The organism is Streptomyces sp. NPDC093544 (genome assembly GCF_040683495.1).
Lineage (GTDB): Bacteria > Actinomycetota > Actinomycetes > Streptomycetales > Streptomycetaceae > Streptomyces.
Map to the genome: position 1 here is coordinate 153185 of NZ_JBFBEA010000010.1, position 56099 is coordinate 209283.

The 56099-nt window shown below is 70.4% G+C and carries 51 protein-coding genes (1 of these 51 cut by a window edge); 28 read left to right on the plus strand and 23 right to left on the minus strand.

The features are described from left to right. The first annotated feature begins 238 nt into the window (after positions 1–238). Together AB0N66_RS17200 and AB0N66_RS17205 are read left to right on the plus strand one after the other, a co-directional pair. Positions 239–1132 carry a DMT family transporter gene (locus tag AB0N66_RS17200; protein ID WP_365434865.1) on the plus strand — a complete coding sequence of 298 codons (894 nt, stop codon included), beginning with the start codon at positions 239–241 and terminating at the stop codon, positions 1130–1132. A 97-nt stretch (positions 1133–1229) separates the two neighbouring features. Further along, positions 1230–1766: an NUDIX domain-containing protein gene (locus tag AB0N66_RS17205; RefSeq protein ID WP_365434868.1), complete on the plus strand. Its 537-nt coding sequence runs from the start codon at positions 1230–1232 to the stop codon at positions 1764–1766. On the opposite strand, the gene AB0N66_RS17210 is transcribed toward AB0N66_RS17205, so the two are convergent. Continuing rightward, the gene (locus AB0N66_RS17210; protein ID WP_365434871.1) at positions 1748–2569 is read right to left on the minus strand and encodes a hypothetical protein; all 822 of its coding nucleotides are present in this window, start codon (positions 2567–2569) and stop codon (positions 1748–1750) included. The two genes, AB0N66_RS17205 and AB0N66_RS17210, sit on opposite strands and share 19 nt — an antisense overlap. A gap of 52 nt (positions 2570–2621) precedes the next feature. Here AB0N66_RS17210 and AB0N66_RS17215 point away from each other — a divergent pair, with 52 nt between their 5' ends. Both AB0N66_RS17215 and AB0N66_RS17220 read left to right on the plus strand, forming a co-directional pair. Then, positions 2622–3014, plus strand: coding sequence for a DUF202 domain-containing protein (locus AB0N66_RS17215; protein WP_365434874.1), 393 nt, complete (start codon positions 2622–2624; stop codon positions 3012–3014). Further along, positions 3011–3358 carry a DUF202 domain-containing protein gene (locus AB0N66_RS17220; protein ID WP_365434877.1) on the plus strand — a complete coding sequence of 116 codons (348 nt, stop codon included), beginning with the start codon at positions 3011–3013 and terminating at the stop codon, positions 3356–3358. Before AB0N66_RS17215 ends, AB0N66_RS17220 begins: the two co-directional genes overlap by 4 nt. A 73-nt stretch (positions 3359–3431) precedes the next feature. Here the strand turns inward: AB0N66_RS17220 and AB0N66_RS17225 are convergent, their stop codons facing one another. Beyond that, positions 3432–4367, minus strand: a complete 936-nt coding sequence (locus AB0N66_RS17225) for an NADP-dependent oxidoreductase (RefSeq protein ID WP_365434880.1) — start codon at positions 4365–4367, stop codon at positions 3432–3434. Positions 4368–4503: 136 nt separating this feature from the next. On the opposite strand from AB0N66_RS17225, the gene AB0N66_RS17230 reads away from it, so the two are divergent. The 3 genes from AB0N66_RS17230 (at position 4504) to AB0N66_RS17240 (ending at position 7286) form a co-directional block, all read left to right on the plus strand. Then, entirely contained in the window at positions 4504–4800 is a 297-nt protein-coding gene (locus AB0N66_RS17230) for a hypothetical protein (RefSeq protein WP_365434883.1), read from the plus strand. A 233-nt stretch (positions 4801–5033) separates the two neighbouring features. Continuing rightward, positions 5034–6056 (plus strand): phosphotransferase family protein, encoded by a 1023-nt coding sequence (locus AB0N66_RS17235; protein WP_365434886.1) that lies wholly within the window; start codon positions 5034–5036, stop codon positions 6054–6056. 6 nt (positions 6057–6062) lie between these two features. Then, on the plus strand, positions 6063–7286 hold the full coding sequence (locus tag AB0N66_RS17240) for an acyl-CoA dehydrogenase family protein (RefSeq protein ID WP_365434889.1): 1224 nt from the start codon (positions 6063–6065) through the stop codon (positions 7284–7286). Positions 7287–7352: 66 nt separating this feature from the next. Here the strand turns inward: AB0N66_RS17240 and AB0N66_RS17245 are convergent, their stop codons facing one another. Further along, a complete protein-coding gene (locus tag AB0N66_RS17245) occupies positions 7353–7925 on the minus strand; it encodes a hypothetical protein (RefSeq protein ID WP_365434892.1) in 573 nt (190 codons plus the stop codon). 177 nt (positions 7926–8102) lie between these two features. Between AB0N66_RS17245 and AB0N66_RS17250 the strand changes: the two genes are divergently transcribed. Together AB0N66_RS17250 and AB0N66_RS17255 are read left to right on the plus strand one after the other, a co-directional pair. Next, positions 8103–10097, plus strand: coding sequence for a histidine kinase (locus AB0N66_RS17250; protein WP_365434895.1), 1995 nt, complete (start codon positions 8103–8105; stop codon positions 10095–10097). Between the two features lie 65 nt (positions 10098–10162). Then, entirely contained in the window at positions 10163–10900 is a 738-nt protein-coding gene (locus AB0N66_RS17255) for a response regulator transcription factor (protein ID WP_365434898.1), read from the plus strand. Between the two features lie 36 nt (positions 10901–10936). Here AB0N66_RS17255 and AB0N66_RS17260 read toward each other — a convergent pair whose 3' ends face one another. After that, positions 10937–11530, minus strand: coding sequence for a TetR/AcrR family transcriptional regulator (locus AB0N66_RS17260; protein ID WP_365434901.1), 594 nt, complete (start codon positions 11528–11530; stop codon positions 10937–10939). Positions 11531–11745: 215 nt separating this feature from the next. Next, positions 11746–12510: an SDR family oxidoreductase gene (locus AB0N66_RS17265; RefSeq protein ID WP_365434904.1), complete on the minus strand. Its 765-nt coding sequence runs from the start codon at positions 12508–12510 to the stop codon at positions 11746–11748. A gap of 217 nt (positions 12511–12727) precedes the next feature. Between AB0N66_RS17265 and AB0N66_RS17270 the strand changes: the two genes are divergently transcribed. After that, a complete protein-coding gene (locus AB0N66_RS17270) occupies positions 12728–13966 on the plus strand; it encodes a DUF1343 domain-containing protein (protein WP_365434907.1) in 1239 nt (412 codons plus the stop codon). 137 nt (positions 13967–14103) lie between these two features. On the opposite strand, the gene AB0N66_RS17275 is transcribed toward AB0N66_RS17270, so the two are convergent. Then, the gene (locus AB0N66_RS17275) at positions 14104–16899 is read right to left on the minus strand and encodes a penicillin acylase family protein (RefSeq protein WP_365434910.1); all 2796 of its coding nucleotides are present in this window, start codon (positions 16897–16899) and stop codon (positions 14104–14106) included. A gap of 329 nt (positions 16900–17228) precedes the next feature. Between AB0N66_RS17275 and AB0N66_RS17280 the strand changes: the two genes are divergently transcribed. From AB0N66_RS17280 to AB0N66_RS17290, 3 genes are all read left to right on the plus strand, one after another. Further along, on the plus strand, positions 17229–17834 hold the full coding sequence (locus tag AB0N66_RS17280) for a hypothetical protein (protein ID WP_365434914.1): 606 nt from the start codon (positions 17229–17231) through the stop codon (positions 17832–17834). 219 nt (positions 17835–18053) lie between these two features. After that, on the plus strand, positions 18054–18788 hold the full coding sequence (locus AB0N66_RS17285; protein WP_365434917.1) for a 3-keto-5-aminohexanoate cleavage protein: 735 nt from the start codon (positions 18054–18056) through the stop codon (positions 18786–18788). Between the two features lie 170 nt (positions 18789–18958). Further along, positions 18959–20026 carry an RNA ligase (ATP) gene (locus AB0N66_RS17290; RefSeq protein ID WP_365434920.1) on the plus strand — a complete coding sequence of 356 codons (1068 nt, stop codon included), beginning with the start codon at positions 18959–18961 and terminating at the stop codon, positions 20024–20026. 37 nt (positions 20027–20063) lie between these two features. Here AB0N66_RS17290 and soxR read toward each other — a convergent pair whose 3' ends face one another. Then, positions 20064–20594, minus strand: coding sequence for a redox-sensitive transcriptional activator SoxR (soxR, locus tag AB0N66_RS17295; protein ID WP_365434923.1), 531 nt, complete (start codon positions 20592–20594; stop codon positions 20064–20066). A 107-nt stretch (positions 20595–20701) separates the two neighbouring features. Here soxR and AB0N66_RS17300 point away from each other — a divergent pair, with 107 nt between their 5' ends. After that, the gene (locus AB0N66_RS17300; RefSeq protein WP_365434926.1) at positions 20702–21163 is read left to right on the plus strand and encodes a MaoC family dehydratase; all 462 of its coding nucleotides are present in this window, start codon (positions 20702–20704) and stop codon (positions 21161–21163) included. 32 nt (positions 21164–21195) lie between these two features. On the opposite strand, the gene AB0N66_RS17305 is transcribed toward AB0N66_RS17300, so the two are convergent. From AB0N66_RS17305 to AB0N66_RS17315, 3 genes are all read right to left on the minus strand, one after another. Beyond that, on the minus strand, positions 21196–21822 hold the full coding sequence (locus tag AB0N66_RS17305) for a TetR/AcrR family transcriptional regulator (RefSeq protein ID WP_365434929.1): 627 nt from the start codon (positions 21820–21822) through the stop codon (positions 21196–21198). 93 nt (positions 21823–21915) lie between these two features. Continuing rightward, positions 21916–22167 carry a YiaA/YiaB family inner membrane protein gene (locus AB0N66_RS17310; protein ID WP_365434932.1) on the minus strand — a complete coding sequence of 84 codons (252 nt, stop codon included), beginning with the start codon at positions 22165–22167 and terminating at the stop codon, positions 21916–21918. Positions 22168–22227: 60 nt separating this feature from the next. After that, positions 22228–23379: an acyl-CoA dehydrogenase family protein gene (locus AB0N66_RS17315; RefSeq protein ID WP_365434935.1), complete on the minus strand. Its 1152-nt coding sequence runs from the start codon at positions 23377–23379 to the stop codon at positions 22228–22230. A 67-nt stretch (positions 23380–23446) separates the two neighbouring features. Here AB0N66_RS17315 and AB0N66_RS17320 point away from each other — a divergent pair, with 67 nt between their 5' ends. The 3 genes from AB0N66_RS17320 to AB0N66_RS17330 all read left to right on the plus strand — a co-directional run bounded on the left by AB0N66_RS17320 (position 23447) and on the right by AB0N66_RS17330 (position 26080). Beyond that, positions 23447–24088, plus strand: coding sequence for a TetR/AcrR family transcriptional regulator (locus tag AB0N66_RS17320; protein ID WP_365434938.1), 642 nt, complete (start codon positions 23447–23449; stop codon positions 24086–24088). Positions 24089–24317: 229 nt separating this feature from the next. Further along, complete coding sequence (locus tag AB0N66_RS17325) at positions 24318–25043, plus strand: winged helix-turn-helix domain-containing protein (protein ID WP_365435275.1); 726 nt, start codon at positions 24318–24320, stop codon at positions 25041–25043. A 101-nt stretch (positions 25044–25144) separates the two neighbouring features. Beyond that, a complete protein-coding gene (locus AB0N66_RS17330) occupies positions 25145–26080 on the plus strand; it encodes a DMT family transporter (protein ID WP_365435278.1) in 936 nt (311 codons plus the stop codon). 279 nt (positions 26081–26359) lie between these two features. Here the strand turns inward: AB0N66_RS17330 and AB0N66_RS17335 are convergent, their stop codons facing one another. From AB0N66_RS17335 to AB0N66_RS17365, 7 genes are all read right to left on the minus strand, one after another. Further along, a complete protein-coding gene (locus AB0N66_RS17335) occupies positions 26360–27442 on the minus strand; it encodes a Zn-dependent alcohol dehydrogenase (RefSeq protein WP_365434941.1) in 1083 nt (360 codons plus the stop codon). A 17-nt stretch (positions 27443–27459) separates the two neighbouring features. Further along, positions 27460–28848, minus strand: coding sequence for an aldehyde dehydrogenase family protein (locus tag AB0N66_RS17340; RefSeq protein WP_365434944.1), 1389 nt, complete (start codon positions 28846–28848; stop codon positions 27460–27462). Positions 28849–28930: 82 nt separating this feature from the next. Next, positions 28931–30163 (minus strand): MFS transporter, encoded by a 1233-nt coding sequence (locus AB0N66_RS17345; RefSeq protein ID WP_365434947.1) that lies wholly within the window; start codon positions 30161–30163, stop codon positions 28931–28933. A gap of 58 nt (positions 30164–30221) precedes the next feature. Further along, on the minus strand, positions 30222–31655 hold the full coding sequence (locus tag AB0N66_RS17350; RefSeq protein ID WP_365434950.1) for a citrate:proton symporter: 1434 nt from the start codon (positions 31653–31655) through the stop codon (positions 30222–30224). A gap of 134 nt (positions 31656–31789) precedes the next feature. Beyond that, a complete protein-coding gene (locus tag AB0N66_RS17355) occupies positions 31790–34060 on the minus strand; it encodes a molybdopterin oxidoreductase family protein (RefSeq protein ID WP_365434953.1) in 2271 nt (756 codons plus the stop codon). 215 nt (positions 34061–34275) lie between these two features. After that, on the minus strand, positions 34276–34905 hold the full coding sequence (locus tag AB0N66_RS17360) for a TetR/AcrR family transcriptional regulator (RefSeq protein WP_365434955.1): 630 nt from the start codon (positions 34903–34905) through the stop codon (positions 34276–34278). Next, positions 34902–35507, minus strand: a complete 606-nt coding sequence (locus AB0N66_RS17365) for a hypothetical protein (protein ID WP_365434958.1) — start codon at positions 35505–35507, stop codon at positions 34902–34904. Before AB0N66_RS17365 ends, AB0N66_RS17360 begins: the two co-directional genes overlap by 4 nt. 252 nt (positions 35508–35759) lie before the next feature. Here AB0N66_RS17365 and hmgA point away from each other — a divergent pair, with 252 nt between their 5' ends. The 3 genes from hmgA to AB0N66_RS17380 all read left to right on the plus strand — a co-directional run bounded on the left by hmgA (position 35760) and on the right by AB0N66_RS17380 (position 39176). Further along, positions 35760–37076: a homogentisate 1,2-dioxygenase gene (gene hmgA / locus AB0N66_RS17370; protein WP_365435281.1), complete on the plus strand. Its 1317-nt coding sequence runs from the start codon at positions 35760–35762 to the stop codon at positions 37074–37076. 138 nt (positions 37077–37214) lie between these two features. Next, positions 37215–37964: a GntR family transcriptional regulator gene (locus AB0N66_RS17375; protein WP_365434960.1), complete on the plus strand. Its 750-nt coding sequence runs from the start codon at positions 37215–37217 to the stop codon at positions 37962–37964. Positions 37965–37988: 24 nt separating this feature from the next. Beyond that, positions 37989–39176: a type ISP restriction/modification enzyme gene (locus AB0N66_RS17380; protein WP_365434964.1), complete on the plus strand. Its 1188-nt coding sequence runs from the start codon at positions 37989–37991 to the stop codon at positions 39174–39176. A gap of 7 nt (positions 39177–39183) precedes the next feature. Here the strand turns inward: AB0N66_RS17380 and AB0N66_RS17385 are convergent, their stop codons facing one another. Further along, positions 39184–39900, minus strand: a complete 717-nt coding sequence (locus tag AB0N66_RS17385; RefSeq protein WP_365434967.1) for a TetR/AcrR family transcriptional regulator — start codon at positions 39898–39900, stop codon at positions 39184–39186. Between the two features lie 63 nt (positions 39901–39963). Between AB0N66_RS17385 and AB0N66_RS17390 the strand changes: the two genes are divergently transcribed. Then, positions 39964–40932, plus strand: a complete 969-nt coding sequence (locus AB0N66_RS17390; protein WP_365434970.1) for an ATP-binding cassette domain-containing protein — start codon at positions 39964–39966, stop codon at positions 40930–40932. Further along, positions 40929–41711 (plus strand): ABC transporter permease, encoded by a 783-nt coding sequence (locus AB0N66_RS17395; RefSeq protein ID WP_365434973.1) that lies wholly within the window; start codon positions 40929–40931, stop codon positions 41709–41711. The genes AB0N66_RS17390 and AB0N66_RS17395 overlap by 4 nt, the downstream gene beginning before the upstream one ends. A 40-nt stretch (positions 41712–41751) precedes the next feature. On the opposite strand, the gene AB0N66_RS17400 is transcribed toward AB0N66_RS17395, so the two are convergent. Next, positions 41752–43443, minus strand: coding sequence for an amidohydrolase (locus tag AB0N66_RS17400; protein ID WP_365434976.1), 1692 nt, complete (start codon positions 43441–43443; stop codon positions 41752–41754). Between the two features lie 161 nt (positions 43444–43604). On the opposite strand from AB0N66_RS17400, the gene AB0N66_RS17405 reads away from it, so the two are divergent. After that, positions 43605–44807 carry a CaiB/BaiF CoA-transferase family protein gene (locus AB0N66_RS17405; protein WP_365434979.1) on the plus strand — a complete coding sequence of 401 codons (1203 nt, stop codon included), beginning with the start codon at positions 43605–43607 and terminating at the stop codon, positions 44805–44807. A gap of 378 nt (positions 44808–45185) precedes the next feature. On the opposite strand, the gene AB0N66_RS17410 is transcribed toward AB0N66_RS17405, so the two are convergent. The 3 genes from AB0N66_RS17410 to AB0N66_RS17420 form a co-directional block, all read right to left on the minus strand. Continuing rightward, positions 45186–45455, minus strand: a complete 270-nt coding sequence (locus AB0N66_RS17410; protein WP_365434982.1) for a hypothetical protein — start codon at positions 45453–45455, stop codon at positions 45186–45188. Between the two features lie 115 nt (positions 45456–45570). Further along, complete coding sequence (locus tag AB0N66_RS17415) at positions 45571–46371, minus strand: anti-sigma factor (protein WP_365434985.1); 801 nt, start codon at positions 46369–46371, stop codon at positions 45571–45573. A 76-nt stretch (positions 46372–46447) separates the two neighbouring features. After that, on the minus strand, positions 46448–46990 hold the full coding sequence (locus AB0N66_RS17420) for a sigma-70 family RNA polymerase sigma factor (RefSeq protein WP_365434988.1): 543 nt from the start codon (positions 46988–46990) through the stop codon (positions 46448–46450). Between the two features lie 293 nt (positions 46991–47283). On the opposite strand from AB0N66_RS17420, the gene AB0N66_RS17425 reads away from it, so the two are divergent. The 4 genes from AB0N66_RS17425 (at position 47284) to AB0N66_RS17440 (ending at position 54077) form a co-directional block, all read left to right on the plus strand. Beyond that, the gene (locus AB0N66_RS17425; protein ID WP_365434991.1) at positions 47284–48819 is read left to right on the plus strand and encodes a DUF4331 domain-containing protein; all 1536 of its coding nucleotides are present in this window, start codon (positions 47284–47286) and stop codon (positions 48817–48819) included. 183 nt (positions 48820–49002) lie between these two features. Continuing rightward, the gene (locus AB0N66_RS17430) at positions 49003–50625 is read left to right on the plus strand and encodes a tetratricopeptide repeat protein (RefSeq protein WP_365434994.1); all 1623 of its coding nucleotides are present in this window, start codon (positions 49003–49005) and stop codon (positions 50623–50625) included. Beyond that, a complete protein-coding gene (locus AB0N66_RS17435; protein WP_365434997.1) occupies positions 50622–52391 on the plus strand; it encodes a sulfite exporter TauE/SafE family protein in 1770 nt (589 codons plus the stop codon). Before AB0N66_RS17430 ends, AB0N66_RS17435 begins: the two co-directional genes overlap by 4 nt. Before the next feature lie 57 nt (positions 52392–52448). Continuing rightward, a complete protein-coding gene (locus AB0N66_RS17440) occupies positions 52449–54077 on the plus strand; it encodes a protein kinase (RefSeq protein ID WP_365435000.1) in 1629 nt (542 codons plus the stop codon). 16 nt (positions 54078–54093) lie between these two features. On the opposite strand, the gene AB0N66_RS17445 is transcribed toward AB0N66_RS17440, so the two are convergent. After that, the gene (locus tag AB0N66_RS17445; RefSeq protein ID WP_365435004.1) at positions 54094–54903 is read right to left on the minus strand and encodes an SGNH/GDSL hydrolase family protein; all 810 of its coding nucleotides are present in this window, start codon (positions 54901–54903) and stop codon (positions 54094–54096) included. Positions 54904–55215: 312 nt separating this feature from the next. Here AB0N66_RS17445 and AB0N66_RS17450 point away from each other — a divergent pair, with 312 nt between their 5' ends. After that, positions 55216–56099: the 5' portion of a S8 family peptidase gene (locus AB0N66_RS17450; RefSeq protein ID WP_365435008.1), read on the plus strand. It continues 325 nt past the right edge of the window; only the first 884 of its 1209 coding nucleotides appear in the window; its start codon is at positions 55216–55218; the stop codon falls past the right edge of the window.

The window sequence follows — 56099 nt, forward strand, 5'->3', positions numbered from 1 at the left end:
CGAACCGATCGGCTTCGTCGCTGGTTGGTGAGACATTGGAGGTGTGGAAGGCGGTGGTCGCCGATGGTGCTCGACCACTCGTTGTTACTGATCGGTCAGATCCTTCGGCAAGAAGCGCGACCGAGTCAACTGCCCGGATCCGGGTACTGTCGGGGGCAGGCCCCGGCCCGTGGCACTACAGTCGGCGCGATACGCACCCGTGGCCCGCACTGACTCCCGATGTATCGAGGTACACAGCGTGTCGGTTCTCGTTCTGGTCCTCTCTGTGAGCGCGGCCTGTTGCCTGGGCTTCGGGTTCGTGCTCCAGCAGAACGCCGCCTCACACGCCCCCCTGAGCGACTTCCTCTCCCCCCGCCTGCTGCTCGACCTCATCCGGGTGCCCCGGTGGCTGGGCGGCATCGGGCTCATGGCGTCCGGCATGATCCTCGGCGCTGTGGCCCTGGGCAAGGGCGAGATCTCCCTGGTGGAACCCCTCCTGGCGACGAACCTGCTTTTCGCGCTGGCGCTCTCCCGCCATCAGACCAAGCAGCCGCTGGGCCGGCAGGGTTGGGCCGGGCTCCTGCTGCTCGCGGGCGGGGTCAGCGCGTTCATCGTGGCCGGGCAGCCGGAAGGCGGAAACGCCGTCAGCGATCCCGTGCGGCACTGGCTGATCATCGGGATCATGGTGGGTCTCGCGCTCCTGCTCACCACCTACGCGAAGCGGTCCCTGCGCAGCTCCACGCCCGTGCTGCTCGGCCTGGCAGCGGGGCTGTTGTACGGCGTCCAGGACGCGCTCACCCGGATCAGCGGGCAGCGCTTCGGGGAGGGCGGCTGGTCCGAGCTGGTCACCGGCTGGCAGCCGTACGGGGTTCTCGTCCTCGGCGTGACGGGCCTCGTGCTGGTGCAGAGCGCCTTCGAGACCGCGCCCCTGCGGATGTCGCTGCCGGCCCTCACCGCGGCCCAGCCACTGGCCGGGATCGTCTGTGGAGTCGGATTCCTGGGGGACCGACTCCGCACGGACGCGGGCGCACTCGCCTGGGAGGCGGCAGGGCTCGCGGCCGTCGTGGTGGGGATCGTGCTGCTCGGGATGCATCCGGCGATGCCACGCGGGACGTCCAAGGCGAAGCCGACGCTGGATTTTCAGCCGCATTGAGAGCAAGCGGATTCACGGCACTCCGATTCACAGTGAGCCGGCTCGGGCCGGCCCGGGCCGACCTGTCGGCGTGGCGCGGTCCTGCTTGGATGGGGACATGAGTGCTTTGGCTGGGGACACCAGTGCCGCTGACGAGATCCTCGACATCGTGGACGAGAACGACCAGGTCATCGGGCAGTCCCCGCGCGGGGAGGCATACGCGCTCGGCCTGCGCCACCGGTGCGTGTTCATCCTGGCCCGGGACGCCGGAGGCCGGATCTTCGTCCACCGCCGGACACCCACCAAGCTGGTGTTCCCCTCGCTGTACGACATGTTCGTCGGCGGAGTCGTCGGGGCGGGCGAGACGTACGACGACGCGGCCCTGCGGGAGGCCGAGGAGGAACTCGGCGTCTCCGGGCTCCCCCGTCCCGTTCCCCTTTTCAAGTTCCTGTACGACAACGGGGCCGGCCAGACCTGGTGGTCCTCCGTCTACGAGGTCCGCTGCGACCTGCCGGTCGACCCGCAGGTCGAGGAGGTCGCCTGGCACGAGTTCCTCCCGGAGGACGAGCTGGAGCGCCACCTCACCGACTGGACCTGGGTCCCGGACGGCCTGGCGGCGTACGAGCGGCTCAAGGGCTACCGCTCGCCGGCCTGACCCGCTCCCGACGCGGCCACACCCGCACCGGCACGCGCTACCGACCCGCTCCCCGCGAGCGCTTCGGCCAGCGCCCGCGCGTGGGCGGGGGTACCGCCCAGGTCGAGGGGCAGGGTGCGCGGGCTGTAGTGCCCGTCGCACACCGCGAGTGGGCTCGGCGCGACCGCGCCACCGCTCAGCGGGCTCTCGCCCTGCGTCGTCCACGTCGGGACGTCCCAGAACGGATGGTCGAGGAGCCGCCCGGCCACGCCGGGCGCCGCCTCCGCCGTGACCCCCACGGCGGTGAGCGCGCCGGATGTCCGGGACACCGCCTGGGCCACCGGCACGTCCGCGTCGCCGAACGCGGGCAGCAGGAGGAGGAGCCGCAGCGCGGGGTCGCGTACGCCCGCGGCCCGCCTCGGGGCCGAGTCGGCGACGGCGACCAGCTCGGGCCAGGACAGCCCCGGACCGCTGAAGTGACCCTCCAGCGAGGCCAGGGGTGCGTCCCGGTCCCAGTCGGGGTGCGTGATCAGATAGTCGGTGCCGGGGTCGTCCGGGAAGTTTCGGTGGACGATCCACAGCAGGTGCCCGCCGGTCAACGGTATTCGGTAGGCCGGCCAGACATCACGCGCGCTGTACAGCGCCTCGGTCGCGGCGTCGACGTCCGCCTCATCGGCGCCGAAAAGCGCGGGCACCTCCATGAACTCGTCCCAGGCCGGGAGGAAGTAGGCGGGCCAGAAACCGGCCAGCCCGAGCAGTTCCTCGGCCGGGGCTATGCCGTGGCCGGGCTCGGCGTACCGGGCCAATGACAGGGGAACGTCCATGCCCAGAACGGTAGCGAGCCGCACTGACAACGCTCCCGGTAGGGTCCAGGGCGTGATCGAATTCGTACGGAACGTCCAGCTGTGGTTCGCGCCCCGGGACGTCGAAGCGGAAGGCAGCACGCCCGACTACCGCTTCTCCCTCGCGAACGAGCGGACCTTTCTGGCGTGGCTGCGCACCGCGCTGGCACTGATCGGCGGCGGCTTCGCGGTGGACCAGTTCCTGCCGGACCTGGGGTGGGGCTGGCGCGTCGGTCTCGCGCTGGCCCTGCTGGCGGCGGGAGTGGTCTGCTCGCTGCGGGCCGTCAACCACTGGGTGCGCTGCGAGACGGCGATGCGGAAAGGCGAAGACCTGCCTGTGTCACGCTTCCCGGCCGTGCTGAGCATCGCGGTCGCGATCGTCGCCGTGGCCATGATCGTCGTCGTACTCCTCGGCTGGGAAGGATGACCACGCCCGCCCGGGAAGGAGAAGGGGAACGGGGGCGCGACCCGGGGCTGCAACCGGAGCGCACGCGGCTCGCGTGGCGGCGTACGACCCTGTCGAGCACCGTGGCCGCCCTGCTGGCCGTGAAGACGACGCTGCAAGGCGGCGGGTCGGTGACCGGGGTCGTGGTCTGCGCCCTGTGCTGTGTGCTGTGGCTGGGTTTCCTGGCCATCGCCCACCGCCGCATCCGGGTGCTCACGGCGGTGTCGGGCTCGGACGGGCCGCCCGCACTGACGCCCCGGCACGCGACGGCCGCGACGCTGTGCACGGTGGCGCTGGCGGTGTGCGCCGCGGCGCTGGTGTTCTGAGTTCGAGGGGTGCCTGAGGGGTGTTTGGGGGGTGTCTGAAGGGGGCTGAGGGTGTCTGAGGGGCTGAGGGTTCTCAATCCGTCCAGTCGACGGTCACCACGATCTTGCCCCGCGTACGGCCCTCCGCGCTCAGGCGATGGGCCTCGGCCGCCCGGTCCAACGGGAACGTCTCGGAGACATGGACCGAGACGACGCCCTGCTCGGCCAGGTCGGACAGGTGCTGGAGGTCGTCCGCGTCCGGGCGGACGAAGTAGTAGCGGCCGCCGAAACTGACGACGTCCGGGTCGGCGAGGGACACCAGGCGGCCCTCCGGAGCGAGCAGGTCCGCCGAGAGCTTCATCGTGTCGCCGCCGATCGTGTCGAAGGCCGCGTCGACACCCTCCGGTGCGAGAGCCCGTACGCGCTCGGCGAGACCCTCGCCATAGGTGACCGGCTCGCCGCCCAGGGACCGTACGAAGTCATGGTTGAACTCGCTCGCCGTGCCGATCACACGGGCGCCGAGGTGCCGGGCGAGCTGGACCGCGATCGAGCCGACGCCGCCGGCCGCCGCGTGGACCAGTACGGTCTCGCCCGCCTTCACGTCGAGGACCTTGGTCATCACCTGGTACGCGGTGAGTCCCACCAGGGGCAGCCCCGCCGCCTCCTCGAAGGAGAGGCTCAGCGGCTTGCGGGCGAGGGTGCGCACGGGGGCCGCCACGTACTCGGCGAAGGTGCCGCGGGAGAGGAAGTCCTCGCGGGCGTACCCGATGACCTCATCACCGACCTCGAACTCCGTGACGGACGCGCCTGGCTGGACCACCACACCGGAGACGTCCCAGCCGGGGATCACCGGGAAGACCGCGTCCAGGATCCCGTCGAGATGGCCCTCGCGGCACTTCCAGTCGACGGGGTTCACGGACGCCGCGCGCACCTTCACCAGGACCGAGTCGGGCCCGACCTTGGGGTCGCGTACCTCCCCGTACTCCAGGACGTCAGGACCGCCGTACCGGCTGTAGCTGATCGCCTTCATGCCATCGACCCTCCGGGGAACACGGGCAGCACGCAAGCCGGAATGGGATGATTTGAGTCGCTTTTTGCCGCTAGCCTGAGTTGTTGTTCCCCACGGTCCCCACCCCATCCCCCCACCACCTCCGAAGGCGAGCACCATGACCACCCTCCACGCGGAGCACTCCGCGCACGAGCACGCCCACGGCCCCACCTGCGGTCACACCGCGGTGCAGCACGGCGACCACGTCGACTACGCGCACGACGGGCATCTGCACCGCGAGCACTCCGGACACTGGGACGAGTGCGAGCCGAGCGGCCACACCGCCCACGCCGAGCACGGTCACCAGCACGGCGACGACTGCGGGCACCCCGCCGTCAGGCACGGCGACCATGTCGACTACGTGCACGACGGACACCGGCACGCCGAGCACGCGGGGCACTGGGACGACCACTAGGACGGTCCGGTCACTGGGCGTCTCCCCGGTCCTTGGCTACCTTCGCCTTCGGGTTCCTTGGGCTTCACCGGTTCCTGGGGCTTCATGGGCTCCTGGGGCTTCATGGGCTCCTTAGGCTCCTGGGCTCCTTGAGGTCGGGGGAGACGCCGATCACGTTTCGCGCCCGCGCTGGACGACATACCGACTGGTCGGCATCATGGTCATGTCCTGTTTCCCTGCGCGTAGGAGCAACGATGACCCCGGACCATCCGCCAGGGCTCGATCTCGACCAGTTGCGCGGCCTGCTCGACCGCGAGCGACCCGGGCTGGTGAACGGCCCGCTGACCGGCCGGCTGATCGAGGGCGGACGGTCGAACCTCACCTACGCGGTCACGGACGGCGGCGCGAAGTGGGTCGTACGGCGGCCTCCGCTCGGGCATGTACTGGCCACCGCACACGACATGAAGCGCGAGCACCGGGTGATCAGCGCGCTGTACCCGACGGCGGTCCCGGTGCCGCGCCCGGTACTGCTGTGTGAGGACGAGTCGGTGCTGGGATCGCCCTTCTACGTCATGGAGTTCGTGGAGGGCACGCCGTACCGCACCGCGGAGCAGCTCGTCCCGCTCGGCCCTCAGCGCACCCGCGACACGGTGCTCGGGCTGGTGGACACGCTGGTCGAGCTGCACGCGGTGGATCCCACCGAGGTGGGACTCACGGACTTCGGGCGTCCTGAGGGCTTCCTCGACCGCCAACTGCGCCGCTGGGGCAAGCAGTTGGAGGCGTCCCGGAACCGCGAGCTGGCCGGGATCGACGAACTGCACGCGGCCCTGGGGCGCGCGCTCCCCGACTCCCCCGCACCGACCGTCGTGCACGGCGACTACCGGCTCGACAACGTGCTGATCGGCACCGACGACCGGATCAACGCGATCCTGGACTGGGAGATGTCCACGCTCGGCGATCCGCTGACGGACCTGGGGCTGCTGGTCATGTACAGCATCCCTCTCAAAACGGCCGACTCCCCCATCAGCACGACGGCCTCCGCCGTCGGGCACCCGGATCCGGCCGAGATCATCGAACGGTACGCCGCGCGCTCGGGGCGCGACGTGTCCGCCGTCTCCTGGTACACGGCGTTCGCGTGGTTCAAGCTCGCCGTGATCCTGGAGGGCATCCACTACCGCTACACGCAGGGCCAGACGGTCGGCGCGGGCTTCGACCGCATCGGCGAACTGACCCCCGTCTTCATCGAGCACGGCCTGACCACCCTTCAGGAAGGCTGATCCGCCATGGACTTCGCATTCGACGCGCGCACCGAGGAGCTGCGCCACAAGCTGCTCGCCTTCATGGACGAGTACGTCTATCCGGCGGAGACCGTCGCGGAGGAGCAGCGCGCCCAGCTGGCGTCGCCGTGGGACACCCCCGCCGTGGTCGGGGAGTTGAAGGCCGAGGCACGCAGCCAGGGGCTGTGGAACCTCTTCCTGCCGGACTCCGAGTACGGCGCCGGGCTCACCAACCTCCAGTACGCGCCGCTCGCCGAAATCACCGGCCGCAGCCCGCACTTGGCACCCACCGCGCTGAACTGCGCGGCGCCCGACACGGGCAACATGGAGGTGCTGACGCAGTTCGGCGACGAGCAGCAGAAGAAGCAGTGGCTGGAGCCGTTGCTCGCCGGTGAGATCCGGTCGGCGTTCGCGATGACCGAGCCCGAGGTGGCCTCGTCCGACGCCACGAACATCACCACGCGCATCGAGCGGTCCTCCGACGGCTCCGCCGAGTACGTCATCACGGGCCGCAAGTGGTACATCTCCGGTGCGATGAACCCGGACTGCAAGATCTTCATCGTGATGGGCAAGACGGACCCGGAGGGGTCCGACCTCCGCCGCCAGCAGTCCATGGTGCTCGTGCCGCGCGACACCCCCGGTGTCCAAGTCCGGCGCGCCATGCAGGTGTACGGCTATGAGGACCACTCCCACGGCGGGCACGCGGAGGTCGCCTTCCATCAAGTCCGGGTCCCCGTGGGCAACTTGGTCGGCGAGGAGGGCGGCGGCTTCGCCATCGCGCAGGCGCGGCTCGGCCCCGGCCGGATCCACCACTGTATGCGGCTGATCGGGATGGCCGAGCGGGCGATCGAGCTGATGTGCCGCCGGGCCGTGTCCCGTACCGCCTTCGGCAAGCCGCTGGCCCAGCAGGGCGTGGTCCAGAACTGGATCGCCGACGCCCGGGTGGCCGTCGAGCAGCTGCGCCTGCTGGTCCTGAAGACCGCCTGGATGATGGACACGGTCGGCAACAAGGGCGCCCACACCGAGATCCAGGCCATCAAGATCGCCACTCCGCGTACGGTCGTCGACATTCTCGACAAGGCGGTCCAGCTGCACGGCGCGGGCGGCGTGAGCCAGGACTTCCCGCTGGCCGAACTGTGGGCGAGCGCACGGACGTTGCAGCTCGCCGACGGTCCCGACGAGGTGCATCAGCGGTCGCTGGCCCGGCGGGAGATCAAGAAGCACCTGTGAGGCGCGGCGGGGCCGATGAGGGGCTGTGCGCACCCCTCACCGGCCCTGTCCCCCGAGCGGTGTTGGTCAGTTGCGGGTGGTCGCCGTGAGCGTCCAGCCCTGTCGGCACTTCAGTCCGAACGTGCCCTTGTCGCAGCCCTCGACCGTGAAGCTGTAGGTCCCGGTGGTGTGCTTGCGGACCCACATCCCGCCGGAGGTGCCGCCGCGCAGGGTGACCTGTGTGCCGCCAGCGTCGGCGGCGCTGGTGTAGCGGGCCAGGAAGACGTCGTAGTGGTAAGGGTTCGTGGGGCCCCAGTTGAAGTACGCGTAGCCGTTGCGTTCCCAGGCGGCGACCACCATCTCCGTGCCCTGGCGGGGCGAGAAGGTCACGTTCCCGCTCTCGAAGTACTGCCGCTTGCCGAGCTTCGTCCCGTTCTTCGACTTGACGGTCAGCACCTTGGTCCGCGGGCAGCCGAGCATGCCGTTCACGCCGCCCAGATCGCTCCAGCGCTCGTAGATGAGGCGGTTGCTGAGCTGGTATCCGCACGCGGACGGCGGCCCCGCGGGAGCGGCCGTGGCGGCGGGCACCGCCGCCGTGCCGCCGAGAGCGAGTGCCGAGCCCATGGCGAGGCCCACCAGACGCCGATTCACTGAAAGCATCACTGTTCTCCCCCGTTGCCGGGCCGGCGGCTCTTCCACCGGCCCGCTGCAACGAGCATCGGGCCACGGGGGCCCGGGAGTTGAGAGGGTGCCGCCGGGCGGTCGCCGGGAGTTCTCCCGGGTGGACCGGGAACCGTTCCCATGACACCCGGGCGGCGAGCCAGGACGATGGCTCTCATGGACGACCAGTACGGGCGGAACCGGCGGCGCACGGTCATCGCGTACGTCCTGCTGGCCCTGGCGCTGGGGCAAGTGGGCGTGGGGGCGGGGGCGTTGGCGGTCGCCGGGGTTTCCGCGACGGACCTGATCCACTACGACATGGTCATCGACATCGCGAACGGTTTCGCCTATCCCGTCTGCGGCACGGTGATCGCGCTGCACCGCCCACGCAATCCCATCGGATGGCTGCTGATCGTCTACGGGCTGGGCCACGCGTTCACGGGGCTGTCGATCGGCCTCGCGGTCGTAGGACTGCGCGCGGGCTGGTCACCGGAGGCGCTGCACGCGCTCACCACGATCGGTCGCCACACGTGGATCGTCGCGAGCTCGACCGCGTTCGTGTTCGTGTTCTTCCTGTTTCCCGACGGGCGGCTGCCCGGCCGGCGCTGGCGCTGGGCGCTGATCGTCCAACTGGTGACGTCGCCACTGGACTTCGTGGTCTGGGCCCGATACGACTGGGGGCTCTTCCGCGGCACCGCTGCCCAGCCCTCGTATCTCCCGGTACCACCCGGCTGGTTGCCCGTCATCGAGCGTGTGGTGACCGCCAAGGCCGGTCTCGTCCTGGCCGCCATCATGGCCGTCATGTGGCTGCGCCACCGGCGCGGCGGGGACCAGGACCGCCGTCAGCTGCTGTGGCTGCTGGCCGGGGTGCTGCCGCTGGTACTGAGCATCATGCTGCAGATCTTCGGCTTCCCTCCTGCCTACACGTCGTACGGCACCCTGCTGCTGCCGGTCGCCATCATGATCGCCGTGATCCGCCACGAACTGCTCGACATCCGGCTCGTCGTCTCCCGGGGCCTGCTGTACGGGGCGCTCACCGTCGGAGTGGTCGCCGCCTACGTCGGCCTCGTCACCTTCTTCCAGACACTCCTGGATCCCCAACCCGAGCTACTGGGGCCCGCCTTCATCACCGTCGCCCTTGCCATCACGTTCGAACCCGCCCGGCGCAGGTTGCAGCGCACAGTGGACCGAGCCCTCTACGGAGACCGTCACGACCCGGTCCGCGCGGTCTCCCGGATCGGTGAGCGGCTGGCCGGGGGCGGTGTCGGGGCGGTGCCCGAGGCGGTGGGTGAGGGGCTGCGCCTGCCGTATGTGCGGCTGGCCGCGGAGTCCGGGGTGGCGGGCGGCAGTTGGGGAACGCCGGGGAAACTCACGCATGTCGTACCGCTCGACTACGACGGGCGGGCCGTCGGTGAGCTGGTGATCGGGCTGCGCCCCGGCGAGCAGCAGCCCGCGCCGGCCGATCTGGCGGTGCTCGAACTGCTCGCGGTGCCACTGGCGGCCGCCCTGCACGCCACCGATCTCTCCCGGCAGCTCCAGCTCTCCCGGGAGCGGATCGTGGCCGCGCGTGAGGAGGAGCGCCGCCGGATCCGCCGGGATCTGCACGACGGGCTCGGACCGACGCTCGCCGGGGCCGCCTTCCAGGCCGACGCCGTACGCAATCTGCTCGCGTTCGATCCGGAGCGGGCGGCCGGACTGCTCGCCGAACTGCGGGCCGAGATCGGCGGGGCGGTCGGGGAGATCCGCCGGCTGGTGGACGGGCTGCGGCCGCCGGACCTCGACCAGCTGGGGCTGCTCGGCGCCCTGCGCGAACGCTCGGCACGGCTGTCCTGGCGAGCGGACGGCACCTCCATCGCCGTACGGGTGCAGGCTCCTGAGCTGCTGCCACCGCTGCCCGCGGCGGTGGAGGTCGCCGCCTACCGCATCGCGACCGAGGCGCTCACCAACGCGGCCCGGCACGCCCGTGCCTCCCGTGTCGATCTTCGTATCGAGATCGGCGACGGACTGCGCCTGGAGGTGTGCGACGACGGCTCCCCCGTCGACGAGGAGACCGCGTGGCGCCCCGGTGTGGGCATCACGTCGATGCAGGAGCGCGCCGCGGAGCTCGGCGGCAGCTGCGTGGCGGGGCGGGGCCGGGTGGTGGCGACCCTGCCGCTCGGGGAGCCGCCATGACGGGGCGCGAACGGCACGGCGGCCCTGGGAAACCCGGGAGAGCCTGGAGAGTTGGGGAGGCGGGCATGGAGTCGGAACAGACGGAGCCCAGACACGAGGGCGGCCCGCAGCCGAGGCCGGCGGGTGGTGGCGAGACGGAGGGCGCGCTCAGGGTCGTGCTCGCCGACGACCATCCCGTCGTGCGTACGGGGCTGGCCGCGCTGTTGGAGTCGGTGCGGGACGGGACGCCGGGGGTGTCCGTCGTGGGGGTCGCCTCCGGTGGGCGGGAGGCGGTGCGGGCCGCCGTGACGCTGCGCCCGCACGTGGTCGTGATGGACATCCGGATGCCGGACATGAACGGCATCGAGGCGACGCGGGAGATCGGCCGGGTGGCGCCCGCGGTGGCGGTGCTGATGCTCACCATGGTCGAGGAGGACGACTCGGTGTTCGCGGCGATGCGCGCCGGGGCCCGCGGCTATGTGCTCAAGGGCGCGGGACAGGACGAGATCGTCCGGGCGATCAGGGCGGTGGCCGCCGGAGAGGCGATCTTCGGGCCGGGCGTGGCACGGCGCGTACTCGGGCAGCTCAGCCGTCCGCTGTCGCAGCCCGACCCGTGCCCGGCGCTCACCCCGCGCGAACGGGACGTGCTCACACTGATCGCGGCGGGGACACCCAACGCGACGGTGGCGGCCCGGCTCGGTCTGTCCCCGAAGACGGTCAGCAACCACATGTCAGCGGTGCTCGCGAAGCTGGGCGTGGCGGACCGCACGGAAGCGGCGGCCTGGGCGCGCGACGCGGGACTCGGGCCGGACGTCGATCCGTGACCCCGCAGGGCCTCGGGACCTCGGGACCTCGGGACCTCAGGGCCGCAGCGCGCGCAGCAGCAGGTCCGCCAACTGGTCGGCGACCTGCTGCGGGGTGAGCGGGCCGTCGGGGCGGTACCAGGTCGACAGGTGGTGCACGGAACCGAAGTGGTAGTCGACGACCAGGTCGGCGGGGGTGGCCGTGGAGAAGACGCCCTTCTTCTGGCCTTCTTCGACGAGCGCGCGGAAGCGCTCGTGGTACCGGCGGCGCTCGGCGCGTACCTGCTTGTGCTTCTCCGGGCTGAGGTGGTGCATGGAGCGGAAGAAGATCGACGCGTCGTCGAGGTTGTCGATGGTCGTGACGACGACGTCGGCCGCGGCGCCCCGCAGCCGCTCCTCGACGGGCGCGTCGGCGCCCGCGAAGGCGTCCAGTCGCTCCTGCTGGAGGCGCAGCACGCGCGCGTAGACCTCGTGCAGGAGGTCGTCCTTGGAGCCGAAGTAGTGGTAGAGCGCTCCCTTGGTGACGCCTGCCGCCTCGACGATCTCCTGCACGGAGGTCCGGTCGTAGCCCTGCTCGGCGAAGAGCCGGGTGGCGGCGGCCAAGAGCCGCTGCGGCACGGGCGTACTGTCGCCGTCCGTTGTCCTGGGCACTGCCGCCACCTGCCTTCCTTGATGCGCTGGCTGTCCTACTGGCTCTTATCTGATCGGGAACGCAGCTCCCGACGGAGGATCTTGCCACTCTCCGCCTTCGGCAAGTCGGGCAGGATCTCCACCCGCCGCGGAAACGTGTGAGCGGCCGGTAGCTCCTTGCAGTAGGCGGCGAGGTACCCGGCGACGGAGTCGCTCGGCGGCGTGCAGGGAGTCGGTCACCGGCCAGCCTCCCACTTCTGCTGGATGTGGTTCATGTTGGTCAGCCAGCGGTCGGGGTCGGCGGCCCGCGCCTGGTAGTACTCCGCGGCCTCGGGGTGCGGCAGGATCAGGAAGCGGTCCTCATCCATCCCGGCGAAGAGGGCGTCGGCGACGTCGTCGGGCTCGATGGCGGTGGGCTGGAGCACCAGGTCGCCCGCGCTGCCGGTGGCGGCGAGCATGTCCGTGCGCACGCCCTGCGGACAGATCGCGTGGACCTTCAGACCGCGGTGGCGGTACGTCAGCGACAGCCACTCGGCGAAGGCGTACGCACCGTGCTTGGTGACGGCGTACGGCGCGGCGCCGATCATGGTGAGCAGTCCGGCCGCCGAGACCGTGGAGACGAAACGGCCGCTGCCGCGCTCCAGCCAGGCCGGGAGCAGTTCATGGGCAGCGCGTACGTGCGCCATGACGTTGACGTCCCAGGCGAGCGCCCAGACCTGCTCGGCGGCCGCCTCCGTCCCGCCCGAGCCGACGCCCGCGTTGGCGCAGTACACGTCGACGGTGCCGCCGAGGGCGTCCCTGGCGTCCGCCACGATCGTGGACGCGTCGCCCGGGACCGCGATGCCGCCGATCTCGTCGGCCACCTTCTTCGCCTTGGCGGCGTCCAGGTCGTTGACGACGACTCTGGCCCCCTCAGCGGCGAAGCGGCGGGCAAGCGCGGCCCCGATACCGCCCCCCGCTCCGGTGACGATCACTCCGGCATCCTGCACGGCTTCCACCATCGGTCTCCTTCGACGCGACGAGAATCGGCTCTGCTACGTAGCCAGACTAACCAGTCGGTATGTTGCGGGGGAAGGGCCGCCTTCAGGGGCGCGGGGCTGTGCCATATGCGGCTCCGCCGCGTGGGCGCGACAAGCCAGGGACTGCCCGCCGTCTACGAACTTCCGGCGGGAGCGCTTAGCGTGCCCGTGGCAACCTTCCGCGATCACGGAGGTCACAATGCGCTTGTCCAGACGGGCACTGCTCGCCGCCGGTACTGCCGCGGCGGCTCTGACACCGGTTCCGGCCGCAGCGGAGGAAAACGGCGGCCGCAGGCTGCGTACCGGCTTCGAACGCCTCGCCGCAGGTGGCTACGCCCCCCTCGACGGGCAGCGCGTCGGCGTCGTCACCAATCCCACCGGTGTCACCAGGGACGTACGCCACATCGTCGACGTCATGCACGCCGACGACCGCGTGAACCTGATCGCCGTCTTCGGCCCCGAGCACGGCTTCCGCGGCACCGCGCAGGCAGGCGGGTCGGAGGGCCGCTACGACGACCCGGCGACCGGACTGCCCGTCTACGACACGTATCTGAAGAGCGGTCAGCCGCTCGCCGACATCTTCACCGCCTCCGGCGTGGACACCGTCGTCTTCGACATCCAGGACGTGGGCGCGCGCTTCTACACGTACATCTGGACGCTGTACGACTGCATGGACGCGGCCCGACTGGCGGGCAAGCGCTTCGTGGTGCTCGACCGGCCGAACCCGGTGACCGGCCGGGCGGCCCAAGGCCCCGTCCTGCACAAGGAGTTCGCGACCTTCGTCGGACGGGAGCCCATCGCGCAGTCGCACGGGATGACGGTGGCGGAGCTGGCGCGGCTGTTCAACGGGGAGTTCCTGGCGGCGCCGGTGCCGCTGGAGACCGTACTGATGTCGGGTTGGCGGCGATCGGACTTCTACGACGCCTCCGGTCTCCCCTGGGTCCCGCCGAGCCCGAACATGCCGACGGCGGACACCGCGCTGGTCTACTCGGGGACCTGCCTCTTCGAGGGGACGAATCTGTCGGAGGGGCGGGGCACGACCCGCCCGTTCGAGCTGCTCGGCGCGGAGGGCATCGACCGGGGCTGGGCCGAAGCGGTCGGGCAACTCGGGCTGCCCGGCGTGCACTTCAGGGAGGCGTACTTCGCTCCCACCTTCTCCAAGTTCCAGGGCAGAACCATCGGCGGGGTGCAGATCCATGTGCACGACCGGGCCGCGTACGACCCTGTGCGCACGGGGATCGCGCTCCTGGTGACCGCCAAGGCAGTCTGGAGCGGCTTCACTTGGCGCTCCGACAACTGGATCGACAAGCTGACCGGGTCGACGAGCGTCCGTACGATGATCGACGCGGGAGCGACGGCCGACGAGGTCGTGGCCGCCTGGCAGGACGAGTTGGCGGCGTTCCGGCGCGTGCGCAAGGAGTACCTCGTGTATCGGTGAGGTGGGGAGCGCCTGCCGGTCAACGACTGTTTGCAAATGGCTGTTGGCCAACGAGCGTGGGGGGAAACGCTCGTTGGCCAACAGCCGTAGGTACCGGCACGGGTAGCGGTACCGCTACCCGTGCCGGTACCGCACCGTCACCGGTGCGACGTGTACTCCACCACCTGCTGGAAGGTCGGACGGTTCTGCCAGCTGATGCTGTAGTGCTTGATGCCGCCGAGCGGACGGTGGATGACCGAGTCGGCACACCACTGGTTGCCCGCGGCGCAACTGGCGTCGCCGGGGTAGACCTGAGCCGCCGTCTTGCCGGCCGCAGTCTTGAGAGTGCTGATCAGGATGTCCCGGCAGCCACTGAGGGTGCCGCCGCCGCAGTACTTCTGCGCCAGCGGGCCCTGCACCGAGTCACCGAGCACCGCCCGGATGTCCTTGTCGACGTAGCTCCACCATCCGTACTGGAAGGAGCTTCCCGCGTGCGAGCCGGTCGGGCCGTGTCCGGCCGAGGGCGCCTCGTCGATGGGGAGGTTGTTGGTGATGGCCGTGTACAGACCGGTGCCGAGGCCCGGTTCGAACTCGGCCTGCACCAGCAGCGGCCACCACGCGTCCAGGATGCGGATGGCGTCGGGGTTGGCGTAGGTCTTCGAACCGAGCGAGGTCTCCGCGCGCTTCGACCCCGCTGTCACCCAGGTGGAGAGCTTGCTCAGGGCCGCCGCGGCCGTGGTGTCGGTGACCGGCTGGCTGTTGATGACCCTCAGCAGGTCCGGGAGCACGTCCTCCGCCCGTAGATCCGCGAGCGCCGCGTCCGCCATCGCCTTCACGAGCGAGGATCTGGTCACACCTCCCGCGGTCACGAGTTTCTTCACGCGGTCGTCGATGAGGTTGCCGCGATGGACGGAGCCGTTGCCCCAGGGGGCCGTCGCGTAGTTCTCGGCCACCTTGTTGTTCCAGGAGACGTAGTAGTCCTGGTCGATGTCGTTGGGATGCGCGGACGCCGGGGTGTAGGTGGCGGTGTTCGTCGCCCCGTTCCAGCCCTGCCACTCGTACGCGGCCTGCGCCCACACCGGGAACTCGGCGTCGACGCCGGTGGCGCGTATCGGGTTGTTGCCGCTGTTGTAGTACGCGGTGTGGCTCGAGTCCGCGTAGAACCAGTTGAAGGTGTAGTTGATGTGCTGCGCCGCGGACTGGAAGGTCTCCGGGCTCTTGACGTAGTCAGGATCGTTGAACATCTGGAAGCCGATGATCGAATCGGCCTCGTGCATGTAGGAGGAGCGCAGGGTGGTGTACGCGACCTTTTTGCCGCCGACCGTCGCGCGATGGGTCACCGGGCCGTACTTGGTGCGGTAGACCTGCATGCGGTACGAGCCCGCGGCGGTGGGGTCGGCCGTGGTCGGCACCCAGGCGTTGGTGTGCTCGACCTTGTCCATGGCCGTGCAGGTGCCGTGGTAGAGGTAGTGGTAGTCGTCCTGGCACAGCTCGACGGCGTACGTGTCGATGATGTCCTGGCCGGAGGTCGTGGCACTCCAGGAGTAGTCCTGGCCGCGGCCGAGTTCGACGTAGAAGCTCAGCCCCGCGAACGAGGCGCCACGGGCGCTGAGGCCCGGGCCCTGGATCTCCTGGAGCATCAGGAGCTGTGGCGCGAAGTAGCCGGTCTGGGGACCGAAGACGGCGATCGGGTTGCCGCTCGCCGTGTGATCGCCGCTCACCACCAGGGCGTTGGACATGCCCTTCTTCGCCGAGGAGAGGGCGGTGGCGGCCGCCGAGGCCGAGGTGCTGCTCGCGGTCGCGGTGGCCGCGCTGCCGGTGCGGTCGAAGACCAGCGGCTCCTCGGTCAACGTACCGGCGTCGGGCAGTGCCTGACCCTGCGCGACGGCGGGCTTGGCCGCGTACGGGAAGCTCTGGCCGTCGTGGAGGGTGAGGGCGGCCTCGGGGTCGTTGCGCTCGCGGAAGGACTCCCAGACCTTGGTGCCCTCCACCACGCCGTACTGGGACTGGGCGGCGAGCAGCGAGATGGCGTTGTTGACCTCGCCGCCGCCTCCGGAGCCGAACAGCGAGCCGATGACGGAGGCCAGCGCGACCAGGTCGGTGAGCTTGAAGTGGTCGATGGTCCCGGCGTTGGTGATGGAGTCCTTGTGTCCGGTCAGGACGTACTCGCCGGGGAAGTAGCGGCCGCTGTCGGAGGCGTCTATGTAGGCGTTGACGCCGGCGAGGTAGGCGGTGACATCGGCGAGCGCCTGCTGGCCACGGGCGCCGTTGTTGGTGGTGACGCTGTCGATCTGAGCCTGCAGTTCGGCCTCGGTGTAGGGCGCGGTGCGCCAGAACTGCTGCTCAAGGCCCTGGTTGGAGGGGTCACCGCCCGCGAAGGGGGTCAGCGTGCCGCGTCCGACGTGCCGGAAGACGTCCATCAGCCACAGCCGGTCCTGCGCGGCGGCGTATCCGGCGCCGTACTCGGTGCCGTAGCGGGTGGTGCCGGTGATGTGCGGAACGCCGGTCTTCTTGTCACGGACGATCGTGACGTCGGTGCGTCCGCCGGGGTTCGTCGTCGACTCGACCTGGTCGGCGGGGACACCGAAGGATGCGTCGTTGAAGAAGTCGTTGATCTTGGCGTCGGTGAGCCCGGAGTAGCCCGAGGCCAGGTTCGCGTACGGGCCGAGCTGGTCCTCGGCGTGGGCCGGCTGGATGCCGAAGACCTGGTTGAGCAGGACCTGGGCGAGGGTGGCGTTGCCGTTCTCACCGGGCGGCAGGATGTCGGAACACTGATTGCCGCAGTAGTCGTTGGCCGCGGCCGCCGTGACCGCCGTACCCGCGGCCGACGCTTGGGTAAGGGGAGACAAAAGGCCGGCAATGAGAAGGCATACGGATGTGGCCTTCAGGAACTTGGGCAATCTGCGGGGAGTTCTCAGTCTGTCCAGGATGGTGCGTCGGGTGCGCCGTGACATGGCAGCTCCTCGCGACGGGGGGTGGGGCCGGACGTTACCGGCGGTATCCCCGTGTTTGAAGATGAACATGCGTCACTTTTTGAGATCGGGTACTCCCCAGGGGGCTCCCGCGCCACGGGGCTGTGCCCGCCGCCGCAACTGACGGGCGGACAACAGGCAGCTCACAGCATGCGGAGGTAGTCCATGAGGGGTTCGGCAGATGACTTCTTGAAGGTCATCGGAAATCGGATGGAGCCGAATCGCTTGTCGATACGTCTATTCGGCGAAGTCCGTGCGACGACGCCGAAGTGACCGAAGTACAGGTGCAGGTGTGACGGAGGTGCAGGGCGATGGCCGGTTTCCGGAGTCTGGCGAGACAGGTGCGAGATCCGAGGAGTGATCTGGCACTGCGGCGCTACTCACTGCGCAAGTGCCTTGAAAGGTTCGCCCCTTACGGGCATCGGGCGACCTGGGACCATCTGTCCTCGCGGGCCGGGTTCGGCCCCGAGGACCGCTCCCCCGATCCGGTGCGGCTCGTGGCCGCACTGGACGAGCTGGAGGAAGCCCGTTCGGTGTGGCTCGCCTACGAGGTCGGGTTCGCCGAGCGGCGCAAGAAGGAGAAGCACGACGGGCTGCGCAGGCCGGGCACCGTCGACGACTGGCACCGGCTGACCTGGGGCGGCTTCGGGGTCGCGTGGTGCGACGACCCGCGGATCCACCCTCATGAACCACTGGCCGAGGTGCTGCGCCGACTGATCGCCGCGCTGGAGCGCGAGCCGGGTGCGGTGTGCCCGGTGTGTACGGGCGAGCGCCTCGACTGGAAGTACGACCTCGCACACGAACCCTCGTCCGGACCTGTCTGCACGCGCTGCGGAATCGTGGTGCCGCGGCCTGTTCTCACCCCGGAGGCACTGGCGGAGGCCAGGCGCGGGCGGCGGCTGCTCATATCGGCGTAAGCGCGCCGCGGTACGCCACAGTGCGTCACCGGGTGCGGGAACTGCGGGTGAGCCGTCGGCCGCGGGTTGGCGGCGAGTGGGCCGTCCGCCGCGGGTTTTCGGCGAGCGAGCTGTCCGCCGCGGGTTGTCTGTGGCTGGGCGCCCAGCCGCACGATGTCGTGGGTCTGGCGGGGCGGCACGTGAACCGGGGTTGTCAGTGCCGGCTGGCACTATCGAGGCATGGTGCAGGTACAGGTCTGTGTGAACGGAGCCCGGGGCGCCGGTGACGGTGCCGTCGTGCCGCTGTCGCCCGGCTCGATGGCCGCGTCCGCGGCGGAGGCCGTCGCGGCCGGGGCGTCGGACGTTCACGTCCATCCCAAGTCGCCCTGCGGACACGACACGCTGTCACCGAGGGTTATTGCTCCGACTCTCGAAGCGATCCGGGCACGGGTACACGTCCCGGTCGGCGTGACCACCGGCGCCTGGGCCGAGCCTGATCCCGCGGCCCGCGTGACGCGCGTGCGCTCCTGGACGGTGCTGCCCGACCACGCCTCGGTCAACTGGCATGAGCCGGGCGCCGAAGAGGTCGCGGCGGCGCTCCTCGACCGCGGGATCGGCGTGGAGGCGGGCATCTGGTCCGGCACGGAGGGCGCCGCGCGGTTCGCGGCGTCGCCGCTCGGGCCACGGGTGCTGCGGGTACTGGCCGAGGTGCTGGACACCTCCGCCGACACAGCGGAGAAGTCGGCCCGCGCCCTGCTCGCCGACCTGGGCACCGCCCACGGCCGCCCCGTCCTGCTGCACGGAATGGAGGGCGGCACCTGGCCGGTGCTGCGGCTCGCGGGGAGGCTGGGCCTCGCCACCCGGATCGGCCTGGAGGACACGCTGCTCATGCCTGACGGTGAACGGGCCATGTCCAACGGTCAGTTGGTGGCGGAGGGACTCGTCCAGCACCATTACGGGTGGGAGCAGCGTTAGTCGTAGAGCCGGGAGATGCCTTGTCGGTGCCGGTCAGGTGGTCCGGCGGACTGCCGGACCGGCGGTCGAAGATCCCGACGCTACCAGCCACAAATCCACTCGCTCCAGCCCTTTCCCGTCCGGATAGTTGGAGGCGATGAGACACAGCTGAGGGACCCGAGGAGTACCCGATGTCGACGCTGCGCGTCACCGCCGAAGTCCTGACCATCCATGAGCATCCGAACGCCGACGCACTCGAACTGGCCCAGGTGGGCCTGTACCGAGCAGTGGTCGCCAAGGGTGCCTACCGCACCGGCGAGAGGGCCCTCTACATCCCGGAACAGTCCGTGCTCCCGGCCGCGCTGATCGAGGAGCTGGGCCTGACCGGGCGACTCGCGGGAAGCGGGGCGGACCGGGTCAAGGCCGTACGACTTCGCGGTGAGCTGTCGCAGGGCATCGTCTGCCTGCCGAAGGCACTGGCGGCCGTCGACCTGGTGAAGGCCGCCGAGGACGGGACCGACTTCGCGGAGGCGCTCGGCATCGTCAAATGGGTGCCGCCGATCCCGCCCACAATGAGCGGCGACGTCGAGTCCGCGCCCGATCTGCTGCCCTGGGTCGACATCGAGAACATCCAGCGATATCCGGACATCTTCGCACCGGGCGAGCCCGTCGTCCTGACCGAGAAGCTGCACGGTTCGGCCTGCCTGCTGACATACCTCGCGGACGAGGGCCGCGTCCAGGTCTCCTCCAAGGGCTTCGGCGCCAAGTCCCTTGCCCTCAAAGAAGATCGACGCAATCTGTACTGGCGGGCCGTGCACGGCCACGGCGTCCCGGAGGCCGCGGCCCGGCTCGCCGAGCGGCTCGGCGCGCGCCGGGTCGGCATCTTCGGCGAGGTCTACGGAGCCGGCGTACAGGATCTGTCGTACGGCGCCGACGGTCGCCGCGAGACGCTCGGTTACGCCGTGTTCGACGTCTCCGCGGAGATCGACGGCGAGGTCCGTCGGCTCGACGCGGCGGCACTGCTGGAGGGCGAACTGCCGCTGGTGCCGCGGCTGTACGAGGGGCCGTACGACATCGACCGCGTCCTGGAGATCGCCTCGGGCCGGGAGACCGTCTCCGGGCGCGAGCTGCACCTGCGCGAGGGGGTCGTGATCCGCCCCGTCACCGAGCGGTACAGCCCGGTGACGGGCGGCCGGGCCATCGCGAAAGCGGTCAGCCCCGCGTATCTGACGCGGAAAGGCGGCACGGAGTACGAGTAGGGGGGGCGAGTCGGGCGTACGGAGCCCGGGGTGCCGGTCATCGGCAGTCCTCGGGCTCCTTCTGGGGCGCGGGGGTAAGCGCGGCCCGCTTCTCCGGTCCGTCGGTCGGGCGGGTGCGTTCCGCCATGAGGCGGGAGCCTGTCATGCGGTCGCCGAAGACGTCGTCCGGGTTGGAGAGCACGCAGGTCTCCAGGGACAGGCAACCGCAGCCGATGCAGTCCGTCAGGTGGTCCCGCAGACGGCTCAACTGCTTGATGCGCTCGTCGAGTTCGGAGCGCCAGGCCTCCGACAGGTGGGCCCAGTCCTCCCTGGTCGGGGTGCGCTCCTCGGGAAGTTCGGCGAGCGCCTCGCGGATGGTGGCGAGCGGGATACCGACGCGCTGCGCGGCTCGCACGAAGGCGACGCGGCGCAGCGCGTCCCGGTGATAGCGGCGTTGGTTGCCGGTGGTGCGGCGGCTGTTGATGAGGCCCTTGGACTCGTAGAAGTGCAGGGCGGAGACGGCGGCGCCACTGCGCGCCGACAGCTGGCCGACGGTCAGCTCGTGGATCTTCTCAGGGATCTGGGGCACCTCTCCAACCCTACCCACCTCGCCACACGTGAGGTCCGTTGACATCCGGCCCGCGCCCGACCATGCTAAGCAGTCGCTTAGACATGGAAATACGGGAGGTCAGGGACATGGCAGAGCCGAGGATCTTCGAGTCCGCAGACGAGCTGAAGGCCGCGGTGGGTGAGCAGTTGGGCCACAGCGACTGGCTGGAGATCGACCAGAAGCGGATCGATCTGTTCGCGGACGCCACGGGTGACCACCAGTGGATCCACGTGGACCCCGAGAAGGCCGCCGCGGGCCCCTTCGGCACGACGATCGCGCACGGCTATCTGACGCTCTCGCTGCTCCCCGCGCTGGTTCCGCAGGTGATGCGCGTCGACGGCGTGAAGATGGGCGTCAACTACGGCACCAACAAGGTCCGCTTCCCCGCGCCCGTCCCGGTGGGCTCACGGCTGCGCGCCACCGCCGTCCTCACGGAGGTCACCGAGGCGGGCGGCGGTGTCCAGGTCACGGCCGCGGTGACGGTCGAACTCGAGGGCGGCGACAAGCCGGTGTGCGTGGCGGAGTCGGTGTCCCGCTACTACTTCTGAGCCGGTCAGCAGGGGGCTGAGGCCCAAAGGGACTACGGCTTCGCCCCCACCATCCGCAGCACGAGGTCGGCGTAGAGCGCGCCGACCTCGTCGGGGGTCCTGGGTCCGTTGACGTTGAACCAGCGCGCCACGTCGATGCAGAGCGAGAGCACCGCGAGCGTGGTGCCCGGTACGTCCGGCACGTCGAACTCGCCCGCCGCGACACCGTCCTGAATGATGCCGCGCACGGCGGCGTCGGTCTGGCGGCGCAGGGCCACGATCTCCGCGCGGGCCTCGGGACCGAGCGCGTCGAGCTCGTACTGCACGACGCGCGCGGTGGTGTGCTGCGCGGCATGCCACCGTACGAAGGACCGCACGGCGTCCGCGAGCCGCTCGGCGGCGCTGCCGTCACGCTCCGCGGCGGTCCGCAGAATGTCGAGCGCCCTGTCGTGCCCGATCCGGCTGATCCGGTGGAGCAGCTCTTCCTTGGTCTTGTAGTGGATGTACAGCGCGGCCGGGCTCATGCCCGCGCGGCCCGCGATGTCCCGGGTCGTCGTCGCGTGGTACCCGCGCTCGGCGAAGGCCTCCACGGCTGCGACGAGCAGCCGCCGGGCCGCGTCCGGGGTGACCTCGGCCCACGGCTGCGCCTCGGCGCCGGCCGTCTCCTCCGCCGTACTCATCGCTGGTTCGCCCCTTCCACTGGCAGGGTGACACCATACCCCCGAACCTGAGCGAGCGCTTAGACCGCCCGCTCAGCGCCGCGCGAAACCAGATCAGAGCTTCTCGAAGGGGCTGTAGAGGCGACTGGCCGACTGCGCCTCCTGCTTGTCCCGGATCACCTTCGCCAGCGTGAAGGACGAGGTCACCAGATAGAGGACGGCGATGCCCAGGAAGGAGCGCACCCAGGCGTTGGCGTCCAGCTTGAAGATGCCGATGGCGGTCGCGACGATGGCGACGGCGAAGGAGGCGACCGCCTGGCCGTAGAAGGCGGCGGTGGACTGCTGTCTGACCGGTGTCTCACTCATGGGATCCAGGATCGACCGTGGCCCGCCGAACCGTATCCGCCCGGATACTCAGACACGTACTCAGAAAGCGGAGACCCCGGTCAACGCACGTCCGATGACCAGTTTCTGGATCTGGCTGGTGCCCTCGTAGAGGGTCATCACGCGGGCGTCGCGCAGCAGCTTGCCCACCGGGTACTCGTCGATGTAGCCGTAGCCGCCGAAGACCTGGAGGGCGTTGTTCGCGGCGCGCACGGCGGCCTCGGAGGCGAAGAGCTTGGCCTTCGAGGACTCGGTGGCGAACGGCAGCCCGCGGTCCACGAGATCGGCGACCCGCCACGTCAGCAGGCGCGCCGCGTCCACGTCCACGGCGATGTCGCTGAGCAGTTCCTGTACCAGCTGGTGATGGGCGATGGTCTTGCCGAACTGCTCCCGCTCGGTCGCGTACGTCACCGCCGCGTCCAGCGCCGCCTGGGCTATGCCGACACAGCCGGCGGCCACCGACATCCGCCCCTTGGCGAGCGCTGACATGGCGACGGCGAAGCCCTTGCCCTCCGGCGCGAGCATCGCCGAAGCGGGGACCCGCACGTCCTCAAGCACCAGCTCCGCCGTGGCCTGCCCGCGCAGCCCGAGCTTGCCGTGGATGGTGCGGCGGGACAGCCCCGGCGTGTCGGTCGGTACGAGGAAGGCGGAGACACCCTTGTGCCCCGGGGCGTCGGTCGACCGGGCGAAGAGGAGGACGACATCGGCCCAAGTCCCGTTCGTGATGAACATCTTGGTGCCGTTGATGACGTAGTCGTCGCCGTCCCGCGCGGCTTTCGTCGAGAGGTTGCCCGCGTCCGAGCCGGTGCCGGGCTCGGTGAGACCGAAGCACCCGACGTACTCACCCGAGGTCAGCCCCGACAGCCAGCGCCGCTTCTGCTCCTCGCTCCCCCAGTACGCGATCGTCTTGGCGACGAGGCCCAGCGAGACGGAGACGATCCCGCGTACGGAGGAGTCACCGCGGCCAAGCTCCTCCGTCACCAGGCAGTACGCGAGGTGGTCGCCGCCGCTGCCGCCGTACTCCTCGTCGATCGTGAGGCCGAGGAAGCCGACCTCGCCGAGCTTCTTCGTGAGTGATCGGTCGACGCACTCCGCGCGGTCCCACTCGATGACATGGGGGGCGATCTCGCGGTCCACGAAGTCCTTGGCGAGCTGCCGGACGGCGGTCTGCTCCTCGCTGAGCCCCAGGTCCATGACGAGCCACCCCACTACACTTTAATTAGCACTGCTAGTTTTCGGGTCCAGCCCTACTATGTGCGCCATGGCCCGACCGCGCAAGCCCCTCCTCAGCACCGACCTCATCGTCGACGCGGCACGAGCGTTGGTGGACGCCGAGGGCCTGGCGGCCCTCTCCACACGGCGGCTCGCCGCCGAGCTGGGGGTGAGCGGTCCGTCCCTCTACAACCACTTCCCGACCAAGGACCAGATCCTGGAGGCGGTCGCCGACTCGGTCAGCGCACAGGTCGACCTGTCGATGTTCGAGGACGGCCGTGACTGGCGTACGGCTCTGCACGACTGGGCCGTGTCCTACCGGGCGGCGCTGCGCGACCATCCGAACATCGTGCCGGTCCTGGCGCGGGGGCCCGGGCGGCGGCCTGCGGGGCTCCGGGTTGCGGATGCCGCCTTCGGGGCGATGGTCTCGGCCGGGTGGCCGCCGGCGCAGGCCACGTCGATCGGCGCGCTGATGCGCTACTTCGTCATGGGCTCCGCCCTCGGATCCTTCGCCGGTGGCTTCGTGGACGATGCGGCGGCGTACGATCCCGCGGACTATCCCCACCTCGGGCAGGCGCACCTGCTCGCGGAGCAGCAGGAGAAGATCGATGAGCGGGCGTTCGAGACGGGGTTGAGGGCGTTGTTGGATGGGTTGGCGGTGCGGTTCGAGGGGCTGGGGCGGGGGGAGTGAGGTTTTTGGTTTTCGCCCCCTCCGCCCCTGCCCGTCCCTTGTTTCTGGGGGCTGCGCCCCAGACCCCGCTACGCGGGTTTCAGCCCGTCCGGCGTTTGAGGACGAGGCCGTCCAGGCCGACAGCGGGGGTCTGGGGACGCAGACCCCAGGTACGGGACGGGTAGGGGCGGAGGGGGCGAAAAACCGGCTACCCACCACCCTTCGGCGGGTGCCGAAGTGTTCCCGGCGCATGCTGGACGGCATGACGAGGACGAAGGACCCGGTCGGCCCGGGGCTGGCGGCGCTCGCGGGGCTGATCGCCGATGAGACGCGGGCCGGCTTTCTGCTGGCGCTGCTCGACGGGCGGGCGTGGACCGCCGGGGAACTGGCACGTCAGGCCGGAGTCGCCGCATCGACCGCCAGCGAACACCTCGGCAAACTCGTCGCGGGCGGCCTGCTCACCGAGGAGCGACAGGGCCGCCACCGATACGTACGGCTGGCCGATACCGGCGTCGCGCAACTCGTCGAGGATCTCGCGGCCCAGGTCGCACCGACCGCGGCCAAGCGTCCCCGCACCCTGCGGGCGGCCGGCGCCGGATCCGCCATGGCCCGCGGCCGCACCTGCTACGACCACCTCGCCGGACGCCTCGGCATCACCCTCACCGATGTCCTGACCAGCCGCGGACTCCTTCGGCAGGACACCGGTTTCGCGCTCACCGACGCCGGGCTCCGCTGGTTCGACAGCGCGGGCATCAGCCTCGACCGCGCCGGCCGCCGCCCCCTCGCCCGCGCCTGCCTCGACTGGACCGAGCGCCGTCCCCACCTCGCGGGCACCGCCGGAGCGGCGCTGTGCCGGCATGCGCTGGAGGCGCGCTGGTGCGTACGTATCGGCTCGGAGCGGGCGGTCAAGGTCACCGCCGAGGGCGAGCGCGCCTTCACCGACCTCCTCGGTGTCGAGGCCGCGGCGCTGCACTGAGCTCGACCGCACCAGATGAGCAGGCACGCCGAAGACCCTGCGAGCGGCGTCCGAAATCCGCCAGACCTCGCCTCCGCAGCCCGTCTAGCCTCAGGAGCATGATGACCACCCCGGCCCACGCCCACGCCCCCGCCCGGCGGCCCGACCCGCGCGCCGCGGCCGCCGCAACCGTCACCGTCGTGCTGTGGGCCTCGGCCTTCGTCTCGATCCGGAGCGCGGGTGCGGCGTACTCACCGGGCGCGCTCGCCCTCGGGAGGCTGCTGGCGGGAGCCGTCACGCTGGGCGCCATCTGCCTGATACGCAGGGCGGGTTGGCCACCACGTGCGGCCTGGCGGGGCATCTTCGTGTCCGGGGTGCTCTGGTTCGGCGTCTACATGGTCGCCCTCAACTGGGGCGAGCAGCAGGTGGACGCCGGTACGGCGGCGCTGATCGTGAACATAGGCCCGATCCTCATCGCCCTGCTCGGGTCGCGGCTGCTCGGCGATGCCATGCCGCCGCGGCTGCTCGCGGGGATGGCGGTGTCGTTCGCGGGGGCGATCGCCGTGGGGCTGTCGATGTCCGGCGAGGGCGGTTCCTCCTCGGTCCTCGGGGTCGGTCTGTGTCTGCTCGCTGCCGTCACCTACGCGGCCGGGGTCGTCACCCAGAAGCCGGTGCTCGGCGTGGCGAGTCCGCTCCAGGCCACGACGTTCGGCTGCCTCATCGGGGCGGTGGCGTGCCTGCCCTTCGCGGGGCAGCTTGTCCGTGACGCGGCGGACGCGCCGGTGTCCGCGACGCTCAACATGCTTTACCTGGGGGTGTTTCCGACCGCGCTCGCGTTCACTACTTGGGCGTATGCGCTGGCCCGTACGACGGCGAGTCGGATGGGGGCGACGACGTATGCGGTGCCCGCGCTTGTGGTGATGATGTCCTGGCTGTTCCTGGGTGAGGTGCCGGGGGTGTTGACGCTTGCGGGTGGGGTGTTGTGCCTGGCCGGGGTGGCGGTGTCACGTTCCCGGCCGAGGGCCGCGGTGGTGGATCCTGTGCCGGAACGTGGCTGAGGTTGGACGGGTTTTCGCCCCCTCCGCCCCTACCCGTCCCTTGTTTCTGGGGGCTGCGCCCCCAAACCCCCGCTCTTCGGCCTGGACGGCCTCGTCCTCAAACGCCGGACCGGCTGAAAGAGCTCCCCAGCCGGGGCTGAAGAGTGCCGCCCCCACGGGTGGGTGGGGGATCGGGCACCACCTCGTCCTCAAACGCCGGACGGACTGAAAGATCTCCAGCACCGGACGGGCTGAAGACTGCCGACCGGCGTTGAAAGATCTCCCGCCTCCTGGAATCCCCTAAAAGACCACCACCGCCCGTCCCCCCTTCCCCGCCACCATGTTCTCGAACGCCCCCGGGATCCCCTCCAGACCGATGCGTTCCGTCACCAGTGCCCCCAAGTCCAGTCGTCCCGCCCGGACATGCCCGGCCAATACCGGCAGGTCCCGTGCCGGGTCGGAGTTGCCGTACACGCAGCCGGAGAGTGTCCGTCCCCAGTGGAAGATCTCCAGTGCGTTGAAGGTGACCTGCTGGTCCTTGCCGCCGATGCCGACGACGGTGGTGCGGCCGCCGCGTCGGGTGGAGTCCCAGGCGGTGCGGATGGTCACGGCGCGGCCGGCGCACTCGATGGCGACGTCGACGCCCTGCTTGCCGGTGAGGGCGCGGATCTCGCGGGCGGTGGTGTCGGAGGCGACGACGTAGTCGGTGGCGCCCGCGGCGCGTGCGAGGGGCTCCTTGGCGAGGGAGACGTCGACCGCGACGATTTTGGCGGCGCCGGCGATCCGGGCGGCCTGGAGCGCCGCGAGCCCGACCCCGCCGACGCCGAACACGGCGACGGTCTCGCCCTGTCGGACCTGGGCGGAATGGTGGACGGCACCGTATCCGGTGAGGACGGCGCACCCGAGGAGGGCGGCGTCGGTGAGGGGGATGCCGTCCGGTACGGGGAGTACGCATCCGGCGGCCACGACGGTCTCCTCGGCGAACGCGGCGACGTTCAGGCCGGGGTGGAGGTCACTCCCGTCGGAGGCGCGCCGGGCGTAGACGTCATTCGCGCCGCGCAGCGCGTTGGCGCACAGCCACACCTCGCCCAGCGAGCAGGCATGGCAACTCCCGCAGGATGGCGCCCAGTTGAGGACGACCGGGTCGCCGGGCGCGAGGTGAGTGACGCCGTCTCCGACGGAGACGACGGTGCCCGCGCCCTCGTGGCCGAGGACGGCGGGAACGGGCACCCGCATGGTGCCGTCGGAGAGGGACAGGTCGGAGTGGCAGACTCCGGCGGCGGCCAGCCGTACTCGAACCTGTCCGGGGCCGGGTTCCGGCAGGTCTATCTCGGCGATCTCCAAAGGAGCGCCTACGGCGGGAAGTACGACGGCGCGAACCACGTGCGTGCTCCTGGGTCCTAGAACTGAAAAGACTTGGTCTGGAGGTACTCGGACAGCCCGTGCGAACCGAGCTCGCGCCCCACCCCCGACTGCTTGTAACCCCCGAACGGGGCAAGGGGGTTGAAGCGTCCTCCGTTGATGTCGACCTGCCCGGTGTCGAGCCGCCGCGCGAACGCCACCGCCTCCGACTCCTCGGCCGCCCAGACAGCGCCCGCGAGCCCGTACACCGTGCCGTTGGCGATCCGGACTGCGTCCTCCTCATCCTCGTACCGGATGATCGACAGCACCGGCCCGAAGATCTCCTCCTGAGCGATCGTCATGTCCGGTGTGACGTCGGCGAAGACGGTCGGGCTGATGAAATACCCGCGCTCGCGCGGGTATTCGAGGCCGCCCGCGACCAGTCGGGCGCCCTCCGCGACACCTTTCTCGATGTAACTCCGCACCCGGGCATGCTGCTTGGCGTTCACGACCGGGCCGATACGGTCGCCGTACTTGCCCGCAGCCGCCGCGGCCAACTCGACGGCCCCCTCGTACTGCGAGGTGTGCACCAGCATGCGAGTCCAAGCGCTGCATGTCTGGCCGGAGTTGGACATCACATTGGCGACGCCGACGTTGACGGCCTTGGCCAGGTCGGCGCTCGGCAGGATGACGTTGGCGGACTTGCCGCCGAGTTCGAGGGCGACCCGCTTGACCGCCGCGCCTGCCGCCGCGCCTATCTGCTTGCCGACCGCCGTGGAGCCGGTGAAAGAGACCAGGTCCACGTCCGGATGCTCGGCGAGGGCCTGGCCCGCGACCGGGCCGAGGCCGGTGACAAGGTTGAACACCCCCGCCGGAAGGGCCGCTTCAGCCACCGCCTCGGCGAAGAGCTGGGCGGTCAGCGGGGTGTCCTCGGCGGGCTTGAGGACCACCGTGCAGCCGGCAGCCAGCGCCGGGGCGGCCTTGGCGACGATCTGGTGCAACGGGTAGTTCCAGGGCGTGATCGCGCCGACCACACCAACGGGTTCGTGAAGGACGGTCGAGTTGCCGACCTTCTCCTCGAAGGCGTACACCGCCGCCAGTTCGGCGTACGAACCCGCGACCAGGACCGGCAATCCCACGTGCACCGCCTGCGAGAACGGCAACGGCGAGCCGAGCTCGGCCGTGACCGTCTCGGCGATCTCGCCCTTGCGCGCGACGAGCACGTCACGCAGGGCGGCCAGCTTCGCGGCCCGCACGGCGGGCGGAGTCGCGGCCCAGCCGGGGAAAGCGGCACGGGCGGCCCGTACGGCGTCGTCGATGTCCAGGGCGGTGCCCGCGGGCACCCGGCCGATCACCTGCTCGTCGACCGGATTCACAACCTCGATCGTGTCCGCGCCGGCAGCGGGGCGCCACTCGCCGCCTATGTACATGCCGTCGTGAGCTTTCATTCCCTGTGCCTCCCAGGCAGCGCAGCGTCACCGGCCCCTAAACTAGCGATGTTAGTTTTCCGGCGCCAGGGTGCGGGGAAGCTCAGATATCGCTCTTACGACGCGAGGGCACCCGGCGCCGCACGGGCTCACCATGGCCCGCGGCCCCCGGCTTCGCGGGTGAGCGCAGCGCGATCCCCGACGACACCAGCAGCAGCGCGCCCAGCATCACGAACGGCGCGGCCACCCCCGCGACTCCGGCGACCAGACCCGCGGCGGCGGGCGCGGCGACCTGGCCGAGCCGGTTGCCGGTCAGCCGGAGGGCGAGGGCTGTGGAACGGGCGTCGTCGGGGGCGGCCTGGACCACCGTCGTCATCGACAGCGGCTGACCGACGCCGAGACAGAACCCGAGAGCCAGGAGCATCGCGGCCAGTGCCCAGACCGGCACCGGCAGCGCGATGCCCGCGCACAGCACGCCCGCCGCCAGACAGGTCACGGTGAGCAGTGCGGTCCGGCCCAGGAGCCGCAGCATCGGCGTCATCACCAGCCGACAGGCGATCGTCGCCGCCGCGCGCAGGCTCAGCAACAGGCCGACCACGGACGGCGCGATCCCCCGGTGCTCACCGACGACCGGCAGATACGCCGTGAGAATGTCCGTCGCGGACAGCACGGCAAGGCTGATGAAGATGCCCTCAGGGACACCCCGGGTGCGCAGTATGCGGTTCACGGGGACGCGGTCGCCTTGTGCCGTACGGGACTTGGCCGGCGTACGGTCCTCGATGCGCCACAGCGAGGTGAACGAGACCGCCGCGACCCCACCGGCGACGAGCAGGGCCAGGGCGCTGGTGCCCGCCATGTCGGAACCGCCGATGAGAGCGCCCGCGGCGATCGGGCCGACCAGTTGGCCGAGGGAGGCGCCGATGGTGAAGTGGCCGAAGTTACGGTCCTGTTCGTGCGGCGCGGACTGCCGGGCGACGATCGACTGGGCGCCGATGACGAAGCAGAGGTGGCCAAGGCCCATCACTCCGCTCCACGCCGCCATCGCCGTGAGCGAGTCCGCCCTGCCGCTGAGGGCGCAGCCGCCCGCGATGAGAATCACGCCGACGGGCAGCAGCGGGGCGCAACGGCCGTGGTCGGTGCGGCGGCCCAGCGGCACCGCGGCGAAGAGCGGCAGCAGCGCGTACACACCCGCGATCACGCCGATCGCGCGCTCGTCGGCGCCGAGGGCGAGGGCCCGGTAGGAGACGGCGGGCCGCGCCATCGACACCGCTCCCTGGGCGAAGCTGAAGGCGATGACGAGGCGCAGCAACCAGCCGCGGTTTCCACCGGGGCTCACAGTGATCCTCCATCCGATCACGAGCGACGGACGTCCGTGCGTTGGCGTCTGCCGGGCGTCAGATGATGCCGAACAGAAGTCCCGCCCCCAGCACCACCAGTGAAGTGAGCGCCGCCCACTTCACCACGAACCTGGTGTGGTCGCCGAACTCGACCTTCGCCATGCCGACGAGGACGTAGACGGCGGGGACCAGCGGGCTCGACATGTGCAGCGGCTGGCCGACGAGGGAGGCGCGGGCGATCTCCAGGGTGGAGACGCCGTGGGCCTGGCCCGCCTCGGCGAGGACCGGGACGATACCGAAGTAGAAACCGTCGTTCGACATGAAGTACGTGAGCGGGATGCTCAGGACGCCGGTGACGAAGGCCATGTGGGGGCCCATGCCGTCCGGGATGTTGGAGACCAGCCACTCGGCCATGTGGTCGACCATGCCGGTGCCCTGGAGGACGCCGGTGAAGACGGCGGCGGCGAAGACCATGCCGGAGACGTTGAGGACGTTCTCGGCGTGGGCGCCGAGGCGGGCCTTCTGGTCGGGCATGTGGGGGAAGTTGACGGTGAGCGCGAGGGCGGCGCCGAGCAGGAACAGCACCGGGATCGGCAGCAATTCCATGATCATGGCGGTGAGCAGGGTGAGCGTGAGCAGGGCGTTGAACCAGTAGAGCTTGGGCCGCAGGGTGGCGCGGTTGGGGTCGAGGACGGCGAAACCGTCGTCGTCCTCGGGCTCGTCGGCCTCCGCGTCCGTGCCGGAACCCGAGCCGCCGGTGCTCAGGGCCTTCTTGCCGAGGTCGACGGGGCCACCAGTGCCGGAACCGGCACCGGACCCTGCGCCGACCAGCACCGTCTCGGCCTCCTGCGGCTCCAGTACCTCCTCCAGCGTCAGCATGCCCAGCCGCGTGCGCTCGCGGCGACCGAGCACGTACGAGAGCACGAAGACGGCCAGGAGGCCGACGGCGAGGGCCGGGATCATCGGGACGAAGATGTCGCTGGCGTCGACCTTGAGGGCGGTGGCGGCGCGGGCGGTCGGGCCTCCCCAGGGGAGGGTGTTCATCACGCCGTTGGCCATGGCGGCGACGCCGGTCATCACGACGAGGCTCATCTTGAGGCGTTTGTACAGCGGGTACATCGCCGAGACCGTGATCATGAAGGTGGTCGAGCCGTCGCCGTCGAGGGAGACGATCGCGGCGAGCACGGCCGTACCGACCACGATGCGCAGCGGATCGGCCTTGCAGAACTTCAGGATGCCGCGCACGATCGGGTCGAAGAGCCCGACGTCGATCATCACTCCGAAGTAGACGATCGCGAACATGAGCATCGCCGCGGTGGGGGCGAGGCTGGTGACGCCGTCGATGACGTAGTCACCGAGCTTGGCGCCCTTTCCGACGAACACGCAGAAGAGCGCCGGAATCAGCACGAGCGCCGCGATCGGCGACATCTTTTTCAGCATGATCAGGACCAGGAAGGTCGCGATCATGGTGAAGCCGAGGATGGTCAGCATGAGTGGATACCTAACGTTCGCCCTTGAACTCCCACCTGGGACGGCGGTGCGTGTGACGTTAGGTCGGGTGCGCAAGTCTTAACAAGACGTTGACACGCGAGCAATAAGCGCAAAACTCCAGGTCACAGCTTTGCTCAGGTCACAGGCGTCAGCTCCACGGGTACGCCGTTGAGGACGGCGGTCCCCGACAGGGGGTCGAGGAGGCTGCCGTCGAGGAGCTGGTTGACGTTGACTCCGGGGTCGAGCGCGGCGTGGCTCATCCGGGTGCCGGGGCGGTCGTGTCCCCACCCGTGCGGCAGGCTCACCACCCCGCGCCGTACGGCGTCTGTGACTTCGGCGGGGGCTGTCACCTCTCCCCCGGCGCCCTTGACGCGGACAGCCGAGCCGTCGCCGATCCCGAGGTGTTCGGCGTCCTCGGGGTGGATGTGCAGGGTGCAGCGGTTGGTGCCGCCGGTGAGGGAGGGCACGTTGTGCATCCAGCTGTTGTTGGACCGCAGGTGGCGGCGGCCGATGAGCACGAGGGCGGAGGGACGCTCGCGCAGGGCGTCCCGCAGCCGGGGAAGATCGTCGGCAATCGGCCCGGGCAGCAGCTCGATCTTCCCGCTGCGGGTCTTGAGCGGCTGCGGCAGCCGCGATCGCAGCGGCCCGAGATCGATGCCGTGCGGCTGCGCGAGCAGTTTCTCCAGGCTCAGCCCGTCAGGTCGTACGCCGAAACCGTCGCCGTAGGGGCCCAGGCGGAGCATCATGTCGAGCCGCCGCTCGGGGCCGTTGTCGCCGGTGAGTTGTGCGGCGAGTTCCTGCGGGTCGCGGCCGTGCACCGGGGAGTGTGCCTCGGTGACGGACTTGCCGAGTGTGCTGTCGATGACCATCGCGTCCACGGCGGACGGGTCGGCGCCGTGCATGCCGGTCGCGGCCAGGGTCAGCCGGGCGAGGATCTCGGTCTCCGCCATGCGGCCGACCTCCAAGGGGACGGCGGCGCGGGTGTAGCGGACCTGGTTGCGTACGGCGAGGGTGTTGAAGGCGAAGTCGTGGTGGGCGCTCTGCGAGGGCGGGGGCGGCGGGAGTACGACGTGTGCGTGGCGTGAGGTCTCGTTCAGGTACGGGTCGACGCTGACCATGAAGTCCAGCGAGCCGAGTGCCTTGTCGAGGCGGTCGCCGTCGGGTGCGGAGAGTACGGGGTTGACGGCGACGGCGATGACCGCGCGGATCGGTTCGCCTTCGTCGGCGGCGGTGTCGATCTCTTCGGCGAGGGCGGCGATCGGCAACTCGCCCTTGGCTTCGGGATACCGGCTCACCCGCGAGTGCCAGCGCCCGAGCGCGAACCCGCGGCCGGGGCCTGCGGCCCGGGGTGTCCTGTCGGTGGCGGCCTGCGGGAAGAGGGCGCCGCCGGGCCGGTCGAGGTTGCCGGTGAGGATGTTGACGATGTCGACGAGCCAGCTGGTCAGGGTGCCGTGCGGGACGGTGCAGCTGCCGATGCGGCCGTAGACGGCGGCGGTGGGCGCGGCGGCGAGTTCGCGGGCGAGCGCCCTGATCGTGTCGGCGGGGACGTCACAGGCCTCGCTTGCCGCCTCGGGAGTGAAGTCCCGTACGGCGTGGGCGAGTTCGTCGATGTCCTGGACGTGCGGGGTGAGGTCGCCGAGCGCGACGAGCTTCTCCTCGAAGAGGACGTGCGCCATGGCGGCGAGCAGCAGCCCGTCGGTTCCGGGCCGGATCGCCACATGCCGGTCTGCGAGTTTGGCCGTACGGGTCCGTCGCGGGTCGATGACGGTCAGGGTGCCGCCGCGCGCCCGCAGCGCCTTGAGTTTGCCGGGGAAGTCGGGGGCGGTGCACAGGCTCCCGTTGGATTCCACGGGGTTGGCGCCGATGAGCAGGAGGTGGTCGGTGTGGTCCAGGTCGGGCACCGGGATCGCGTTGGCGTCGCCGTACAGCAGGCCGCTCGACACGTGCTTGGGCATCTGATCGACCGTGGAGGCGGTGAAGACGCTGTGGGTGCCGAGGGCGGCGAGCAGGACGGTCGGGTAGAGGGCACCGGCCATGGTGTGCACGTTCGGGTTGCCGAGGACGACGCCGACGGCGTGCGGCCCGTACCGCTCGACGACGGGCCGCAGCCCGGCGGCCACCGCGTCGAAGGCCTCCTCCCAGGTGGCTTCGCGCAGCTCGCCGTCCTCGCGTACCAGGGGGGTGCGGAGCCGGTCCGGGTCCCCGTCGGCCGCCCCGAAGGAGGCGCCCTTCGGGCAGATGAACCCCTTGCTGAACACGTCGTCGCGGTCACCCCGGGCGCCGGTCACCCGGGTGCCCTCGATGGTGAGCGTCAGCCCGCAGGTGGCTTCGCAGAGGGGGCAGATCCGCAGGGCGGTGCGGGAGTCGGGGGTGGTGCCGGTGGTGGTGCCGGTGGTGCGGGACACGGGGTCCTCCCGGAGGACGGTGGCAGCGTTGGCACACGGACTGAGGCCGAGCATACCGACCGGTATGCATGGAGGGGAGGGCCCGCGGGGGTCAGGTCGGAAATCCGCGTGCGGTGCACCGCACGCCGGTCCTCGGCCACGACTCCTCGACCGAGTCGATCGAGGGTTCGCGAGCGACTCGGTCGCGATTCCGACCCCTCAGTCGAGCACCCGCTTCAGTCGAGCACCCGCTCCAGATAGGCCCGCAGCAGCACACGGGTCTCCTCGATGATCCGTTCGTCGCCGTCCGGGGCGAGCCGGAAGGCCAGGTGGACGAGGGTGTCGGCGGACTCCACCGCGACCAGGAAGACGCGCCGGAGGTCCTCGTCGGGGGTGCGGTCGAGGTAGCCGGCGAGGAGTTCGCTGAGGCGGTCGGCGACGCGGGTATTGGGCTCGGCGCGGGAGCCGACCGGGATCTGGTTGCCGAAGTCGACGAGGGAGAAGCCTGGTGCGGTGCGCTTCATGGCTATGTACTCGTCGAGCACGGCGTCCACGGCCGTACGCCAGCTGCTCGCGACCTCTCTCTCCCCGCCGGTCTCCTGGAGCCGGAGGGTGACGCGCTCGGCGTAGCGCTCCAGGTTGCGCTGGGCGAGCGCGTCGGCCATCGCACGCTTGTTGCCGAAGAAGCGGTAGACGGAGCCGATGGGTACGGCGGCACGCTGGGCCACGGCCCGGGTGCTCAGGGCGTCGTAGCCGACCTCGTCGAGAAGGTCGGCGCAGGCGTCGAGGATCCTGGTCAGTCGTTCTGCGCTTCGGCGTTGCACGGGCGCTCGGCGCAGCGAGGTCGCATGGGGCACGGGCTTCATGATGCCTTTCCGCCGGGGTCCGGTGAACCTCCGGTATCAGTACGGGCCTCACTGCCGCTCGTACTCATCGAGGGTTCCGGCGACTCGGTCGCGTCCGACGTCTGCCTGGCCTGCGACGACGTGATGTCCGCGGTGCTCTCGACGGGCTTCTCGTCGACGGCCCACACGGTCTGGTCGTCCGCGTAGAGGCGGACGGTGACCTGGTGTGTGCCGCGCGGGACGAGGTCGCCGGGGAGGTGGTACTCGGCGGTGCGGAGCGTGGCGATACTGCGGCCGTCGAGATAGAGGATGGCGATACCGCGTCCCTCGACGGCCACCGAGCGCGAACCGGCGGGCGACAGGCGGAAGTGCTCGAAGGTCAGCCGCACGTCCCAGCCGTTGTCGGATTCCGGCTGGACCTCGATCGCGACATCCGGTGCGCCCTTCTCCTCGACCTCACGGTAGCGCCGTCCCGCCTCGTCGGTCTGGTCGAGCAGCTCGCCCACGGGCGAGGCCGACACTCCGTCCTTCGGCTCGTGCGCATCGCCGGAGCCGCAGCCCGCCGGTCCGCCGAGCAGGGCACAGACCGCGAGCGCGGCGAGCAGTCCACGCTTCCACGACATGCCGGGGAGCGTAGAACATCGCACTGACACTCGGATCCCCCTGGGGTCGGGTTCCTGGTCCATGGACCGACCCCTGAGTCGTACGACCCGCCGAGGCCGATGGCTCGCCGAGGCGTACGCCCCCGAGCCGCAGGGCTCGCCAAGTCGTACGCCTCTGAGTCTTACCGCCTCTTGCGTGCGCCGGAATCCATTCCTATGGTGAAGCATAGGAATCGGAGCGAGGGAGTGGTCATGAGCGGGGACGAGGCGATCCTGGGCGGGGACACGAGGAAGACGGCCGAGGGGTTGGCCCACCTCTCCGGCTTCGGCAACGAACACAGCTCGGAGGCGGTCCCCGGCGCCCTGCCGCACGGCCGTAACACGCCGCAGCGGGCAGCACTCGGGCTGTACGCGGAGCAGCTGAGCGGTTCCGCGTTCACCGAGCCGAGGGCGCACAACCGGCGCTCGTGGCTGTACCGGATCCGCCCGTCGGCAGCGCACCCGCCGTTCACGCGTGCGGACAACGGCGCGCTCCGCACGGCTCCCTTCACGGAGACGGTGCCCGACCCCAACCGGCTGCGCTGGAACCCGCTGCCCGAGCCTCCGGCCTCCACCGACTTCGTGGACGGCCTCTGGACTCTCGGCGGCAACGGCGACGCCACCCAGCGCACGGGCATGGCGGTGCACCTGTACTACGCCAACTCCTCGATGGAGCGGGTGTTCAGCGACGCCGACGGTGAGCTGCTGATCGTGCCGGAGCGCGGCGGGCTGCTGCTGCGCACCGAGTTCGGGCTGCTCCATGTGGAGCCCGGCCACCTGGCGCTCATCCCCCGTGGTGTCCGCTTCCGTGTGGAGTTGCTGGACGAGAGTGCCCGCGGCTATGTGTGCGAGAACTATGGGGCACCCTTCCAACTGCCCGACCTGGGCCCGATCGGCGCCAACGGGCTCGCCAACGCCCGGGACTTCCTCGCCCCCGTCGCCGCCTACGAGGACGTGGACGGCCCGGTCGAGGTGGTGAACAAGTTCTGCGGCAACCTCTGGACGGCGACGTACGACCACTCACCGCTGGACGTGGTCGCCTGGCACGGCAACCATGTGCCCTACGTCTACGACCTGCGGCGTTTCAATGTGATCGGCACCATCAGCTACGACCATCCGGACCCGTCGATCTTCACGGTACTGACCTCACCGACCGACACCCCAGGACTGGCCGGTGTGGACTTCGTGGTCTTCGCGCCACGGTGGCTGGTGGGCGAGGACACGTTCCGGCCGCCGTACTTCCACCGGAACGTGATGAGCGAGTACATGGGGCTCATCGAGGGCGCGTACGACGCCAAGGCCGACGGTTTCGTGCCGGGGGGCGGTTCGCTGCACAACATGATGTCGGCGCACGGCCCGGACCGCGAAACCTTCGACAGGGCCAGCGCCGCCGAGCTCAGGCCGCAGAAGATCGACGACGGGCTGGCCTTCATGTTCGAGACCCGCTGGCCGGTGACCGCCACGGCACAAGCAGCGCAGGCGGAGCACCTGCAACAGGCGTACGACGACGTGTGGCAGGGCCTTCAGCGGAACTTCCGCCCGGCCGGCTGACCGCCCTCGGCCGTTCCCCTGATCGCCGTCGCCCGTCGCGCTCGTCCCCGTCGCGCCTTGCACTGATCCTCGTCGCCCGTCACGCTCAGCCCCGCCGCCCGTTGCACTGAACGCCCACGACCGGTACGGATAACCCTCGTGACCTCCTTCGCCCCGGACTCGATCGTCCTGAACCGCAAGCTGCCGCTCTGGTACCAGGTGTCGCAGTCCCTGCGCGCCTCGATACTCGGCCGCTCCGCCCGGGACCCGCTGCGGCTGCCCACCGAGGAGCAGTTGGCGGAGCACTACGGAGTGAGCGTGCTGACCATGCGGCAGGCGCTCAAGGAGCTGGAGGACGAGGGGCTGATCACGCGGCACCGCCGGCGCGGCACGTTCATCGAGCCGAGCGCCCAACGAGGCGCGCCCGTACGGCTGCTCGGCTCGGTCGACACGATCGTGGCGCAGCAGTCGGGGATGACGACAGAACTGCTGGACCACGGCACGGTGCCCGTGTCCGCCGAACTCGCCGAGTACTTCCCGGATCTGGCCGAGGTCGGCTCGTACCACCGGCTGCGCGGCGACGAGAAGACGGGCGAGCCGACGAACCACGCGCGCAACTTCGTGCGTCCCGAACTCGCGGCGCTGATCGACCCGGAGGACCTGGTGCGCTGGCCCATGACCAAGGTGCTGCGCGATGTGGTGGGCATCCGGATCAGCCGGATCACCGACACCGTGGAGGCCACACTCGCGGACCCGGAGACGGCGCGGCTGCTCCAGGTCCCGCTGCTCAGCCCGATCCTGCACTACACGGGTGTCATCCACGGGGAGGACGGCCGCGCCCTGGACGTAGCCCGCATCCACTACCGCGGCGACCGTTTCTCCTTCACGGTCACCCTCGACGCCCACTGACCACCTCGTGGACCACGTCGTACGATGCCGAGCGTGACGCAGGACGACGACGCCCCGCTGCTTGCGGACCTCATGCCGTGGTCGGCCGCTCCGCCGAGACTGGGCCGGGGGTGGCCGACCGCTCCCGACGCCGCGTCCCTGAAGGCCCGGTGGGACACGCTGGTGAAGGCCCAAGGGCCGGAGCGCGAGGCGTTGTTCGGCATCACCCGCTCGCGCACTCTGCATTCGGCGGTGGCGCAGTTGCCGGGGCAGGCGAGCGGAACCGGGCGGCTGACGCGTGAGTCGGGGCCCTGTGCGGAGCCGGTCCGGGTGCTGGGCGGGCCCTTCGACGAGCAGTGGCTGATCCCGGACCATCGGCTGATCGACGCGGCGCGGCCCGAGTTGTGGCGGGTCGCCGACGCGCGTCAGCTCTTCGCGGTCGAGCAGACGGTGGTGCCGGAATCGTCGGGGCCGGTGTTGCTCGTTGCCTCCGTCCTCCCGCTGAGCGCCGGCCGCGGAGGCCGCGTCCGTCCCCTCTACCGTCGCCCCAGCGCTCTGGAACCGAACCTGGCACCGGGCCTGTTGGAGCACCTCCGTAGCCGCCTCGGTCACTCCCCCGATCCCGTCGACGTCCTCGCCTGGACGGTGGCGGTCACCCGGGCCGGCCGAGCCGGGCTTGCCGTGCCCCTCACCGCCGACCCCGGACTCTGGTCGCACGGCGTCGAGTTGGGCCGCCGGATGCTGTGGCTGATGCGACGGGACGGCCAACGGCCCAAGCTCCCCGGGGGCCGTCGCCCCTACGTCCGCTCTCCGCTCCCTGCCCTCCCGGTCGACGTGCGCTACGACCGCGACGAGGAGGCCCTCCAGCTCGACGAGGGCCGGATCTCCCCCGTTCCGCCGGAAGCCTGGGACTTCGAGGTGGGCGGAGTCCGCGTACTGGAGCAGTGGTTCGCGGCCCGGACGCAACCACCCGAGCCGGGCACCCTGGAGGCGATCCGGCCCGCCACCTGGCCCCAGGCCTGGACGTCCGAGCTGCTCGAAATCGTCACCGTGCTGGCACTGCTGGCGGAACTGCGGCCTCAGCGGGCCGAGTTGATCGTCTCGGAGGAGCCGATCACCGGAACGGAGCTGCGCAAGGCGGGCGTACTCCCGGTACCGGACACGGCAAGGCAGCCGGCGTCGGTGCTCGACCACCACGAGGAAGGCCCGGAGGGCCAGTTCGCGCTGATCTAGCCCTTCGTCACCGACCCCTCGGATCGAACGCGTCAAGGACCCGCCCCAGCGCCCGTTCGAACACCGCCTCCAGGTCGATCGGCCCGGCGTCCTCCATGAACGCCGCGGCCATCCGCGGATACGTGCCGGTGGCGATCTGGCTACCCAGATATCCGATGCGGACGGCGTTCTCCTGCTCCTCGGACCACGGCAGGGAGCGGGTGCGTTCGGCGGTGGCCAGCTCGTTCCCGACGTACGTCGTCACGACGCCGTTGAGCATCGCGACCAGCTCGATCTTCGTGCCGTACGGCGCGTCGAGCGGGTCGAGGCAGGCCAGGCAGTGCTCCAGATAGCGCAGGGCGTGCGGGCTGAAGCCGTAGAACCCGTACATCAGGCGCGGCATCCAGGGATGGCGGTGCATGAGGGCCCGTGTCTGGTGGGCGTTCCGGAGCATGTCGGCACGCCAGTCGCCTGTGGGCTCCTCGATCTCGTGCTCGCCGGTGACGGCGTCGAACATCAGCTCGTAAAGGTCCTCTTTGCGGGGGACATAGTTGTAGAGCGACATGGTGCCGCAGCCCAGTTCGGCCGCGACATGCCGCATGGAGACTCCGTCGAGCCCCTCCGCGTCCGCGATCCGCACCGCGGCGGCCGCGATGTCAGCGCGGCTGTAGGCCGGCCGCGGACCACGGCCCGCACGCTCGGGACGAGCCCAGATCACTTCGGGTACCGCACTGCGCCCTGACATTGGTCGATCACCTCGGAACCATCCTAGTTACGTACACCGTACGTAGTGCGCTATGGTCTACCCATGACAACTACGTACGCTGTACTTAGTGAAGGTCTGGAGAAGCGTTTCGGGGAGGTCCATGCCGTCAGGGGGCTGGATCTCGCGGTGGCCGAGGGCACGGTCTGCGGGATTCTCGGGCCGAACGGCGCGGGCAAGACCACGGCCGTACGGCTGCTCACCACCCTGCTCCGACCGGACGCGGGGTCCGCGCGTGTCGCCGGCCACGATCTCGTACGGGAGCCGGGAGCCGTACGCCGCTCGATCGGGGTCACCGGGCAGTACGCCTCGGTGGACGGTGACCTCACCGGACGCGAGAACCTGCGGCTGTTCGCGCGGCTGCTCCGGGTGCGGGGAACGGCGGAGCGGGCGGCCGAACTCCTCGACCGCTTCGGGCTGACCGAGGCCGCCGACCGGCAGGCGTCCACGTACTCGGGCGGAATGCGCCGCCGCCTCGACCTGGCGGCGAGCCTGATCCGGCGGCCCGAGGTGCTCTTCCTGGACGAGCCCACCGCCGGGCTCGACCCCGCGAGCCGCAACCAGATCTGGGCGGCCGTGCGCGCGCTCAAGGACGAGGGCACGACCGTACTGCTGACCACGCAGTACCTGGAGGAGGCCGACCAACTGGCCGACGACATCGCACTCGTGGACCGGGGCAGGGTCGCCCACACCGGCTCGCCCGCCGAACTCAAGGCGCTCATCGGCAGTTACGCGGAGGTGGTCGTCGCCCACGCGGCGGCGTTGCCCGGAGCCGCGGCCGTCCTCGACCAACTGACCGGCAACGCACCCTCGTTCGACCAGGAGCGGCGCGCGGTCGGCGCGGTCACCACCGACACGACCCTGACGCTTCCCCGACTGGTCCGCGAACTCGACGCCGCCGGGGTGCCGTTGCTCGACGCGAGCCTGCGGCCGCCGACGCTCGACGACGTGTTCCTGCGCCTGACCCACGACAGCACAGACGGTATGACCGACTACAAGGAGCTTGTGACATGAGTACGTTGGCGTACGACGGCACCGCGATCCTGGGCCGGAACCTGCAGCGGATGCGGCACAGCCCCGGGCTTCTCATCCTCACCCAGACCATGCCGATCAACATGCTGCTGTTCTTCGGCTATGTCTTCGGCAGCGCACTCGCGACGCCCGGACAGGCGTACCGCGCCTTCCTGGTGCCGGGGCTGCTGGTGGCGACCGCCGCCAACGGGATCATGACCGGAATGTTCCAGGCCGCCCAGGACTCGCACCGGGGTGTGATGGACCGCTTCCGGACCCTGCCGATGAGCCGGGCCGCCGTGCCGCTGGGCCAGGCCGCCGCGGACCTGGTCGTCACGACCGTCGGCATGCTTCCGCTGATGCTGGTCGGGCTCGCGGTGGGCTGGCGGATCGACGGGTCGGCGCTCGAAGCGGCCGGTGCCGTATGCCTGTTGCTGCTGTTCCGGTTCGCGATGACCTGGGTCGGCATCCTGCTCGGGCTCGCCTCGCGGAGCGAGGAGGCGGCCGGGCAGCTCGGTGCCGCGACGTTCATGCTGCCGCTGCTGTCGAACGCCTACATTCCCACGGACAATCTGCCCGGCTGGCTGCGGACGATCGCCGAATGGAACCCGATCAGCGCGGTGGCCACGGCGATGCGAGACCTCTTCGGGAACGCGCCGGTGCCGACGGAGGGCGCCTGGCCGGTGACCCATCCCGTCGCGGGGTCGCTGGCCTGGTGCGCGCTGCTCATCGCGGTGTTCCTGCCGCTCGCCGTCCGCCGTTACACACACGGCGGACGGTGAACCGCCGCGGCAGGAGCACCCCCGTCCGGTCGGCGAACTCCTACTTCTGGGGCGCGAGTTCGGGCCCCAGCGAAGAGAACTTCTCCTGGGACACCACCCGCTTGGGGGGCCAGGTGATGTTCGCCGGGGGCCACTTCTGGCCGGTCTTCTTCAGGAACCAGGCCGGCGGCTCGTACATCGGCGGCTCATAGCTGTCCGGCAGCGCCGTCTTCCACTCGACGTCCTTGGTGCGCTCCTTGAACTCGTCCTTGACGGCCTTGAGGCGCTCGGGCTGGGTGAGCAGGTCGACGGCGGTCGCCGCGAGATATCGGGCGGCGGCGGTGACGGCGGCCTGGCCGGGGGCGGCGGCCGCGCAGGACGCGGTGGACCAGGTGTGCATCTTGGTGCCGATCGGGGCGAGCGCGGCGCCCATCGACACGGTCGGCACGTTCCAGCTGATGTCGGCGACGTCTGTGGAACCGCCGCCCAGGAACACCGGGTTGGGCGGGGTGAGTTCGGCAATCTCGGCGTGCATGCCCTGCTGGGGCAGACCGAGGGACTCCTGAAGCTCCTTCGCCAACTCGTGGGCCGCCTCGGTGAACTGGGGCGGCCCGATCTGCTTCATGTTCGCGTGCAGCAACTCGGCAAAAGCCTTGGACGGCAGCTGGTTCCAGCAGGCGGAGGTGATCCGGTGCCGGACCGACGTCTGCGAGGCCTTCGCCGCCGCCTCCGAGACGGCGATGACCTTGTCGAGGAGTACCTGGACCCGGGCGGTACTGCCCTCCCGTACGTAGTAGCTGATCTCGGCGATCTCCGGGGTCACGTTCGGGATGTCGCCGCCGTTGTTGATCACCCAGTGCAGGCGGCCGCTCGGCGCCAGGTTCTCCTCGCGCAGGAACTCCGACATCGTCGCCATCATCACGGCGGCGTCCAGGGCGCTCTTGTTGCCGAGCGGGGTGCCGCCGTGGCCCGCGACGCCGAGGAAGGTGAAGGTCACGGCGGTCATCGCGGTGGTGGTGCCCCAGCCGGTGGCGTTGGAGGTCGAGGGATGCCAGTCGAGGAACGCGTCGAGGCCGTCGTACACGCCCTGGCTGACCGCGTACGTCTTGCCGATCAGGGTCTCCTCCGCGGTGGAGCCGAAGAACTTCACGGTGACCGGCAGCTTGTGCTTCTTGGCGGCCTGCGCGACCGCTGCGGCTGCCGCAGCCGCGGCGGTTCCCAGGGCGCTGTGTCCGCAGCCGTGGCCCGGGCCGTAGCTGGGTGCGAATGGATCGTGGATGTACTCGCGCGGGTCGTGGTGGCCGACGCCCTTGTTCTGCGAGAGGCCCGGCAGCGCGTCGTACTCGCCGCTGAAGCCGAGGACCGGGCCGCCGCTGCCGTACGAGAACGTGGCGGTGAACGCGGTCGGGAAGCCGGCGGTGCCGAACTTCACCTGGAATCCGGCCTTTTCGAGGAAGCCCGCCTCGGCGATCGAGGAGTTCCACTCGCGCAGGCTGAGTTCGGCGTTGTCCCAGATCTCGGAGTTGAGGCCGGTGATGGAGTCGGTGTGGGAGGTGATCCAGTCCAGGGCCGCCGTCTTGGCGGGGCTGTCCTGGGCGAGGCCCTCCGGCGCCGTGTACTCGGCTTCCGAGGAATCGGCCGACGCCGCCATCGCGGGGTCCGCCTCGGCCGTCATCACGGCCGTGGTGACACCGGCGGCGCCGAGCAACTGCATGATGCGACGGCGGCTCAGCACCTCACCGTTCGCGGTCATCGACTCGTGTACGTGTTGATCGTGCAGGTCACACACGCGCATCCTCCGGGGGTCGAGGTTGGGTGTATCGGCCAAACGAATCGTGTAAACGATCAGCCACCCTGGACCCATGACGTTGCCCCATCAACATCCCGGGATGACAAAGGTGTTACACGGGAGACATGATCCACCGTATGCAGCCACTCCCCCTTGAGGGCATCACCGTCGTCGCCGTCGAGCAGGCCGTCTCTGCGCCCTTCGCGACCCGACAGCTCGCCGACCTCGGCGCCCGCGTGATCAAGGTCGAGCGGGTCGACGGCGGGGACTTCGCCCGGGACTACGACACCGCGGCGGCCGGTCTCGCCTCGCACTTCGTGTGGTGCAACCGGGGCAAGGAGTCCGTCGCTCTCGATCTGAAGGACCCACGCGGCCTCGATGTCGTACGCCGGCTCGTCGCGGACGCGGACGTCTTCGTGCAGAACCTCGCACAGGGCGCGGCGGCTCGCCTCGGCCTGGACTCGGCCACGCTGTGCGCCGCGCATCCGCGGCTGGTCGCCGTGGACATCTCGGGGTACGGGGCGTCGGGGCCGTACGCCGGCAAACGCGCGTACGACATGCTCGTGCAGTGCGAGGCGGGGCTCGTGTCGGTGACGGGGACGCCGGAGCAGCCGGTCAAGGCGGGGATTCCGGCGGCCGACATCGCGGCGGCCATGTACGCGTTCTCCGGGGTGCTCGCGGCGCTCGTGCGGCGCGGTACGACGGGGCGCGGGGGCCCGGTCGAGGTGTCCATGCTGGACGCGCTCGCGGAGTGGATGGGGCATCCGCTGCACCATGTGATGCACGGAGGAACTCCCCCGGCGCGCACGGGTCTCGCGCACGCCGTCATCGCGCCGTACGACGCGTATCCGACGGCGGACGGCAGCCGGGTTCTGCTGTCGGTGCAGAACGACCGCGAGTGGCGGCGGCTCGCTCAACAAGTGCTGGGTCAACCGGAGTTGGCGGACGATCCGGCGTACGCGACCAACGCGGCGCGGGTGGCCAACCGGGGGCGTACGGACGCGCTGGTGGCGAAGGCTCTGGGTGCGCTCGGCGCCGAGGAGGCGGTGGCCCGGCTGGAGAGCGCGGGCATCGCATGCGCCCGCCTGCGGGACGTACGGGAGGTCGCGGAGCATCCGCAGCTGGCGGCCAGGGACCGGTGGCGGGAAGTGGGTTCACCGGCGGGGCCGTTGCGGGCGCTGCTGCCGCCGATCACGCTTCCGGGTGGCGAGGAGGCGCGCATGGGGGCGGTGCCCCGGCTGGGGGAGCACACCGGGGCGGTGCTGCGGGGGTTGGGGCTGACGGACGCGGACGTCACGGAGCTGCTGCGGGACGGTGTGGCTCGGTAAGTGGGCGGGCTCTTACCGCGAGGTGATGGGCTCTGGCGAGTTGGGCCGGACCCGCGCTCGAAGCGCGCATCGGGTGGAGGTGCGCGCTTCGCTGTCGCCGGGCGGAAAGGCGGCGGACATGCGAGTGCCGACCAAGCGAGCACGGTCGGGCCCGCGCTCGGAGAGCACATCAGGTGAGGCGCGCGTCTCAACTGTCGCCGGGCGGAAAGGCGGCGGACACGCGAATACCGACCAAGTGAGCATGATCTGACCCGCGCCCGGTGGTACACCGGACACCGCCGCCTGCCGTTGGGGATGACGGACGCGGATAGACAGCGCTACGCCGGGTCGGTGGGACCGCCGGAGCGCGGGTCGGGAACGCCGGTGCCGCCGCCCTGCTCAGCGACCGCCGAACAGTGAACGGCTCAGCCGCTTCAGCGGCGCGAAGAGCGAGACTCGCCGCACTCGCGCGACCCTGCTGCTGCTCTCGTGCGCGGTGTCACGCGAGGTGAGCTCACGCATCAGTGAGGTCGCCTCGGCTGTCTCGCGCTGCGGGACGGCAGGGCCGCCCAGCACCGCGAGATGGCGGTCGAGGCGCGAACTGGTCGCACTGCTCCCGCACGTGATCGCAGGGACACGTGCCCTGCTGCGCACTGTTATCTGTTCCATGTCACTCCCCACCCGTACGAGTCCACCCGGCCCGGGCAGGCTAACCCTATCGCCCCCTCGTGGCACTCGTGTATCGCGGGCACAGGATTCACCTTCTCTGTAAGGGTGTTGACGATTACTCTCCGAATCCAACCGAATCCAGGGCGAGTTGAACAACTGGGGCAGTAGTGGGCTGCACTGAGCCGCCTTCAGGCTCGACGGTGACAGCGAGTGACGTCGCAGTCATATTCAGTCCGTCGGCGACCAGGGGCGTGTCGCCGTCGAAGAGCCCCAGGGAGCGCGGATTCTCGTTGGGGCGCATGAGCCACAGCTGGTGCACGCGCCCCCCTGCGGGAGTGCCGTACCCGCTGAGTGTCACGACGGCGCGCCGCTCCGACGCGGAGGCGACCACGCCGATACCGCGTCCCTGAGCGTCCCGGTCGCCGGCCGCGCGGGCGTCGGGGGCCGCGAGAACGTGCGCGATCTCACGTGCCTGTGCACGCTCCTGGTCCAGTTGGTCCTGGGTCCGCGTCGCCTGCACGGCGAAGAGAGAGGCGACCACGAGGGCCGCGGCAGCCGTGGTGGTGGCGAGCGGGGCGAGGAGGTGGCGGAAGCGGGGAGCACGCGCGCGCGGGGTCTGATGCGCGGGCTGATGGGGGACGCGCGCGCGTGGCGCGTGCTGGGGCGACGGCTCCTGCGGTGTCGTTCGTACGGCGGTCAGCACCCGGTCGCGCAGCGCGGCCGGCGCCGGCGCCGCGGTCGACCAGGCGAGGCGCACCGCGTCCTCGGTGAGCGCCCGGACCTCGGCGCTGCAGAGCAGGCAGTCGCGCAGGTGGCGTTCGAAGCGGCGGCGTTCGCCGGGTTCCAGGGCGTCCAGCGCGTACGGGGCGGCGAGGGAGTGCAGATCGCGGCGCAGCAACCGGTCGAGGAGGCTCATCCGGCACCTCCCTCTCGTACACACGGGCATCCGTGCGGTCGTACCTGGGAATCACGGCCGGACAGGTCGGGAACACTCATGCGACACCTCCCAGGCAGTCACGCAGCCGCGTCAGTCCGTCGCGCATGCGGGTCTTGACCGTGCCGAGCGGCAGGGCGAGTCGTTCGGCCACTTCACGGTAGGTGTAGCCGTCGTAGTAAGCGAGGGTGACGGACTGGCGTTGCAGGGCGGTGAGCCGGTCGAGGCAGCGGCGGACCCACTCGCGTTCGAGCCCGGCCTCGACCTCCTCGGCGACCTGATCGAAGGCGGGGCGGTGCGACCGCTGTCCCTCGCGCTGCTCGCGCTCGGTGGCGGCGCGGGCGCTGCGGACCCGGTCGACGGCCCGTCGGTGCGCGAGGGTGAGTATCCAGGAGAGGGCGCTGCCGCGCCGCGGGTCGAACCGCGCGGCGGAGCGCCAGAGTTCGAGCAGCACTTCCTGGGACACCTCCTCCGACTGGGCGGGGTCCCGCACCACACGGCGCACCAGTCCGAACACCGGCCCGGACACCAGTCCGTACAGCTCCTCGAATGCCTTCTGGTTGCCTCCGGCCACAAGCACCAGGAGTTCGTCCGCCTCCACCCGTTCCCCCTCTCCGGCCCCCAAGGCCGTCCGTCACTTACGTGTTCGTAGCGAGCACGCTCCCGGATGGGTTACGGATCAGCGAACCGAAAACGCGGGTCCGCCGCCAGGGAAACGGGTCTGACGCGGAGGCAGATCTGCGGGGAGGCCGGCCCGCCTCCGGACAGAAGCTGAGCCCGGCGCTGAAACAAGTTGTGAAAACCGCCGTAGATACGTTTGGGATTTGACCAATCCACCCCGGCGACCGCTCCGAATGGCGTGCGTCAGGCAATTGGGACGTGAGGACGGACGGCATGACACCTATCTTCAGGAGTGGCGCGGGGCGCAGGAGTCTCGCGACCCTCGTCTGTGGTGCGCTGGCCGCCGGGGGGCTCGCAGCCGCCGGCGTGACGCTATTGGTACCGGGGGCGGCCTCCGCCTCCAGCCACCGGGAGGCCCCGTTGATCTCGGGGGCTCCGCAGTACGACAACACGGACGTGTACGCGTTCGTGAGCCCGGACAAGCCCGATACGACGACCATCGTGGCGAACTGGATCCCCTTCGAGGATCCGGCCGGCGGACCGAACTTCTTCACGTTCGCCGAGGATGCCCAGTACGACATCCACATCGACAACAACGGTGACGCGCAGGGCGAGTTGCTCTACCGCTACACCTTCAAGACGCACGTCAAGAACGGCGACACCTTCCTCTACAACACGGGTGCGGTCGACAGCCTCGACGACCCGGACCTCAACATCACGCAGACGTACGACATCGACCTGCTGCGGCTGGAGAACCAGAAGGTGGTGTCGAAGACGAAGGTCGCGGACGATGTTCCGGTGGCGCCGTCGAACGTCGGCAAGGCGTCGATGCCGGACTACGGCAAGCTGCGCGACCAGGCGGTCCATGAGCTCGCGGGGGGTTCGACGACGTTCGCCGGTCAGGCGGACGACCCGTTCTTCCTGGATCTGCGGGTCTTCGACCTGCTGTACGGCGGCAACCTGACCGAGGTCGGTCGGGACACCCTCAAGGGCTACAACGTCAACTCGATAGCCTTGCAGGTGCCGAACCACATGATCCAGGAGTCGGCCGAACAGCCCATCGTCGGCATCTGGTCCACCACCCAGCGCAAGGACGCGCACGGTGACTGGACGCAGGTCTCCCGGCTGGGCATGCCGCTGGTCAACGAGGTCGTCAACCCGATCAAGGACAAGGACAAGTTCAACGCGTCCTCGCCCTGGAACGACGGCGACTTCCTGAAGAACGTGACCAACCCGGAGCTGCCCAAGCTCATTGAGGCGATCTACAAGATCCCGGCACCGACGGAGCCGCGCAACGACCTCGTCGACGTGTTCCTGAAGGGTGTGGAGGGCCTCAACCAGCCGCCCCACGTCACCCCGGCGGAGGAGCTGCGGCTCAACACCTCGATCAAGCCGGTGGCCTCGCCCAAGCGGCTCGGTGTGCTGGACGGCGACACCGCGGGCTTCCCGAACGGACGCCGGCTCGGCGACGACGTGATCGACATCGCGCTACAGGTCGTCGAGGGTGAACTGGTCGGCTCCAAGAACGACTTGGGCGACGCGGTCGACAAGAACGACAAGACGTTCGGCCACACCTTCCCCTACCTGGCCAACCCGACCTCGGGTTCACGCGGGACACTCGCCAAGGGCACGACCAGCGGGACCGACGTGCGCAGCCAGCTGGGTGACGCGCTACAGCCCGCGAGTGCCTCCGGCGAGACCGACACCATGCTGATCGCGGCCTCCGCGGCGGCGGGCGCGGCCGGCTTCCTGCTGATCGGAACCGGCCTGATGTGGTGGCGCCGGCGGATGCACGACCGGGCCTACTGACCCGGCTCGCGGATCCGCGGCCGGGCCACTGACCCGGCCGCACGATCGCCCGACCGGGCCTGTCTGCCCGGCCCACCGACTGGCGCGGCCCGCACGTACCCCATCCCCCACGGCGCGGGCCGCGCCGCTCAGCCCCCACAACGACCGTTTCCGCCAAGGAACCAAGGACTTCGAGGAGAGGGCATGTCCCCGCGTACGAACGACAGCGCGCCGGAGAGCGAACGCGGCAGCGAGTCCGCGGACCGCGCCGCGGAGGCCATGCCCGAGGAGATTCCCGCGGGTGACAGGCAGGTCAGCGCCGAGGAGGCCGGAGCCGAGGCGCCGGGCCCGGCCCCCGCTGACGTGGCCATGGAAGTGACCGACGAGGTGACCGACGAAGTAGCGGGCAAGACGACCGACGAGGTCCCAAGCAAGACGACCGACGAAGTGATGACCGACGAGCGTGTCGCCGCCGTCCGGCGGCTGTCCGCGTCCGGGCGTCGTTGGCGTGTGGCCCAACTCGCCTTCTGCGCATCCGCGTTGGCCGTCACCCTCACCGCCGGAGCCATAGTGGTCGGGGCCCTGCGGGACGACGGCGGAGCGGCCACCGTCGCGGCGGCGCCCGCCGACGTATCGCCGCAGTTGCTCGCCGGCGCGGATCTCGACGCGAGCATCACCTCGCTTCAGGCTCATCTCCGGTCCCAGCCCAAGGACTTCGGCGGGTGGTCGACGCTCGGGCTCGCGTACATCGAGCAGGCCCGTACGAAGGGCGATCCCTCCCGGTACCCGCAGGCGCAGCAGGCGCTCGCACGTTCCCTGGAGCTGCGCCCGGACAACGACCCCGCGCTCGCGGGCCGCGCCGCCCTGGCCGCCGCGCGGCACGACTTCACCGGCGCCCTGAAGTACGCGGACCAGGCACTGAAGGAGAATCCCTACAGCGAGCGCGCCCTCGCCTCCCGTATCGACGCTCTGGTCGAACTCGGCCGCTACGACGAGGCGTCGAAGGCCGCCGACACGGCCGACTCGCGCCGTCCGGGCGTACCCGTCTTCACGCGCTACGCATACGTCAACGAGCTGTCCGGCGATGTGCAGACCGCCCGCCGCGTCCTGGAGCAGGCGCTCGACTCGGCGACGACCCGGGGCGACGTCACGTACGTGGCCACCGCGCTCGGCCAACTCGCCTGGAACCAGGGCGAGTACGACTCGGCGCTCACGTACTACGCCCGTGCGCTCGCCGCCGACGACACCTATCTCCCCGCCCTCGAAGGCCGCGCCCGCACGCAGGCCGCGCAGGGCGACCGCGCGGCGGCGATCAGCGGCATGGAGCAGGTCGTGGAGCGGTATCCGCTGCCCCAACCGCTCGTGGAACTCGGCGAGTTGTACGAGGCGCGCGGCGAGGAGGGCGACGCCCAGAAGGCCCGCGACCAGTACGCGCTGGTGAACGCGTGGGTCTCACTGGCCCGCGCCAACGGCGTCAACGCCGACCTCGACACCGCCCTGGCCGCCGCCGACCACGGCGACAAGAAGGCCGCGCTGAAGGCGGCCCAGGCCGAGTGGGACCGCCGCCACACCGTGCACACCGCGGACGCCCTCGCGTGGGCGCTGCATGTCAACGGCCTTGACGCGGAAGCCCTGCCGTACGCCCGCCAGGCGACGGCCACCGGCTACCGCAACGCGTCCTTCCTCTACCACCGCGGCATGATCGAGCGCGCCACCGGCCACGAGAAGGAGGCCGACGCCTCCCTGAAATCGGCCCTCGACCTCAACCCGGGCTTCTCACCGCTGGGCGCCGCCGATGCTCGCAAGGCGCTGGAGGCCGACAAGTGACCCGTACGCTCCGCCGCGCAGTCAGCTCCGCAACGGCCGTCCTCGCGGCCGCCTGCGCGCTCGTCCTCGTCCCCTCCGGACAGGCGAGCGCGCACCCGCTCGGCAACTTCACCGTCAACCGGTACGACGGTCTGGTCGCCGCCCCCGGGCAACTGCGGGTCGACCATGTCGAAGACCTCGCCGAGATCCCGGCGACCCAGGCCGAGCCGCAGATCAAGAAGCTCGGGCTGACGGACTGGGCCCGTCAGCGGTGCGAGACGGCCGCGCGCGACAGTGCGGTCACCGTCGGCGGCAGCGAGGTCCCGCTCAGCGTCGGCACGAGCATCGCGCGCGTGCGGCCCGGGCAGGCGGGGCTCAACACCCTGCGCGTGGAATGCCGGTTGACAGCGGAGCTCCCCGAACAGGACACCGTGGACGTCGGTTTCCACGGCGCGGGGGCCGACAAGGGGCCGGGCTGGCGGGAGATCACCGCGCGCGGCGACCGGATGACGCTCGCCTCCTCGGACGTACCGACGGAATCGGTGTCCGGGCAGCTCACTCAGTACCCGCAGGAACTGCTCTCTTCCCCGGCCGACACGGCGTCCGCGTCCCTGCGGGTGCGGGCCGGTGGCCCCGCGCTGGTCGAGGACGGCCGCGACGCACCCGCCGACTCGGTCCTCCCGCGCGGCGCCGACCGCTGGACCCAGGCGCTCGACTCCCTGGTGGCCAGCCATGATCTGACGATCGGCTTCGCCGCTCTCGCCCTGCTCATCGCGGTGGGCCTCGGCGCCCTGCACGCGCTCGCGCCGGGCCACGGCAAGACCCTGATGGCCGCGACGGCAGCGGCCCGCGGCGGCCGGGCGGGCCTGCGTGACGTCCTGCCGCTCGCCGCCTCGGTGACGGTCACCCACACCCTGGGCGTGGTCGCCCTCGGCCTCCTGATCACGGCCGGTTCGGCCGCGGCGCCCTCCGTGATCGCCTGGCTGGGCGTCAGCAGCGGCCTCCTGGTGACGCTGGCGGGCGCGACGCTCGTACGCCGGGCCTGGCGCAACCGGGCACACGGGTACGGGCACTCCCACGGGAACGGGCACACGCACGACCATGGCGACGGCCACGCGCACGGCCGCGACCACGACCACGACCACGCGTACAGCCATGACCATGACCACGCGCACGACCACGGCCAGCCGCACGACCAGGACCATGCCCACGCGCACTCGGACCCCCCGCACGCGCACGAGCACCCGCACACCGAACAGCACGAACGCCCCCTGGTCCTCGCGCACGCCCACGCCCACGACGCGTCCGCGGAAGCCCGCCCCCACCCCAAGCCCCCCGTCCGCCGGGTCAGTCACCCGCACGCCCCCACCCCGCAGAAGAGCCGGGCCACCCTCCCCCTGGAACACACCCACGGCGGTTTCACCCACACCCACCCCACCGCCCCCACCCTCCGCGGCACGATCCTGCTCGGCTTCGCCGGCGGGCTCGTGCCCAGTCCCTCCGCCGTGGTCGTCCTGGTGGGCGCCGCGGCGCTGGGACAGGCGTGGTTCGGGTTGCTCCTCGTCCTCGCGTACGGCGTCGGGCTCGCCCTGACGCTCACAGCGGCCGGGTTCGCCGTCGTGAAGCTGGGCGACGGGGTGAACCGGGCACTGGCCAGGCGCCCGCGGTGGGCCGGTGGGCCTGCCGTGGCCCTGCTGCGCAGGACCGCACCGCTGGGATCGGCGTTGGTGGTCGTAGCGCTTGGGGCTGGATTGGTGTTCAGGGGGGCGGCATCCGTCCTCGGCTGAGCTACTTTTGGGGAGAAATCACGCGGATGCGCAACGGATACGAATGGGGGGACACCCGTGTCCGAAGATCCGGGCAGTGAACGTGTGATCGCCGGGCGCTACCGGCTGCTGTCGCCCTTGGGCGAAGGCGGCATGGGCACGGTGTGGCGCGCCCGCGACGAGGTGCTCCAGCGTGAGGTCGCCGTGAAGGAGGTCCGCGCACCCGGCGGAATCCCGGCGTACGACGCCGAGCGGATGTACGCGCGGCTGGAGCGCGAGGCGTGGGCGGCGGCCCGCATCACGAACCGCAACGTGGTGACGGTGTACGACGTGGCCACCGACGACGGCCGCCCCTGGATCGTGATGGAGCTGATCCGCGGTGTCGCCCTCTCCGATCTCCTGGACGCCGAGGGGCCACTCGACCCGCCGCGCGCCGCGCACATCGGCGCCGAGGTGCTCACCGCGCTGCGTGCCGCGCACGAGGCCGGGGTGCTGCACCGCGATGTGAAGCCGGGCAACGTCCTGATGTCGAACGACGGACGGATCGTGCTGACGGACTTCGGCATCGCCATGGTCGAGGGCAGTTCCGCGCTGACCATGACCGGCGAGGTCATCGGCTCACCCGAATTCCTTGCCCCGGAGCGGGCGTTGGGCCGGACTCCCGGGCCCGAGTCGGACCTGTGGTCGCTGGGGGTGCTGCTGTACGCGGCGGTCGAGGGCAACTCGCCGTTCCGTCAGAACACTCCGCTGAGCACCCTGCGCGCGATCGTCGACGAGCCACTGCCGGCGCCGCAGCGCGCGGGCCCGCTCACCCCAGTCATCCAGGGGCTGCTGGCCAAGGACCCGGCCGAGCGGCTGGGCGCCGAGCAGGCCGAGCACGAGCTACGGATCGTCGCGGCGGGCGGCACCCTGGCCACCACCGCCTTCGGTCCGCCGCCCCTGATCCCGGAGGCGCCGACGCTCGCGGGACTCCCCCAGACTTCCCCCGGATCGACACCGCCGATGGCGTACGGGCCGGCCGACGCCGGCGTTGCCTCGACCACCACCACGACCGAGCCCGACCGCAATCGCCGCGCGGCGGTCGTCCTGATCACCGGATTGGTGGCTCTCGCCCTCGCGCTGGGAGGGCTGACGTACGCCCTGCTGAACCGCGACAACGGGGACGGCGGAGGAGCCGCCATCAGCAGCGGTGACACCAACAACGGTGCGGGCGGCGTACGTTCGAACCCGGAGACCGACAACAGTGGGAGCGACCAGGGCGCGAGCGGCGGAAGCCCCTCCACCAGCGCGCCGCCCAGCGAGAGCCGGACGACCACACCCCCGCCCGCCCAGTCCGCGCAGGTGACGGTCGCGGGTGCGCACACCGAATACTCCGGCGCCTGCCCGCCTCCCGACGCGCAAGCACCCACGTTCACGGCGACGTTCACGGTCGGGCGGGTACCGGCCGAGGTCGAGTACCGCTGGGTGACGGAGACCGGCGAGGTGTCGGATCCCGGTTGGAAGACCCTGTCGTTCCCCGCGAGCGGCGGCAAAACCCAGCAGAAGACGGTGATCGTGACGACGTACGACGAGTCGGGGACGTACGAGAACAAGATCGGTGTGGAGATCCGCAGCCCCGTGCACGCGACGTCCAACTCGGTGCCGTTCTCGGTGACATGCGTGTCGGAGACCCCGACGAGCGAGGCCTCCGAATCCGAGTCTCCCTAGGACTGCTTCCAGGTGATCAGGCCACGCCGTTGAACACCGGCAGGTATCCGCCGGAGTGTCCCGACGCGGTCGGGTGGTACGACTCACCGATGTTCAGCAGGTTCAGGCTGTGCAGCCACGCGCTGCCCGAGCAGATCTCGTGGCCGGTGAACTTGCCCCTGACGTCGCCGAAGGTGAAGCCGTGGTTGGCGGCGCGCTTGGCGATCGCCGTGTCCAGATAGTCGGCGGCGCCGTTGATCGCGGCTCGCTCGGCCTCGGTGAGGCCGGTCAGGCAGCTGCCGTTGAGCTTGTAGAAGCGGGGGTAGCCCAGGACGACCACATGGGCGGACGGGGCCTTCGCGCTGATCGCCGAGTAGACGGTGTCGAGCTTGCCGGGGAGTGTCGAGTCGACGTACGCCTTCGCGGTGGCGATCCGCGAGAGGCAGGAGCTCTGCGACTGGAGCACACATGTCGTCATGACGTCGGCGAAGCCCGCGTCGTTGCCGCCGACGCTGAGGGAGACGAGACCGGTGGAGGAGTTGAGGGGGGTCAGCTGGCTGGCGACAACATCACCCGTACGAGCGCCGGAGCAAGCCGTGAAGTTGAACGACGAGGGTGAATGCGCGGCCGCCCAGAGGTAGGGGTACGCCTTCGTGCTGCGCTTGCAGTTGCCACTGGAACTGATGTAGCTGCCCGCGCCGACGCCGGAGGAATAGGAGTCACCTAGGGCCACGTAGCCGGTGGCCGCAAGGGTTGGGGACGCCTGCGCAGTCACTGCCCCGGTGAGGGCGACGCCGGAGGCGAGGAGGAGTGAGGTCACGTATGCCGTAATTCGGGAACTTCTCATGGAACCTCCCTTTAGCAGGATCTCTGCCATAACTTTCGTACCAGCTACGCGTGTTGACAGGAAGTGTCCATGCCAAGACTTTCTGGCGCTTTCCGGGCCGAATCCTGTGCGTTCGCCATGCGTTTGATTACGTGGTCATGACAGGGTCGTGACAAGAGGTCAACTCCCTTGAGTCACAGGGGGAGATCACCGAGTCTTTACCTCAGTCCGGAGTGGAACGCGACACTCCGGGCTGTGCGCCCGATCACCGCGCACCCCCACACCGCGCGCGCCCCACCCAGGCGCCCGCCGCCCGAGGAGGACTCCCTCGTAATGGCACATCTGCGTAGCAAGAAGATCAGGATCGCCGCGATAACCTCTGTGGCGACCGCCGCCCTTGTAGGCGGATTCACCGCGCTCCCCGCCCAGGCCGCACCGGCCACGGGCACGGTGCTCGCCGCCGGCTCCCCCACGGCCGTCAAGGACAGCTACATCGTCACGCTCAAGAAGACGGCCGGCTTCAAAGCCTCTTCGAGCGAGGGCAAGGGCCTGGTCAGCGAGTACGGCGGCACGGTGAAGAAGACGTTCGGCGCCGCGCTGAACGGCTACACGGCCACCTTGTCGGCCCAGGAGGCCGCGAGACTCGCGGCCGACCCGGCGGTCGCCACGGTGGAGCAGAACCAGACGGTCCACGTCACCGACACCACGCAGAGCAGCGCCCCCTGGGGCCTGGACCGCATCGACCAGACGTCGCTGCCGCTCTCCACCAGCTACACCTACCCGGACACGGCGGGCTCCGGCGTCACGGCGTACGTCATCGACACCGGCGTACGCATCACGCACACCCAGATCGCCGGGCGGGCCACGAACGGCTACGACGCCGTCGAGGGCGACAACGTCGCGCAGGACGGCAACGGGCACGGCACCCATGTGGCCACCACCATCGCGGGCTCCACCTACGGTGTCGCCAAGAAGGCGAAGATCGTGGCGGTCCGGGTGCTCGACAACGCCGGCTCCGGCACGACCGCGGGCGTCATCGCCGGCATCGACTGGGTGACCAACAACCACAGTGGCCCCTCGGTCGCCAACCTGTCGCTGGGCGGCGGCGCCTCCACCACGCTGGACACGGCCGTCTCGAACTCCATCGCGAGCGGCGTGACCTACGCGATCGCGGCGGGCAACAGCAACGCCAACGCCTCGTCGTACTCCCCCGCCCG

Excerpts from the sequence above, each read along its gene's own strand:
- AB0N66_RS17205 (WP_365434868.1), top strand. The coding sequence starts at position 1,230 with ATGAGTGCTTTGGCTGGGGACACCAGTGCCGCTGACGAGATCCTCGAC.
- AB0N66_RS17210 (WP_365434871.1), bottom strand. The coding sequence starts at position 2,569 with ATGGACGTTCCCCTGTCATTGGCCCGGTACGCCGAGCCCGGCCACGGC.
- AB0N66_RS17220 (WP_365434877.1), top strand. The coding sequence starts at position 3,011 with ATGACCACGCCCGCCCGGGAAGGAGAAGGGGAACGGGGGCGCGACCCG.
- AB0N66_RS17225 (WP_365434880.1), bottom strand. The coding sequence starts at position 4,367 with ATGAAGGCGATCAGCTACAGCCGGTACGGCGGTCCTGACGTCCTGGAG.
- AB0N66_RS17230 (WP_365434883.1), top strand. The coding sequence starts at position 4,504 with ATGACCACCCTCCACGCGGAGCACTCCGCGCACGAGCACGCCCACGGC.
- AB0N66_RS17235 (WP_365434886.1), top strand. The coding sequence starts at position 5,034 with ATGACCCCGGACCATCCGCCAGGGCTCGATCTCGACCAGTTGCGCGGC.
- AB0N66_RS17240 (WP_365434889.1), top strand. The coding sequence starts at position 6,063 with ATGGACTTCGCATTCGACGCGCGCACCGAGGAGCTGCGCCACAAGCTG.
- AB0N66_RS17245 (WP_365434892.1), bottom strand. The coding sequence starts at position 7,925 with ATGCTTTCAGTGAATCGGCGTCTGGTGGGCCTCGCCATGGGCTCGGCA.
- AB0N66_RS17250 (WP_365434895.1), top strand. The coding sequence starts at position 8,103 with ATGGACGACCAGTACGGGCGGAACCGGCGGCGCACGGTCATCGCGTAC.
- AB0N66_RS17255 (WP_365434898.1), top strand. The coding sequence starts at position 10,163 with ATGGAGTCGGAACAGACGGAGCCCAGACACGAGGGCGGCCCGCAGCCG.
- AB0N66_RS17265 (WP_365434904.1), bottom strand. The coding sequence starts at position 12,510 with ATGGTGGAAGCCGTGCAGGATGCCGGAGTGATCGTCACCGGAGCGGGG.
- AB0N66_RS17270 (WP_365434907.1), top strand. The coding sequence starts at position 12,728 with ATGCGCTTGTCCAGACGGGCACTGCTCGCCGCCGGTACTGCCGCGGCG.
- AB0N66_RS17275 (WP_365434910.1), bottom strand. The coding sequence starts at position 16,899 with ATGTCACGGCGCACCCGACGCACCATCCTGGACAGACTGAGAACTCCC.
- AB0N66_RS17280 (WP_365434914.1), top strand. The coding sequence starts at position 17,229 with ATGGCCGGTTTCCGGAGTCTGGCGAGACAGGTGCGAGATCCGAGGAGT.
- AB0N66_RS17285 (WP_365434917.1), top strand. The coding sequence starts at position 18,054 with ATGGTGCAGGTACAGGTCTGTGTGAACGGAGCCCGGGGCGCCGGTGAC.
- AB0N66_RS17290 (WP_365434920.1), top strand. The coding sequence starts at position 18,959 with ATGTCGACGCTGCGCGTCACCGCCGAAGTCCTGACCATCCATGAGCAT.
- AB0N66_RS17300 (WP_365434926.1), top strand. The coding sequence starts at position 20,702 with ATGGCAGAGCCGAGGATCTTCGAGTCCGCAGACGAGCTGAAGGCCGCG.
- AB0N66_RS17305 (WP_365434929.1), bottom strand. The coding sequence starts at position 21,822 with ATGAGTACGGCGGAGGAGACGGCCGGCGCCGAGGCGCAGCCGTGGGCC.
- AB0N66_RS17310 (WP_365434932.1), bottom strand. The coding sequence starts at position 22,167 with ATGAGTGAGACACCGGTCAGACAGCAGTCCACCGCCGCCTTCTACGGC.
- AB0N66_RS17315 (WP_365434935.1), bottom strand. The coding sequence starts at position 23,379 with ATGGACCTGGGGCTCAGCGAGGAGCAGACCGCCGTCCGGCAGCTCGCC.
- AB0N66_RS17320 (WP_365434938.1), top strand. The coding sequence starts at position 23,447 with ATGGCCCGACCGCGCAAGCCCCTCCTCAGCACCGACCTCATCGTCGAC.
- AB0N66_RS17325 (WP_365435275.1), top strand. The coding sequence starts at position 24,318 with ATGCTGGACGGCATGACGAGGACGAAGGACCCGGTCGGCCCGGGGCTG.
- AB0N66_RS17330 (WP_365435278.1), top strand. The coding sequence starts at position 25,145 with ATGACCACCCCGGCCCACGCCCACGCCCCCGCCCGGCGGCCCGACCCG.
- AB0N66_RS17340 (WP_365434944.1), bottom strand. The coding sequence starts at position 28,848 with ATGAAAGCTCACGACGGCATGTACATAGGCGGCGAGTGGCGCCCCGCT.
- AB0N66_RS17350 (WP_365434950.1), bottom strand. The coding sequence starts at position 31,655 with ATGCTGACCATCCTCGGCTTCACCATGATCGCGACCTTCCTGGTCCTG.
- AB0N66_RS17360 (WP_365434955.1), bottom strand. The coding sequence starts at position 34,905 with ATGAAGCCCGTGCCCCATGCGACCTCGCTGCGCCGAGCGCCCGTGCAA.
- AB0N66_RS17365 (WP_365434958.1), bottom strand. The coding sequence starts at position 35,507 with ATGTCGTGGAAGCGTGGACTGCTCGCCGCGCTCGCGGTCTGTGCCCTG.
- AB0N66_RS17380 (WP_365434964.1), top strand. The coding sequence starts at position 37,989 with ATGCCGAGCGTGACGCAGGACGACGACGCCCCGCTGCTTGCGGACCTC.
- AB0N66_RS17385 (WP_365434967.1), bottom strand. The coding sequence starts at position 39,900 with ATGTCAGGGCGCAGTGCGGTACCCGAAGTGATCTGGGCTCGTCCCGAG.
- AB0N66_RS17390 (WP_365434970.1), top strand. The coding sequence starts at position 39,964 with ATGACAACTACGTACGCTGTACTTAGTGAAGGTCTGGAGAAGCGTTTC.
- AB0N66_RS17395 (WP_365434973.1), top strand. The coding sequence starts at position 40,929 with ATGAGTACGTTGGCGTACGACGGCACCGCGATCCTGGGCCGGAACCTG.
- AB0N66_RS17400 (WP_365434976.1), bottom strand. The coding sequence starts at position 43,443 with ATGACCGCGAACGGTGAGGTGCTGAGCCGCCGTCGCATCATGCAGTTG.
- AB0N66_RS17405 (WP_365434979.1), top strand. The coding sequence starts at position 43,605 with ATGATCCACCGTATGCAGCCACTCCCCCTTGAGGGCATCACCGTCGTC.
- AB0N66_RS17410 (WP_365434982.1), bottom strand. The coding sequence starts at position 45,455 with ATGGAACAGATAACAGTGCGCAGCAGGGCACGTGTCCCTGCGATCACG.
- AB0N66_RS17415 (WP_365434985.1), bottom strand. The coding sequence starts at position 46,371 with ATGAGCCTCCTCGACCGGTTGCTGCGCCGCGATCTGCACTCCCTCGCC.
- AB0N66_RS17425 (WP_365434991.1), top strand. The coding sequence starts at position 47,284 with ATGACACCTATCTTCAGGAGTGGCGCGGGGCGCAGGAGTCTCGCGACC.
- AB0N66_RS17430 (WP_365434994.1), top strand. The coding sequence starts at position 49,003 with ATGTCCCCGCGTACGAACGACAGCGCGCCGGAGAGCGAACGCGGCAGC.
- AB0N66_RS17445 (WP_365435004.1), bottom strand. The coding sequence starts at position 54,903 with ATGAGAAGTTCCCGAATTACGGCATACGTGACCTCACTCCTCCTCGCC.